This window comes from Kitasatospora sp. Xyl93, from assembly GCF_055383135.1.
The window spans coordinates 4,865,951-4,923,062 of sequence record NZ_AP029185.1; the positions used below are offsets into that span (position 1 = coordinate 4,865,951).

The window sequence follows — 57,112 nt, forward strand, 5'->3', positions numbered from 1 at the left end:
CCCGACGAGTGTGGAAGGAACGCAAGGCGTTGACTGAGCAGTTGCGACTGATGGCGGTGCACGCCCACCCGGACGACGAGTCCAGCAAGGGCGCGGCCACCATGGCCATGTACGTCGAGCAGGGCGTGGACGTGCTGGTGGCCACCTGCACGGGGGGCGAGCGCGGGTCGGTCCTCAACCCCAAGCTCCAGGGGGACCCGTACATCGAGGAGAACATCCACGAGGTGCGCCGCAAGGAGATGGACGAGGCGCGGGCGATCCTCGGCGTCGAGCAGGCCTGGCTGGGCTTCGTGGACTCCGGTCTGCCCGAGGGGGACCCGCTGCCCCCGCTGCCCGAGGGGTGCTTCGCCCTCCAGGACGTCAAGGAGGCGGCGGAGCCGCTGGTCCGGCTGATCCGCGAGTTCAAGCCGCAGGTCATCACGACCTACGACGAGAACGGCGGCTACCCGCACCCGGACCACATCATGACCCACAAGATCACCATGCTGGCCTTCGACGCCGCGGGCGACCCGGACGCCTACCCGGAGGCCGGCGAGCCCTGGCAGCCGCTCAAGCTGTACTACAACCACGGCTTCCCGATGGGCCGCATCCGGGCCCTGCACGAGTACCTCACCGAGCACGGCCACGAGTCGCCGTACGGCGAGTGGATCGAGGGGTGGGAGAAGAGCGGCCGCAAGGAGCGCGAGATCACCACCCGGGTCCGCTGCGGCGACTGGTTCGAGACCCGCGACCGCGCGCTGATCGCCCACGCGACCCAGATCGACCCGGACGGCCCGTGGTTCCGCGTCCCGCTGGAGGTGCAGCGGGAGGTCTGGCCCACCGAGGACTACGAACTCGCCCGTACCCTGGTCGACGTGGACCTGCCGGAGGACGACCTGTTCGCCGGCCTGCGCACCCCCACCCTGGCGGCCGAGGCCGCCGACACGCGCGACTGAACGACCCCCCGACGGCCCGGCTCCGCGTGAGCCGGGCCACCATAGAGATATGAGTGCCTCCGTGAACCTCGTCCACCTCGCCGCTGACCTCGCCGTCGACGACGCCAAGGTCACCCCCGGCCTCCTCGGCTTCGTCGTCTTCGCCGCCCTGGGCGTCGCGACCTGGTTCCTGGCCAAGTCCATGAACAAGCAGTTCAAGAAGGTCGACTTCGTCGAGCAGCCGGAGGCCCCGAAGGAGTGAGCCGTCGGCCGGTCCCCCGCGGGGAACCGGCCTTCGGCGAAGCCGCCCTGCCGGGCCGTCCGGCTTCGTAGGATCCCGGACCATGACGTGGTCGTGGCACACCGTGGTGCGCAGGGCGGGGTACGGAACGGCGGTGGCGGGGGTGCTGGCGGCTGCGGCGGCGGGGCTGGGGGACCCGGGGCCGCTGATCGTCGGATCCGCCGTGGTGACGGTGGTGGCCGGGCTGCTGCCGGCGCTCTGGGCCCCGGGGCGGGTGCGCGCGGTCGGCCCGGCGGTGCTGGCCGCCGGCGTCGTCTCGCTGCTGGTGACCGCCGGCTACCGCGGACCGGCGTCGGGCGCCATCGAGTCCTGGTGGCTGCTGGAGACCGTGGCGCTGCTGGCCCTGATCGTCCCCGCGGTGCGCAGGCCTCCGGCGGCGGCCGCCTTCGGCCACGGCGCGCTGCTGGTCGTGGCGGTGGCGCTGGTGCCGCTGCGGGTCGGGGTGTGGGCCGACCCGCCGGCCCCGCCCTCCATGACCACCAAGCTCTGTCTGACCTCGGCCCTGCTGTCCTGCGCGGTGGTCGGGGCGGGCTGCTACCTGCGCTCGATGGACACCCGGGCCCGGGCCGCGGTGGCGGCCGAACGGCGGGCGCAGCGCCTGGACCTGGCCCGCGACCTGCACGACTTCGCCGCGCACGACGTCACCGGGGTGGTGGTGCTGGCCCAGGCCGCGCAGGTGCTGGCCCAGCAGGACCCCCGGCAGGTGGTCGAGCTGCTGGCCGGGATCGAGGCGGCCGGCCGGCAGGCGCTGATCACCATGGACCGGACCGTGCAGGTCTTCGCGGCGGACGACGGCGACCCGGAGCCGCGCGGGCGGTTCGGGGCGGCGGTCGCGGACCCGGCGGCGGCCGGGGGGACGGGGCGGCCGGCGGCGGGCTGGCCCGGCGTGCGCAGTCTGCGCCGCGACCTGAGCGAACTGCCCGCGCTGGCCGAGCGGTTCACCCGCAGCGGCTCCGCGCGGGTGCGGCTGGAGGCTCCGGCCGAGGCCGAGCTGGCGGAGCTGCCGGCGGCGATCAGCGGGCTCGGCTACCGGCTGGTCGTGGAGGCGCTGACCAACGTGCGCCGGCACGCGCCCGGGGCCCGGGAGGTGGCGATCGAGGTCGGTGCGGCCCGGCACGGCGGGCGGTCGGCGCTGCGGGTCACGGTCACCGACGACGGGGCGCCGGGCGGGGCGGGGGACTCCGGGGGTGCGGGTGGTGGCGACGGTGCCGGGGGTGCCGGCGGGGCGCTGGGCGGGGCCGAGCGGGAGGGCGGCGGTTTCGGGCTCGCGGGGCTGCGGGAGCGGGTGGAGGCGGCCGGCGGCGAGCTGACGGCCGGGCCGGGGCCGGCGGGCGGCTGGCGGGTGGCGGCGGTGATCCCGACGGAGGGCGTGGCGGGTCTCGGGGGCTGACCGGGCCGGTCGGCGGGGCGTTCCGGGCCGGTCGATGGGGCTGCCGGTGGGCGTTCCGGGCCGGGCGGCGGGCTTGCCGGCGGGGGCTGCCGGTGGGGCGTTCCGGGCGGGCTCACGGGCCGGGACCAGGCCGTTCGGCACATGCGGAGGCGGTCGATTCGGCCGTCCGGAAGATCGAATGGGCCGATCGGCCGATGGCGGCGCGCCGAGGAGGCGGGCAAGGATGACGTGCGGCGATCAGGGAGCGGGGTTCCCCTGGGCCGTCACGACGGAAGAATCCCGAGCGGGGGATCAGCCTGTGATTCGCATTGCCATGTCTGTCGAAGATCTGGCTCGTGTACGAATTACCGGAAATGTCGACCAGGAATTGGAGGCGGTGCTGGCGCTGGAGGCGTGGCGCAGTGGTGGGGAGTTCTTCGGCCCCTGGCAACGGGCGGTCCGTAGGCAGATGGCCGGGCAGCCGGTGCTGGCCGAACGGCTGCGGCGCCTTTCGGGAGCCAACGGTGGTTTCCGGGACGTACTGAGGGTGTGGGCGAATGGCCGGATCATGGCGTCCGGGAGCGGGGCCGAGCCGGTGGTCCGGCGGGCCGATGTCGCCGCGGCGGTCCGCGAGTTCAACCGGGTGGCGCTGCGGCCCTGCTGGGCGGACGTCCGATCCCGGCTGGAGGCGGAGCGGGACGTCCGGCGCCGGATCGCCGGCCGCGGCGGGGTGGACGCGCTGCTCGGCACGCTGCACCCGCAGATCCGCTGGAACGCCCCGGTGCTGGAGGTCCCCTCCGAGCGGGACGTCGAACTCGACCTCGGGGGCAAGGGGTTGAGGCTGGCGCCGTCGCTCTTCCTGCAGGGTGCCGGGGTGCTGCTCCGTCCCCGGCGGGACGAGCCGGACGAGGCTCCGACGCTGCTCTTCGCGATGCGTCCCGACCGGACGGGCGGTCCGGTGCCGGGGGGCGTGCCGGAGGCCGCGGAGTCCGCGCGCCGCGGCGGGGAGGAGCCGCTGGCCGCCCTGGTCGGCCGGACCAGGGCGGCGGTGCTCCACGCCGTGCTGGACGGCGGCACCACCGGCGAACTGGCGGGCCGGCTCGGCGTGACCGCCTCGGCGGTCAGCCAGCACACCGCCGTGCTGCGGGCGGCCGGGCTGATCGACACCCGGCGCTGCGGCAACGGCGTGCTGCACACCACCACGTCGCTGGGGCGGGCGCTGCTACGGGGTGAGACGGCGTCAGGCGGGGAGGCCCGGCACGTCGGCGGCGCGGCGCCGCGGTGGGCCGAGGGCAGTCCGCGGGCGCTGCGGTGAGGCGTCCGAGGCGCGCGGCCGGCCCCGGGCGGGCCGGCTCAGCCGCGCTCGGTCAGGCCCGACTCCCACGCCCAGGTGGCGATGCCCACCCGGTTGCGGGCCTTCAACTTGCGCTGGAGGTTGGCCAGGTGGGTCTTCACGGTGCTCAGCGAGATGAACAGCTCGGCGCCGATGTCGGAGTTGGTCAGCCCCTCGGCGACCAGCACGGCGATCTCCTCCTCGCGGCTCGTCAGCGGCTCGACCGGGGAGCGGTCGACCCGGCGCGGGCCGGTGAAGTGGCGCAGCAGCCGACTGGTGATCTGCGGGCTGATCAGCGAGTCGCCGGCCACCGCCGAGCGGATCGCCTCGGCCAGCAGGGCCGGGCCCGAGTGCTTGAGCAGGAAGCCGCAGGCGCCGTTGCGCAGCGCGGTGTGCACGTACTCGTCGAGATCGAAGGTGGTCACCACGACGACCTTCACCTCGGGGGTGATGCCGGCCAGTCGGCGGGTGACCTCCAGCCCGTCCAGCTCCGGCATCCGGATGTCGACCAGCAGGACGTCCGGCCGCAGGGCGCGGACGGCCTCCAGGGCCTCCAGGCCGTCCGCGGCCTCGGCCACCACCTCGATGTCGGGCTGGGCCGCCAGGATGTGCCGGAACCCCTGGCGGACGTTCGCCTGGTCGTCCGCGATCACGACACGCGTCTTCATGGCGTCATGGTCGCACGGGCTTTCGGCCGGTCCGATGTGATGGCCCGGATTCCGCCTGGTCTGTGCCGGATTCAGTTCCCGCTTAACACCGTTGTCACATGGCGGAGCGTCAGGGAAGGATGGTTCCTGTCGGAACGGGGCGCCGGAAGTTCGGGAATTCGGGCGTGGACCGGAATGGGCTTCAGCGGAATGCGGAAAGGGGGCGGGCGGCGAAATGGACGCGAAGTACGAGTCGTATGCGATTGCCGACCCCGTGTGGTACGACGCCCTGGACCGGTGTGACGACCGGGACTCCCGGTTCGCGCCGGGCGGGGGCGTGCTGCCCGAGGGCTGGCGCAGCCGCACCCCGGGGGTGTGGGAGGTGCTGGCACCTCCCGGCTCCCCGGAGCTGCCGGAGCAGGGCTGGAAGGTCCACGTCAGTGCCACGCCGGAGTCCGCCGAGGAGACGATCGAGACGGCCTGGCAGGTGTGCCGCCGGCTCGGGCTGCCCTGGAAGCACCTGCGCAGCCGGCTGGTGCTCGCGGTGACGAACGCCAAGTACGCCGACCGGTCCGCCAGCGGCAAGGCCGTCACCGTCTACCCGCGGACGGCCGCGGAGCTGGAGACGGTCCTCGCCGAGCTGGACGGGGCGCTGGGCGGCCGGCCGGGCCCGTACGTCCTGTCCGACCTGCGGTGGAACCAGGGCCCGGTCTCGGTGCGCTACGGCGGGTTCGCCCTGATGTGGTGCGAACTGCCGGACGGCACCAGGGTGCCCGCGGTGAAGGACCCGGACGGCCGGCTGGTGCCGGACGCGCGGCGTCCGCGCTTCACCGTGCCGGAGTGGGCCGCCACCCCGGACTTCCTGGCCGAGCGGATCGCCGCGGCCTCCGCCGAGGCGGGAGCCGGGCTGAGCCGTTACCGGGTGGTCAAGGCGCTGCACTTCTCCAACGCCGGCGGGGTCTACCTCGCGGAGGACGAGGACGGCCGGCAGGTCGTCATCAAGGAGGCCCGCCCGCACGCCGGGCTGGACGCCTCGGAGACGGACGCGGTGGCCCGGCTGCTGGTCGAGCGGGACGTCCTGGAGCGGATCGGCCACCTGCCGTTCGTGCCGGAGCTGTACGAGTACTTCACCAGCTGGGAGCACCACTACCTGGTGATGGAGTACATCCCGGGCGAGTCCTTCAGCGCCTGGCTCGGCCGGGAGTACCCGCTCACCCGGCACCGGCCGGACGCCCGGGCCCTGGCCGACTTCGCCGGGCTCGCGACCACCCGGCTCGCGCTCGTCGAGGAGTGCGTCGCGGCGCTGCACCGGGAGGGGATCGCGTTCGGCGACCTCCACCACCGCAACATCATGATCCGGCCGGACGGCACCGTCGCCCTGATCGACTTCGAACTCGCGACGCCACTGGACACCCCGCGCCGGCGCACCCTCGGTGCGCCCGGCTTCACGGACCCGTCGATCACCGATGCCCGCGAGGCCGACCTGTTCGCGCTGGGCTGCTGCCAGCTCGCCGCCTTCGTCTCGCTGACCACGCTCACCAGGCGCAACCCGGCCGTCGTCACCGGGCTCCTCGACCTCGTCGCGGAGTCCTTCCCGACGGTGCCCGCCGGATTCGTCGAGCGGATGACCGAGCGGCTCGCCCTCTCCCCGGCGCTGCGCCCCCACCTCGGGGCCGGGCCCGCGACCGACACCCCGGCGGGGCTCACCGCCACGGCGCTGCTGCGCGGCATCGACCGGTCGGCGACCCCCGCGCGGGAGGACCGCCTCCACCCCGGGGACGCCGCCGGGCTGCGTCCCGGCGGTGCGCTCGGACTGGCGTACGGCTCCTCCGGCGTGCTGCTCGCCCGGCACCTGGCGGGCGCCGCACCGCACGAGGAGCACCTGGACTGGCTCGCCGCCGCGGTGCGACGGGCCCCGGCGGACACGCCCGTCGGGCTGTACGACGGGCTGGCCGGCGCCGGCTGGCTGTTCCACCGGCTCGGGCACCCGGACGCCCCGAACGTGGTGGACCGGCTGCTGGCCGGCCCGTTGCCCGCCTCGCTCGGACTGCACGGCGGTCTGACGGGCGTCGCCCACCTGCTGCTGGAGGCCGGTGCGACCGACGAGGCGCTCGCGCTGGCCGCCAAGGCCGCCGGGCGGATCGGCGAGGCCGGGCTGCTGGACCGGCCGGGGCTGCTGCGCGGCTGGTCGGGACCAGCGGTGCTGTTCGCCCGCTGCACCCGCCTCACCGGCGACCGGGCCTGGGCCGAGGCCGCCGAGCGCGCCGTCCGCTGCGACCTGCGGCACGGCCGGCTGGTCGACGACATGCTCCAGACGTACAGCTCGGGCCGGCTGCTGCCGTACCTGGCGGAGGGATCCGCCGGAGTGGCGCTCGCCGTCCTGGCGCTGCCCGACGCCCAGGCCGAAACCCTCGGCGCCGAGCGGGTGCTGGAGGCCGCGGCCCGGGCCGGAGCGGTCCGGGTGGTCGTCCAGGGCGGGCTGTTCAACGGCCGCGCCGGGCTCGCCTACACCCTGTTCCAGGTCGCCGCCCGCCTGCCGCACTGGCGGGCCGAGGCGGAGAAGCAACTCCGGCTGGTGGAGCTGCACCTGGCCCCGCACCAGGACGGCAGCGTCCTGCACGGGGACCAGCTGGTCCGGCTCTCGACCGACCTGGCCACCGGCTCCGCCGGCGCCCTGCTGGCGCTGGCCGCCGCCAAGAGCCCCGGGCAGTGCCTGCTGCCCGGTGCCCACCCGGTCCACGGGTGGGCACCGGAGCCGGCCGAGCCCGGTACCCCGTCCCGGCGAGACAGCGAGGGGAGGTGATTGTGATGGCCGACATTCTGGCGCTGCAGGAGCTCGACGAGGAGATCGTCGTCGACGCCCCGTTCAGCTCGTACAGCCTGTTCAACTGCTGACCCTCGAGGTCCGGCAGTACCGGGTGACAGAGGGGAAGGCCGCGGCACATGCGGCCTTCCCCAACTCTGCATCCTATTTACCGTTTTGGGGTGAGATAACCGTGGCCGTGGCTCCGGAACCGACAACCCGCCAGAGTGGACCGCTCGGCGGGCTACGCCTGTGTGTCGCCGAGGTCCGGGCGTACCCGGGGCGGGTCATAGGTGTCGCGGTCGCCTGCGCGCTCACCGCCACCGGGGTGGGCGCCTGCCTGGTGCTGCTCGCTGCGGTCAGCGGTCCGTCCGCCCCGGAGGGATCGGCGGCCCGTGCGGCGGCCACCGACGCGCAGAGCCTGCTGGGCCTGCTGATGACGCTGCTGCTGATGTCGGCGGTGCTGGTCACGGGATCGACGGTCGCCCTGTGGACCAACCAGCGGCTCGGACAGTTCGCGGTGCTGCGCGCCCTCGGGGTGACGGCCGGTCGGCTGCGCGCCCTGGTCGCCGCGGACGTCGCGCTGGTCGCGTTCGTCCCGTCCGCCATCGCCGCGCTGGCCGGGACGGTCCCCGCGGCCGGGTTCGGACGGCGGGTGCTGGTCGAGCGCGAGCTCTTTCCCGCCGCTATCGGCCTGCCCCCCGCCGGGCAGACCTGGGCGATCGCGGCCGGTGCCTGCGTGGGCACCTGCGCGGTCGCGGTGCTGGCCGCGCTGGCCAGTGTGCTGGCGGCCGGCCGGGTCCAGCCGATCGACCTGCTCAAGGACCAGTCGCTGGCCCTGGCCCCGCCCCGGCGCAACGCCGGCCGGCTGGTGGCGGGCATCGCCATGGCCGTCCTGCTCTGCGGACCGCTCGTGGTCCTGATGGCCGTGATGGACATGCCGCCGGTGCTCCAGGGCGCGCTGGTGATCGGCCTGGCCATGTCCGTCATCCCCACGCTCGCGGTGCTCGCGCCCTGGTTCGTACCGCTGCTCACCGGCCCGGTCTGCGTAGTGCTGCGGCTGCTGGACCGGAAGGCCGGCCGGATCGCCGCCGCCGGACTACGGGCCGCGCCCGCCCGGACGGCCGCGATCGCGGTGCCCGTCCTGCTGGCCGTCGGCACCGTGGTCTGCCTGCTCGGCTCGGGGGCGACCATGGGCGCCGCCGTGCAGCGGCAGACCGAACAGGCGCTGCGGGCCGACGCCGTGGTGACGGCCGAGCCGGGCAGCCGGCTGCCCGCCCGCCCCGCCGGCCTGCCCGGCGGGGCCGCCGTCGCGCCGATCGCCACCGAGGTGACGGCGCCGCCCAGCTTCTACGACAGCAAGCCCCGGCCCACCCGGGCCTGGGGCGTCGACGGGGCGGCCCTGCGCAGTGTCCTGGACCTCGGCGAACAGCAGGGCGGACTGGACGCGTTGGCACCCGGCACCTTCGCCGCCGGCGGCACCGAGACCGCCTCGCACGACTGGAAGCTCGGCCAGGACGTCACCTTCAGGCTCGCCGACGGGCAGGAGGCGCAGCTGCGGCTCGTCGCCGTCTACCAGCGGGACCTCGCCTTCCCTTCGTTCGTCCTCCCGGCCGACCTCGCCCTCGCCCACACCCCGGCCCCGTACGCGGACCGGGTGCTGCTCCGTGGTGATCCGGCCGGCTGGGAGCTCCGGCCCGGCGAGCGGCTCGCCGGGCGGGCCGACTACCTGGCCCATCTGAAGCCGCGCAGCGTGCAGGACGACATGGCCTCCCGGCTGATCGTGTCCGTGGTGGCCGGATACGCGCTGCTCGCCGTCGCCAACACCTGCGCCATCGCCCAGCGGGACCGCCGCTCCCAGCGCGCCCATCTGCGGGCCCTCGGCCTCGGCCGGGGGCAGCTGCTGCGCTGCGTGGTGTACGAGGTGCTGGCCTCGGCGCTGGTCGGCACGGTGCTGGCGGTGGTGACGGCCGGGATCTGCCTGGTGCCGCTGGCCCGGGCGGTCGGCCAGGGGCTGCCGGACGTGGACGTGCCGTGGACGGTCGGCGTCCTGCTCGCAGTGGTGGTCGCCACGGCCGTCCCGGCGGCGCTGGCGGCCCGTCCGCTGCGCGGCATCCGGCGCCAGTTCGCGACGGGAGCGGCGTGAGCGGCGTGCGTGGGGCGGCCGCGGGGAGGCTGGGGCGGTCGTTCTGGCTGCTCTACGGCGGCGAATCCGCCTCGGCCCTGGGGACGGCCGCCTCGGTGATCGCCCTTCCGGTGGTCGCGCTGCGGTCCGGCGGCGACATCCGGCAGGCCGGACTGGCCGGCACGGCCCTCTCCGTCGGGGTCCTGCTCGCCCGGTTACCGGCCGGGGTCCTCGCCGACCGTTGCGAGCGGCGGGCCGTGCTGCTGCTCTGCAACGCGGTCGGCGCCCTCGTGCTGGCCGCGCTCGCCCTGTCGTCCTCCGGCGGCGCGCCGCCGCTGTGGGCGGTGCTGGTCGCCGCCCTGCTGCTGGGCGCGGTGGGCAGCACCCTGGCTCCGGTGGAGAACGTCGCGGTGCGCTCCGTCGTGCGGCCCGAGCAACTGGCCCGCGCGGTCGGCCTGTTGCAGAGCAGGGCGGCCGTCGCGGCGACGGCCGGCCCGCTGGCCGGCGGCGCGCTGCTGGCCGTCCACCCGTCCTGGGTGTTCGCCGTCGACGCCGGCAGCTACCTGGCGGCCGTCTGCTGCGTGGCGCTGCTGCCGAAGGGGATGCGGGAGCGCCCCGAGGACGCCCCGGCCGGGCCCGGCGCCGGGCCCGGCGTCCGGGCCGCGCTGGCCGAAGGCGTCCGGTTCATCTGGCGGGTGCCCTTCCTGCGGTACGCGGTGGTCAACGCGGCCGTGCTCAACCTGGTGTTCAACGGCCTGCTGATCGTGGTGGTCGCCTCCGGTGGGGACGCCGTGGACATCGGGGTACTGACCGCGGCCCTGGGCACCGGCGGGCTGGCCGGATCGCTGCTCGCGCCGGCCCTGGCCCGACGGCTGCCGCCCGCCCGGGGCATCGCCCTCGGCACCGCCGTCGTCGCGCTCGCCCTGCCCGGCTACACCGCGGCCCAGGGGCACTGGGTGGCGGTGCTGCCGCTCGCCCTCGCCGCGGCCGCCGGACCGGTGGTCACCGTGCTGGTCGCGGTCACCCAGATGGAGGTGACCCCGCCGGGGCTGCAGGGCCGGGTGCACAGCGGCATCGGCTTCCTCGCCCAACTGGTCGCGCCCGCCGGGCCGACCCTGGCGGGCCTGTGCGCCCACGCCTTCGGGCTGACCGGCACGGTGGCCGGCGCGTCGGCGGTCGTGGTGCTGCTGGCCGCCGTCGGGGCGGCCGTCACCGCGGGCCGGCCCGGCGGCGGGCCACCCGACCCGACCGGGGCGGCGGACGTCCCGGAACGACACAGCGACAACCCTGCGGAGGCCGTCCGTGGCTGACCTCGACCACCGGACGGTGCACGTCGCACCGTTGGACCCGTACCGCTGGCTGGAGGACGCGGACACCCCGCGCACCCGCGCCTGGCTCGCCGAGCAGCGGCGGCGCCTCGACGTCCGCCCCCAGCGCTCCGACGAGCCCGCCTGGGCCGCCCTGCTCGACCGGGTGGAGCGGGAGGCCCCGGACCGGACGCCCACCCCGCCGGCCGAGGCCGGCGGCCTGCTCTTCCGCCACGAACGCGGCCCGGACGGGGACTTCCTGACCGTCCGGCACCCCGACGGCGCCCGCCGGACGCCGACCGAGGGCGTCCTCGGCCGCGGCGACCGGATCGCCGGCTGGCAGCCCGCGCCGCACGGCGGGTTCGTCGCCGTCCAACTGCACCGGGACGGAGCCGAGAACGGCGGCCTGCACCTGCTCCCCACCCGGCCCGGCGGCCGGCCCCACCACCTGCCCGACGCCGCCCCGTACGCGACCCTCGCCTTCGTCGGCGAGGCGCTGGTGTACACCGCCGGCACCCGTACCGAGCACACCCTGGTGGCGCGTCACCCGGTCGACGGGCCCGCCCGCCGGCTCGCCCTGCCGGTGTCCGGGCCGGTCCGGCTCACCCTCCACGGCGGGCCCGGCGGGAACCTGCTGCTGCGCACCCGCCCGCAGCCGTCCGGCCCGGTGCGCTGGTGGGTCACCCGGTGGACCGGCCGGACGGTGCCCTACTGGCAGCCGCTGGACCTGGACGGCCGACGGGTCACCGCGTTCGACCTGAACGAGACCGTCTGCTTCCTCGCCGCCGACGAGCTGCTCGCGCTGGACCTGGACGGGCTCGCCCGGGGCACCACCGGCCGGCCAGCCGTCGTGGCGCCGCCCGCCGCCGGAGCGCCGACCGAGGGCCCGGTCACCGCCCTGCGGGTGCTCGGGCCCGGCCGGACGCCCGCCCTGGCGCTGCTCCGCAGGCTCGGGACCACCCACCGGCTCGACGTCCTCCGGCTGGACGAGCTCCGGCTGGACGAGCTCCGGCCGGACGCGCACCGGCCGGACGGAGAGCGGGACGGACTGCCGGACAGCGCGCCGGGCACCACGTCGGACGGAGTACCCGGCCGAGCACCTGACGAGGCGTCGGCCGCCGCCACCGCGCTGCACTGGCCCGCCCGGCTGCGCCTCGGCGCCACCCCGTACGACCGGGACGGGCGGGTCGGCGGGTCGGTCTGGCTGCTCGCCGACGACCCCCGGTACGGCACCTGGACCAGGAGCCTGGACGGCACCGGCCCGGTCGAACCGCCCGAGCACCGCGCCGCGCTGCGCACCCTCACCGCCGTCGGCCGGGACGGCACGCCCGTCCCGGTGACGGTCTGCGACCCCGGGCCGCGGGACCACGGCCGCCCCGCCCCCACCCTGCTCACCGTCTACGGAGGCTTCGGCATCCCCCTGGAACCGAGCTGGGACCCGGCCATGGAGGCCTGGCTGCGGGCCGGCGGCCGGATCGCCTGGGTGCACGCCCGCGGCGGCGGCGAACTCGGCCCCGACTGGGCGGCCGCCGGCCGCGGCCCCGGCAAGAACACCACCGTGGACGACTTCCGGGCCGCCGCCGCGATGCTGGTCGAACGCGGCGAGGCCCCGGCTGGCGGGCTGGGCGCGCTGGCCGCCAGCAACGGGGCACTGGTGGTCGCCGCGGCGCTCACCCGCGAGCCCGGGCTGCTGTCCGCCGCCGTGTGCGCGGCCCCGCTCACCGATCTGGCCCGCTACCAGGTCGGCGGCCTCGGCCGGCTCTGGACGGAGGAGTACGGCGACCCGGCCGACCCGGGGACGCTGGGGGCCCTGCTCGACTACTCCCCGTACCACCGGGTGGTGCCCGGGACGGAGTACCCGGCGGTGCTGTTCGCCACCGGGGCGAACGACGCGCGGGTGCCGCCCTGGCACGCCTGGAAGCTCTGCGCGGCGCTCGGGCGGGCCGGCACCGGGGCCGCACCGGTCCTGCTCGACCACCACGACAGCGGTGGCCACCAGGGACGCCCGGCCGCGGCCGGGCGGGAGCTCGCGGTCCGCTCGCTGGCCCTGCTGGGCGCGGGCACCGGCCTGCGGCCGCCCGCCGGCCCGTCCGGCCCCCCGACCCGACCCCAGTCCTGACCGTCGCCCGCGTTCCAGCCGAGGAGAGCACCACCGATGACCGAGCACCCGTCCCTCCCCGGAGGCCCTCCCCTCCCCGGAGGCCCGCGCCGCGCCGCGAACCACGGGCCGGCCGCCGCGGCGGCCGTCGACCTCACCAAGGTGCACGGTTCGGGCGAGGCCCAGGTGGTGGCGCTGGAGCGGGTCTCGGTGGCCTTCCGGGAGGGGGAGTTCGCGGCGATCATGGGCCCGTCCGGTTCGGGCAAGTCCACCCTGCTCCAGTGCCTCGCCGGGCTGGAGTCCTGCACCTCGGGCTCCGCCCGGATCGGCGACGTGGACCTCACCCGGCTGAGCGACGGCCAACTGACCAGGCTCCGCCGCGACCACGTGGGCTTCGTCTTCCAGGCCTTCCACCTGATCCCCACCCTGACGGTGTCGGAGAACATCACCCTGCCGCTCACCCTGGCCGGCCGCAGCCTCGACCGGCAGTGGCTGCACACCCTGATCGAGGCGGCCGGCCTCGGCGCCCGGCTCGGCCACCGCCCGGCCCAGCTCTCCGGCGGCCAGCAGCAGCGCGTCGCCTGCGTCCGGGCACTGGTCGGCCGGCCCCGGGTCGTCTTCGCCGACGAGCCGACCGGCAACCTGGACTCCCGCTCCGCCGCCGAGATCCTCGGCCTGCTGCGCCGGTGCGTCCGGGAACTCGGCCAGACCGTCGTGATGGTCACCCACGACCCGGTGGCGGCCTCCCACGCCGACCGCGTCGTCTTCCTCGCCGACGGCCGCATCGTCGACGAACTCCTCGGCCCGACGCCCGACCAGGTGCTCGGGCGGATGCGCACCTTCGACGCCAACCTGGGCATCAGCTACTGGTCCGGACCGGCCTGACCTGCCGCGCTCCGGCCGCCGGATGCGCGAGGATGGGGGCATGCCGAACCGTCTCGCGGACGCGACCTCGCCGTACCTGCTCCAGCACGCCGACAACCCCGTGGACTGGTGGCCCTGGGGGCCGGAGGCCTTCGAGGAGGCCCGGCGCCGCGGGGTGCCGGTACTGCTGAGCGTCGGCTACGCCGCCTGCCACTGGTGCCACGTCATGGCGCACGAGAGCTTCGAGGACGCCGGGCTCGCCGAGTACCTCAACGGGCGGTTCGTGCCGGTGAAGGTGGACCGGGAGGAGCGGCCGGACGTCGACGCCGTGTACATGGAGGCGGTGCAGGCCGCGACCGGGCAGGGCGGGTGGCCGATGACGGTCTTCCTCACCCCCGACAAGGAGCCGTTCTACTTCGGCACCTACTTCCCGCCGCAGCCCCGGCACGGGATGCCGTCGTTCCGGCAGGTGCTGGAGGGCGTGGAGGCCGCCTGGCGGGACCGGCGGGAGGAGGTCGGCCAGGTGGCCGGACGGATCCGGGCCGACCTGGCCGAGCGGGCCGCCGTCTACTCGGCCGGTGCCCACAACCCGCCCGGCGAGGCGGACCTGCACCAGGCGCTGGTGACCCTCAGCCGGGACTTCGACCAGAGCCGCGGCGGCTTCGGCGGCGCGCCCAAGTTCCCGCCGGCCATGGTGCTGGAGTTCCTGCTGCGCCACCACGCCCGGACCGGCTCGGAGGCGGCGCTGGAGATGGCCGTCCGCACCGGTGAGGCGATGGCCCGCGGCGGCATCCACGACCAGCTCGGCGGCGGCTTCGCCCGGTACGCGGTGGACGCCGGCTGGGTGGTGCCGCACTTCGAGAAGATGCTGTACGACAACGCCCTGCTGCTGCGCGCCTACCTGCACCTGTGGCGGGCCACCGGCTCGGAGCCGGCCCGCCGGGTCGCGCTGTCCACGGCGGACTTCCTGCTGCGCGAACTGCGCACCCCCGAGGGCGCGTTCGCCTCCGCGCTGGACGCCGACAGCCTGGACGAGGAGACCGGGAAGTCCGTCGAGGGCGCCTACTACGTGTGGGAGCCCGGCCAGCTGGTCGACCTGCTAGGCCCGGCCGACGCGGCCACCGCCGCCCGGCTGTTCACCGTCACCGCCGAGGGCACCTTCGAGCACGGCACCTCGGTGCTCCAGCTCCTCGCCGACCCGGAGGACGTCGCCGAGTACGAGACGATCCGGGCGCGGATGGCCGAGGCCCGGGCGTCCCGGCCCGCCCCGGCCCGGGACGACAAGGTGGTCGCCGCCTGGAACGGCCTGGCCGTCGCCGCGCTCGCCGAAACCGGCGCGCTGCTGGACCGCCCCGACCTGATCGAGGCCGCCGAACGCGCCGCCGACCTGCTGCTCGCCGTCCACCTCACCGCGGACGGCAGGCTGCTGCGCACCTCCCGGGACGGCCGCGCCGGTGCCAACGCCGGCGTGCTGGAGGACTACGCGGACACCGCCGAGGGCTTCCTCGCGCTGTACGCCGTCACCGGCGAGGCCTCCTGGCTCCAGCTGGCCGGCGGCCTGCTCGACACCGTGCTCAAGCACTTCACCGACGAGGCGTCCGGCGCGCTCTACGACACCGCCGACGACGCCGAGGAGCTGATCCGCCGCCCCCAGGACCCGACCGACAACGCCACCCCGTCCGGCTGGACGGCCGCCGCCGGCGCCCTGCTCACGTACGCCGCGTACACCGGCTCCGACCGGCACCGCACCGCCGCCGAGCGGGCCCTCGGCGTGGTCGGCGCGCTCGCCGGCCGGGCACCGCGGTTCATCGGCTGGGGCCTCGCCGTCGCCGAGGCGCTGCTCGACGGGCCGCGCGAGGTCGCCGTGGTCGGCCCGGACGGCGACCCGGCCACCGCGGCGCTGCGCCGGGCGGCGCTGCTCGGGACGGCGCCGGGGGCGGTGGTCGCGGTCGGTGCGCCCGGCGGGACCGAGGTGCCGCTGCTGGCCGACCGGCCACTGGTCGGCGGGGCGCCCGCCGCGTACGTCTGCCGGCACTTCGCCTGTGACGCCCCGACGACCGATCCGGCGGCGCTGGCCGGGAAGCTGGGCGTGGCGGCCGAGTAGGGGCGCGCTCCGGCGGCGCCCGGACAGTCGTCGGCGAGGGAGCCCAGGTCGGCCGTCCCCACCCGGGTGCGCCGCCGGCCGGTCGGCCGTCCCCACGGGGTGCGCCGCCGACCGGTCGGCCCTCGCCGGTGTGCCCGCCGGCCGACCGGCCGTCACTCCCAGTCCCAGCGGATCCCCAGCAGGCACGGGCGCAGGGCGGTGGCCACCAGGTGGACGCAGTGGTGGCCGTCGAGGGTGAGTTCCTCGCTCTCGTACGGGACGGCGCCGGGGGAGTGGAGGGCGAAGCGGTGGCAGCGGACGGGCATGGCGGCGGGGTCGAAGGTGACCTGGAGGACGTACTGACCCGCGCCGGAGTTGAAGCCGCGGACGTATTCGCAGCTGGGGACGGGGGAGGGGGCGTCGTCGAAGCCGTAGCCGAGCAGGTGGGTGTCGCCGGCGCGTAGGCGGCGGTCGAGGAGGAGTTCGGCGGCGAGCAGGTGGTGGGCCTGGTCGCGGCGGATGCGGCCGGGGCGGCAGTTCTCCTCGGCGCGGACGCCGACCCGGGTGATGTCGCTGCCCGGGTCGCCCTGGTAGAGGGCGAGGTAGCGGTCGATGCCGTCGCGGTGGGCGCGCAGGGCGTGCTGGGAGTCGCGGCGGGCGAGCTGGCGGTCGGGGCCGATCCGGATGCGCTCGATGTGGGTGATGGTGTGCAGCCCGGTGTCGCGCGGACCGGCCAGGGTGGCGAGCAGGTCGTCGACGGCCACGGCGGGGGAGATCAGGTCGCGGTAGGGGCGCACGGGCGGTCCGGCCGGGGCGGGGTCGGCGGCGCGGCGGGGGCCGAGCAGCCGGGTGAGCGAGTGCTCGGGCAGGTCGAGGACCTCTTCGAGGGCGGCGACGGCGCGCAGGGACTCGGCGCGTTCCGGGCGGCGGCGGCCCTGCTGCCAGTAACTGAGGCTGGTCAGGCCGACGTTGACGCCGCGCAGCGCGAGATGGCGGCGGATGCGGTGCAGGGCGAGGCCCCGGGTGGAGATCGCGGTGCGCAGGGCCAGGTGGAAGGGGCCGGTGCGCAGGGCGGCGGCGAGGTCGGCTGGGTCGCTCCTGTGGATGGCGGCCTCCTGGGGGCGGGCGGGTCCGGCGCGCGGGCGGCTCGGCCGGACCGGCGTTTGACCGTGAATATTCACATCGGTGCGGTGGTTTGTCACCGGTCCGGGCCTGCCGCGCGGGGGTTTCCGGGGCGCCGTTCACATCCGCGCCCGCCCGTTCACATCCCGGCCCGGGCCCCGCCGAAGGCCGTTGACCCGCCTCTGACAAGGCGCGATGCTCGGGGCGCGATCCGGACCGCGCCCCCACACAGCACCTCGCTCCACTCGTGCAAGGAGGCATTCCCCCATGCCAGTTCCACGGATACGGCTGCGCCGCGCGGTCTCCGTTCTCGCCCTCGGCGTGCTGGGCCCGGCGCTCACCGCCGCGATGGCCGCACCCGCGATCGCCGCCCCGGCCGGGCAGCAGGTCCAAGCCCAGGACCGGGCCGCACAGCAGGTCCACCAGGTCCGCCCGGCCGCCGCGCCCGGCAGTACGGCCGACCTGGCCGGCACGTACAAGAAGCTCAACATCACCATGCAGCAGCAACAGCAGACCAACTGGTGCTGGGCGGCGAGCGGGAACACCATCGCCACCTGGTTCGGCTACAACTACAGCCAGAACCAGTTCTGCAACGCCGCGTTCGGCCGCTCCGCCAACTCCAGCTGCCCCAACAACCAGGCCACGCTGGGCGATGTGCAGAACGGGCTGGACTGGGTCGGCATCAACCCGGGCTCGTACGTCAACGGGTACCTGAACTACAGCACCGTGCAGTCCGAGGTGAACGCCAACCGTCCGATCGAGACGCGCATCCAGTGGAGCTCGGGCGGCGGCCACATGCACGTCCTGTACGGCTACGACACCGGGAACAACTGGGTCTACTGGGGCGACCCGTGGCCCTCCAACTACCGCTACAACTGGGCGGACTACTGGTACTACGTGAACAACAACACGTTCTCGTGGACCCACTCCCTGTACCGGATCGGCGCGTGAGGGCGACCATGACCGAGATCAAGAGCCGCCGTCGGGCCGCGACCGCCGTCACCGCCGCCGCCGGCACCCTGTTCACCGTCGGCCTCGCGCTGTCGCTCGCCCCGGCCGGGCACGCCGCCGAGCCGGCCGCCCCCGCCGCCCCGGTCGCGCAGGCTGCCGCCGCCCCGGCCCCGGTGCCCGCCGCCGAACTGGCGCAGGCCCGCAACGCCGTCCAGGACCCGGCCGTCCTCGACAAGGTCGGCCACTTCTTCGCCCGCAAGGGCGTCCCGCCGACCCAGCAGCTGACCATCGGCGCCGCCGAGGAGGCCCGGGCGGCGGACGCGGCCGCGCCACGGCTGGCCGGCGACACCGTCCCGGTCTACCTCCTGGACCCCGGCTTCGTGGCCGGCACCCCGGGAGCGCCGGTGGCGAAGGCCGAGTTCACCGCCAGCACGGTGGTCGCGGCGGACGGGCAGAGCGCCTCGGTCTGGACCGTCCGGCAGGACGGGGGCTGGAAGGTGGTCAACATCGCCTCGGGCGGTGACGAGGGCGACTACGCGGCGAAGGCCGCCGGCAGCGGCGGCGGCACCGCCTTCCGCGAACCGCAGGTCAACGCCTGGTACGTGCTGCGCGACGGCCGGGTGCTGCCGCTGGACGACGAGGCCCGGCGCTCGGTGGGCGCGGGCGGGGTCACGCTGGCCGCGTACCAGCAGCTGGTGCACCAGCGGTACGGGGACAAGCTGCCCGGCTCGGCGTACGACCGGGCGGGCCGGGGCGGCGGCTACCAGGTGGACGCCGCACCGCTCGCCGGGGCCGCGCCCGAGCTCGGAGCGGCACCCGAGCTCGCGGCCGCACCGGGGCCCGCGGTCGGCGGTTCGGCGCTGCCGGCCGTGACGGCGGCGGCCGCCCTGGGAGCCACCGCGCTCGTGGGCGCGGGTGCCGTGCTGCGGCGGAGGAGGGCGGGCGTCCGCCGCGGTTGACGGCAGGCGGGGCCCGGCCGGTCGGGCCGGGCCCCGCGATCCGCACCCGCCGGACACACGGGAGAACGGGCCACGCACGAGAGCGGACACGCACGAGAGCGGACACGCAGGCGAGCGGGCACGCAGGAAAGCGGACACCCAAGAGAGAGGGGCGGTGGGCGGCCGGGTCTCGGCCGCCCACCGCCCCTTCGGCTACCCTCCGTGATGTGTCCTGGAAGTGCCGCTTCCACACAAGGAATTGACGCAACGTTGATCTGTCGTTCGCCGCCCCGGGGCAGTCGGCCATGACTGACGGTAGATACCATGTGGCAATCGGTCAGTGCTGGCCGACGCGTGCCGAGAGCGGAGAAGAGGTGGGGCGGCGGCAGCCGACCACGAGCCCGGCACCGGGAAAGGGGACCGGAGTGGCCGACGCGGACGACAAGCAGACGAGCGCCCAGGTGTGGGGTTCGGCGGTGGTGGTGGGCTCTGCGCTGGCCGTGGTCGCGGCCTACCTGATCAACGGCGCCGCGCTGGTCCTGGCGGTGGCCGGGGTGGAGACCCTGCTGCTGATGGTCTACGTCGCCCGCCGCTGGCGGGCGCTGCGCGGCGAGCCGGCCCCGGTCCGGCACCGCCCGCGCCGCGGTATCCCGGACGCGGCGCACTGCGAGCGCTGCCGCCGGGCCCGCGAGGCGCTGGACGCCCGGCAGGCGCGGGCCCGCTCGGCCGGCGCGCCCGGGCGGCCCGGGTCCGCGGCGCTCCCGGGGCCGGCCGGGTCGCCGCCCGAGCCCCACCGGCGGTCCGGCGAGCCCTCCCGGGAGTCGCACGGGGAACAGCACCTCGCGCACGGCGGGCACCACGACGCCCACGGCCCGCTGCGGGGCCCCGGCCCGCAGCCGGAGCCCGACGGCCTCGACCACTCGTCCTACCCGCGCCGCCCGCAGATCCGGGCCCCGTACGAGCGGCCCTGGACGGCGCAGCGGGCGGCCGCCCGGTCCGTGGACCGTTCGACCGCCCGCCGGGGCGCGCCGGGATCAGCCGGCCGTGCTGTACGCCACCAGTGAGACGCCGACGTACTGGACGATGAACGCGCCCAGGGTGAAGGCGTGGAACACCTCGTGAAACCCGAACCAGCGCGGTGAGGGGTTGGGCCGCTTGAGCCCGTACACCACGCCGCCGATGCTGTAGAGCACCCCGCCGACGATCATCAGCACCAGGACGGCGACCCCGCCGGTGCGCAGGAAGTCCGGCAGGAAGAAGGCGGCGGCCCAGCCCAGCGCGAGGTACACCGGCGTGTACAGCCAGCGCGGCGCGCCGACCCAGAACACCCGGAACGCGATCCCGGCCAGTGCGCCGCCCCAGACCGCCCAGAGCAGCACCTGCTGGTCGGCGCCGTCGAGCAGCAGCATCGTGAACGGCGTGTAGGTGCCCGCGATGATCAGGAAGATGTTCGCGTGGTCCAGCCGGCGCAGCACGGCGTCCCCGCGCGGGCCCCAGTCGAAGCGGTGGTACACCGCGCTGACCCCGAACAGCAGCCAGGCGCTGACCGAGTAGATCGCGCAGGCGATCTTGGCGGGCGTGGAGTCGGCCAGGGATATCAGCACGATCCCGGCGGCCACCGTGGCGGGGAACATCGCGGCGTGCAGCCAGCCGCGCCACTTCGGCTTGCTCTCCGTGGGTGCACTCTCCGCGAGCGCGGCAACAGTCATGCGCAGCATGCTACCGGCTACCTACGCTGCCGTAGGTTACTGACGCGTAGGAAGTGGCGATCGTCACTCTTGGACGTTTTGGAGTATTTGGAGTGTGGCCCCGCGCACTCCGTCGCGAGTGTGCTCGGCGTATTACCGGCTGGTAACCATACCTGCTGTAGTAAAAGATGCGTCAATTTCGACGCTTCGCCGCGTTCCGGCCTTGAGTCCGGAGCTACGCTGCAAGCACCCTCAGACCCCCGCGACGCCGTCTCCTCGCCGAGATGGCGTGAAACGGAGCGATCGTGTCGTACGAGATCTCTGCTCTCAGCGCATCCGCGCCCACCCGCCACAAGCAGCTGCTCGCTTGGGTGAGCGAGATCGCCGAGCTCACCCAGCCGGACCGCATCGAGTGGTGCGACGGTTCCGACGAGGAGTACCAGCGCCTCGCGGACCTGCTGGTGGCGCAGGGCACCTTCAAGAAGCTCAACGAGGAGAAGCGCCCCAACTCCTACTACGCCGCCTCGGACCCCTCGGACGTGGCGCGCGTGGAGGACCGCACCTACATCTGCTCCGAGCAGGAGAAGGACGCCGGACCGACCAACAACTGGAAGGCCCCCGCCGAGATGCGGGAGGTCTTCCAGGGCGAGCAGGGCCTGTTCCGCGGCGCGATGAAGGGCCGCACGATGTACGTCGTGCCCTTCTCGATGGGCCCGGTCGGCTCCCCGCTGGCCGCGTACGGCGTCGAGATCACCGACTCCGCCTACGTCGCCGTCTCCATGCGCGTGATGACCCGCATGGGCCAGGCCGTGCTGGACCAGCTCGGCGAGGACGGCGACTTCGTCAAGGCCGTGCACACCGTCGGCGCCCCGCTCGCCGAGGGCCAGGCGGACGTGGCGTGGCCGTGCAACACCACCAAGTACATCTCGCACTTCCCGGAGACCAAGGAGATCTGGTCCTTCGGCTCGGGCTACGGCGGCAACGCCCTGCTCGGCAAGAAGTGCTACGCGCTGCGCATCGCCTCGACCATGGCCCGCGACGAGGGCTGGCTGGCCGAGCACATGCTCATCCTGAAGCTCACCCCGCCGAACGGCGAGGCCAAGTACGTCGCGGCCGCCTTCCCCTCGGCCTGCGGCAAGACCAACCTGGCCATGCTCCAGCCGACGGTCCCGGGCTGGAAGGTCGAGACGATCGGCGACGACATCGCCTGGATGCGGTTCAACAAGGAGGACGGCCGCCTCTACGCGATCAACCCCGAGGCGGGCTTCTTCGGCGTCGCCCCCGGCACCGGCGTGGACACCAACGCCAACGCCATCGACACCCTCTGGGGCAACACCGTCTTCACCAACGTCGCCCTCACCGACGACGGCGACGTGTGGTGGGAGGGCCTCACCGAGGAGCCCCCGGCGCACCTGACGGACTGGCGCGGCAACGACTGGACCCCCGAGTCCGGCACCCCGGCCGCCCACCCGAACGCCCGCTTCGCCGTCCCGGCCGCGCAGTGCCCGACCATCGCCCCGGAGTGGGAGGACCAGGCGGGCGTGCCGATCTCGGCGATCCTGTTCGGCGGCCGCCGCGCCACCGCGGTCCCGCTGGTCACCGAGTCCTTCGACTGGCAGCACGGCGTCTTCCTGGGCGCCAACATCGCCTCCGAGAAGACCGCCGCCGCCGAGGGCACCGTCGGCGAGCTGCGCCGCGACCCGTTCGCGATGCTGCCGTTCTGCGGCTACAACATGGGCGACTACTTCGCCCACTGGCTGAAGGTCGGCGCCCAGGCGGACGCCGCCAAGCTGCCGAAGATCTACTACGTCAACTGGTTCCGCAAGAACGCCGAGGGCAAGTTCGTCTGGCCCGGCTACGGCGAGAACAGCCGCGTGCTCAAGTGGATCGTCGAGCGCCTGGAGGGCACCGGCGAGGGCGTCGAGACCCCGATCGGCGTGCTGCCGACCGTCGACGGCTTCGACCTCGGCGGCCTGGACCTCTCCAAGGAGGACCTCGACCTGCTCTTCACCGTGGACGCCGACATCTGGCGCCAGGAGGCCGCCCTCGTGCCGGCCCACCTGGAGACCTTCGGCGACCACACCCCGAAGGAGCTGTGGGACGAGTACCGGAACCTCGTCGCGCGTCTCGGCTGAGCCTGAGCCTCAGCCGCGACAGAGGCGGGCGCGCGGCACGAACCGCGCGCCCCGCCGAGCGGCAGGACGGCCGGAGTTCCGCCGGGCGATTTTCCCCCGACCAAGGAGATCGCCCGGGCCGGAACTCCGGCCGTAGTGTTTTCCCGCCCGACCGCTACGGCTGGACGTAGCCGTCCAGGAAGTCGCCGATCCGGGTCACCGCGTCGGTGATCTCCTCCGCCCGGGGCAGCGTGACCAGCCGGAAGTGGTCCGGCTCGGGCCAGTTGAAGCCGGTGCCCTGGACCAGCAGGATGCGCTGGGAGCGCAGCAGGTCGAGCACCATCCGGGCGTCGTCCTTGATCTTGTGGACCTTGGGGTCCAGCCGGGGGAAGGCGTACAGCGCGCCCTTGGGCTTGACGCAGCTGACCCCCGGGATCCGGTTCAGCAGCTCGTGCGCGGCGTCGCGCGAGGCGTGCAGCCGGCCGCCGGGCAGGACCAGGTCGCGGATCGACTGCCGTCCGCCGAGCGCGGCGGCCACCGCGTGCTGCGCGGGCATGTTGGCGCACAGCCGCATCGAGGCGAGCACGGTCAGGCCCTCGATGTAGCTGCGGGCCCGGGTCCGGTCGCCGGACAGCACCATCCAGCCGGAGCGGAAGCCCGCGACCCGGTACGCCTTGGACAGCCCGTTGAAGGTGACGCAGAAGAGGTCCGGGGCCAGGGTGGCCAGCGGGACGTGCTCGACGTCGTCGTAGAGGATCTTGTCGTAGATCTCGTCCGCGTAGACCACCAGACCGTGCCGGCGGGCGATCTCCGCGATGCCCTCCAGCACCTCGCGCGGGTAGACGGCGCCGGTCGGGTTGTTCGGGTTGATCACCACGATGGCCCTGGTCCGGTCGGTGACCTTGGCCTCGATGTCGGCGAGGTCCGGGTACCACTCGGACTGCTCGTCGCACCGGTAGTGCACCGCGGTGCCGCCGGACAGCGAGACCGAGGCGGTCCACAGCGGGTAGTCCGGGGCCGGGACGAGCACCTCGTCGCCGTCGTCCAGCAGCGCGGTCATCGCCAGCTGGATCAGTTCGGAGACCCCGTTGCCGAGGAAGACGTCGTCGACGGAGAGGCCGTGCAGCCCGCGCTCCTCGTAGTGCATGACCACCGCGCGGCGGGCGGAGAGCAGACCCTTGGAGTCGCCGTAGCCGTGCGCGGTGGCGAGGTTGCGCAGGATGTCCTGGAGGATCTCCGGGGGCGCCTCGAAACCGAAGGTGGCCGGGTTGCCGGTGTTGAGCTTGAGGATGCGATGGCCCTGTTCCTCCAGCCGCATCGCCTCGTCGAGCACCGGGCCGCGGATGTCGTAGCAGACATTGGCGAGCTTGCTGGACTGGATGACCTGCATGTCCGCCTACTTTAGGGGTACGGAGGGGGCGTGCGGCGGGTCTCCTCGGGGGCGCTTTGGAGGGCCCCAACGACCCCCTTGGATCGCCAGGCGGGGCTGGCGGGGCGCCTTCCGAACCGGCGGTCGGATGTCCGGAATGCTCCTGTATGCGAGGAGCGCCGCCGCGCCGCCGGGCGGAAGGAGACGGACGGCACACTGTCCGGCGCGGGAGGATGTGGCCGGTGCGTCGGTCGAGGAGGGGGTGCGCCGGTGGTCCCGGTCGTGGTCGCGGCGGTGCTGGTCGGTCTCCTGGCGGCTCCGCCGCTGCGCGGGCTGATCGCCCGGTTCGCGGTGCCGGAGGGCGAGCCCTGGTGCGACGGCTGCCCGTCCTGCGGGCGCCGGGTGCGCCTGCTGCCGCCGACCGGGCGCTGCCCGGGCTGCCGGGAACGGCTGGGCGCCGGCCCCTGGTCGGTGGAGGCGGTCGCGGCGGCGGTCGCCGTCGCGGTGGCGTACGCGGCGGACCGGCCGGCGGCGGCGGCCCTGGCGCTGGGCTGGGCGGCGGCGCTCGGCGTGGCGCTCGGCTTCGTCGACGCGCGGGTGCGCCGGCTGCCGTACCGGCTGACCCTGCCGCTGCTCGGCGGGGTGGCCGCGCTGCTGCTGGCGGCGGCGCCGGCCGCCGGCCCCGGGGTGCCGCTGCGCTGCCTGCTGGTCGCGCTCACGGTCGGCGGCCTGCTCGAACTCGCCGTCTGGCTGGGCGCGTTGGGCCCCGGGGACTCCCCGCTCGGGCTCGCCCTGGGCGGGCTGCTCGGCTGGTACGGCTGGTCGGTGGCGCTCGGCGGGCTGTTCGCGGCGATGGTGCTCGCCGGGCTGTGGGGCACCCTGCGGGCCGCCGCCGCGCTGGCCCGTCGTCGCCCGGTGCGCGGGCTCGACCTCCCGGTCGGCCCGTTCCTGCTGCTCGGCGCGCTCATCGCGGTCCTGGCGCGGTGAGCGCGCCCGCGCGGTTCCGCCCCTGCTGAGGGCCGGCACCGAGAACGGCACTGAGGAACAGCACCAATAAAGGGGACAGCGCTGATGGAGGGAGGCGCTGATAAAGGGGACAGCGCTGATATAGAGGGGAGAGCGACCGAGGAGAAGGCGGCGGAAGGGCCCGCCGCACCGGTCGGTGCGACGGGCCCCGCCGCCGGCGCGCGGGCCCCACCCTCAAGGAGCGGCGCGCCGGGGGAGTTGAGCTTCTGGCGGCTCCGGCCTCGGCCGGCCCGCGGTCACCGCATCCCGTGGACGAACGGGCCGACCGCGTTGGAGAACGCGTTGCCGTTGTTGGCGTCCCAGTTGGTCGACCAGGTCATCGCGCCGCGGATGGTCGGCCACTTGGCCGGCGGCACGAAGCTGCCGCAGTTGGCGCCGGTGGCCAGGCAGTCCAGCGCGTTGTTCACCACGGCCGGGGAGACGTAGCCGCCGCCGGCCGCCTTGGTGGAGGCCGGGACGCCGATGCCCACCTGGTCCGGCCGCAGGCCGCCCTGGATCTGGGTGCAGACCTGCGAGGTGATGAAGTCGATGGTGCCCTGGGTGTAGACCTTGCCGTCGCAGCCGTTCATGCCGCCCGAGTTGTAGAACTGGGTGTTGACGACGGTGAGGATGTCCTTGGTCTTCAGCGCCAGCTGGAAGTAGGCGCCGGAGGTGTTGTACATCCCGATGGTCTCCGGGGCCATGGTCAGGACGAAGCCGGGGCCGACCTTGGCCTGCAGGGCGTGCAGCGCGTCGCCGAGCGGCCCGGCCTGGACGCCGTTCTCCAGGTCGACGTCGATGCCGTCGAAGCCGTAGTCCTTGATGATCGCGTAGGCGCTGTCGACGAAGTTGGCGCCGGCGGTGGCGTCCCCGACGGTGATCGCGCCGTTCTGGCCGCCGATGGAGAGGACGACCTTCTTGCCGGCCGCCCGCTTGGCCTTGACGTCGGCGCGGAACTGGGCGTCGGTGTAGCCGCCGAGGGCCTTGGACAGGCCGGGGTCGAGGGTGAAGCTGATCGCGCCGGTCCGGGTCGGCACGGCGTCGGCGAAGGACACCGCGATGATGTGGTACGCGCTCTGGACGTCGCTCAGCCGCTGCACGGTCGAGTTGTTGTCGAAGTTCTGCCAGTAGCCGGTGACCAGGTGGGCGGGCAGCCCGGTGGGCGGGGTGGTGCTGGTCGGCGTGGCGGTGGGGGTCGGGGTCGCCGTCGCGGTCTGGGTGGCGGTGGGCGTCGGGGTCGCCGTCCTGGTGGGCGTCGCGGTGGCCGTGGGGGAGGCGGTGGCCGTCGGCGTGGGCGTGGGGGTCGCGGTCGGCGACGGGTTGCCGCCGCCGCCCGGTCCGATCAGCGCGACGTCGTCGGCCAGGTAGGCGCTCTGGCCGTACCAGCCGTGCAGGTAGACGGTGACGCTGGTGGCGTTCGCCCCGGTGGTGAAGGTGGTGGACAGCTGGTTCCAGCTGTTCTGGTTCGACCAGGCGGACGGGTCGGTGCCGCCGGTGCCGCGCGCACCGAGGTAGACGTACGGACCCTGGACCCACGCGCTCAGCGTGTAGCTCGTGTTGGGCAGCACGCTGATGGTCTGGGTGCACTCGGCGGTGTCGCCGGCGCCCGGCGTGGCCTGGAGCGCGCCGGTGCCCGAGTGGACCGGGGAGGAGACCGTGGTCGCGGCGCCGGTGCAGGACCAGCCCCCGAGCCCGCCGTCGAAGCCGCCGTTGGAGACCAGGTTGCCGACCGCCGCGCTGGCGCCGCCGGCGAAGAGGGCGAGGCCGCCGCCGGCCAGGGCGAGGGCGGTGGCACCGGCCGCGACGGCCGGGAGGGGGCTGCGCCGGCGCTTGTGCGAGGGCTGGTTCAGCGTACGGGCCATGGGGTGACGCTCCTGGGGGAGGAGCGGCCGCCGCGGTGGGGGGCGCGGCGGCCGCGTGTGGGGGAGGGGAGGTCCGAAGTGAGCCTGCGGGGCGGAGGAGGAGGATCGTTCCGTCCCGGATCAAAAGCTGGACTAGACCATTACTGGTCGTCAAGCACCGGACGGACGGCTTACGGTTCCGTTAAGGATTCGGAGACCGTTCCGTGTCCCCGCCCCGGGAGCGCCGGAACGGCCGCGCGGTCCGCTCGGACGGCCCCCGACACGCCCGTCGCGACAGCCTCCGACACGCCCGTCGCGACAGACTTCGTACAGGACCGTGACCAGACCGCTACCTGCGGCTTTACCGAGCACCTGCGCGCCGGAGTAGGCTGCGCCGGGGGCGGAGACGCACCAGTTGCAACGAGCACGGAGGGGCCGGGAAACATGGGTCTGCGCGATGTCGCCGAACGGACGCCGGGGCTGCGCACCCTGCTCGGCGGGATGTACGGGCTCTACGGCCGACGGGTCGAGGTCCACCTCGCGAGCACCCCGCGCCACATCGGCGTGATCCTGGACGGCAACCGCCGCTGGGCCAAGGCGGCCGGCGGCTCCACCGCGTACGGCCACCAGCGCGGCGCCGACAAGATCAGCGAGTTCCTCGGCTGGTGCGACGAGACCCACGTCAAGGTCGTCACCCTCTGGATGCTCTCCACCGACAACCTGGACCGCCCGGCCGACGAGCTCGTCCCGCTGCTCGGCATCATCGAGGACGCCGTCACCGGCCTGGCCGCCGCCCGCCGCTGGCGGGTCCACCCGGTCGGCGCGCTGGACCTGCTGCCGCAGCACACCGCCGACGTGCTCAAGCGGGCCGCCGACCAGACCGCCGACATCGACGGCATCACGGTCAACGTCGCGGTCGGGTACGGCGGTCGGCACGAGATCGCCGACGCCGTCCGCTCGCTGCTCCAGGAGCAGGCCGGACGCGGCACCTCGATCGAGGAACTGGCCGAGATCCTGACCGTCGAGCACATCGCCGAGCACCTCTACACCCGCAACCAGCCCGACCCGGACCTGATCATCCGCACCTCGGGCGAGCAGCGGCTGTCCGGCTTCCTGCTCTGGCAGAGCGCGCACAGCGAGTTCTACTTCTGCGAGGCGTACTGGCCGGCCTTCCGCAAGGTCGACTTCCTGCGCGCGCTGCGCGCGTACGAACAGCGCCACCGGCGACTGGGACTGTAGCCCCGGCGTCGTCCTCGTGGTGTCCCGGCGTTATCCCGGCTGGTCCCGGCGCGCTCCCGGGGCGCCGGCCCCGGGCATCGGCCGCCGGAGGAAATGACCGCCGTAGGCCTGGCCTACCCGGCGCCGGCGCGAGGCCAAACGTTCACCGGCAATGATCCGTCAGTTCGCCGGGGGCGCGAATGCACCGTTCCTCGCCTGGGAATACTCCAGTCAGTCCGGCCCCGAGGCCACCGGGGCAGCGAGGGCCGGCTTGCCGCGGATGACGCAGGGTCATCCGCTCTGGAGGCCTAGTGGTCAGTTCCAAGAGCCGCCGGACACCAGACCGGCGCACGTACGTTCTCGACACCAGCGTGCTCCTGGCGGACCCGCTCGCCATGACGCGTTTCGAGGAGCACGAGGTCGTCCTCCCGGTGGTGGTCGTCACCGAGCTGGAGGCCAAGCGGCACCACCCGGAGCTGGGCTACTTCGCCCGCCAGGCGCTGCGGCTGCTCGACGACTACCGCATCCGCCACGGCCGGCTCGACGAGCCGATCCCGGTCGGCGAACTCGGCGGCACCATCCGGGTCGAGCTCAACCACTCCGACGTGTCGATACTGCCGGCCGGCTACCGGGCCGGCGGCGGCGAGGCGGACACCCGGATCCTCGCGGTCGCCCGCAACCTCCAGGCCGAGGGCTACGACGTCACCGTCGTGTCCAAGGACCTGCCGCTGCGGATCAAGGCCAGCTCGGTGGGCCTGCTCGCCGAGGAGTACCGGGCCGAACTGGCGGTCACCTCCGGCTGGACGGGCATGTCCGAGCTGCACGTCCCGGCCGACCAGGTGGACGCGCTGTTCTCGGTCGGCCACGACGCCGGGGTGGACGTCGACGGGGCCGCCGAACTGCCCGTCCACACCGGGCTGGTGCTGACCTCGGAGCGCGGCCGGGCGCTCGGCCGGGTCACCGGCGACGGCCGGGTGCGGCTGGTGCGCGGCGAGCGCGAGGCGTTCGGGCTGCGCGGGCGCAGCGCCGAGCAGCGGGTGGCGCTGGACCTGCTGCTCGACCCGGAGATCGGGATCGTGTCGATGGGCGGGCGGGCCGGCACCGGGAAGTCGGCGCTGGCGCTGTGCGCGGGGCTGGAGGCGGTGCTGGAGCGGAGGCAGCACCGCAAGGTGATGGTCTTCCGGCCGCTGTACGCGGTCGGCGGCCAGGAACTCGGCTACCTGCCGGGCTCCGAGGCGGAGAAGATGGGCCCCTGGGCGCAGGCGGTCTTCGACACCCTCTCCGCCGTCACCACCCCGGACGTGATCGAGGAGGTCATCTCCCGCGGGATGCTGGAGGTGCTGCCGCTGACCCACATCCGGGGGCGCTCGCTGCACGACGCCTTCGTGATCGTGGACGAGGCGCAGTCGCTGGAGCGCAACGTCCTGCTGACGGTGCTGTCCCGGATCGGCCAGGGCTCGCGGGTGGTGCTCACCCACGACGTGGCGCAGCGGGACAACCTCCGGGTGGGCCGCTACGACGGCGTGGTGGCGGTGGTGGAGAAGCTGAAGGGCCATCCGCTCTTCGCCCACATCACGCTCACCCGCTCGGAGCGTTCGCCGATCGCGGCGCTGGTCACGGAGATGCTGGAGGACATCCACCCGTGATCCGCCCCTGATGGGGGCATAGTCGGACAATACGGTCAACTCGTGTTCCGGAGCCCGCTCCTGAGGGAGCGGGCTCCGCTCGTCCCATCGCATGGAATGCTTTCCGTCCGGGGAACTGCCGTACGGTGGATGTGACATGCGCCACGCGAGCGGGAATTGCGTCGACAGTGCCCGGTGCGGCATGGTGAGGGTTCTGTCAGGCCCCGCGTACGGCGCGGCAGGGCTCCCGCACTCCGGGGGTCAGGCCCCGGAAGGTCCGCCAACTCCGGTCGGTGGACACACAATTGAAGACCGTTGAGCCGTACGCCGCCCGATTTCAACGCCCGGTCGCCTCACCTCGGCCGGACGCCGGGCCAGCACCTCCCGTGACCAGAGCACCGTGCGGAGGTCCGTGCCAAGGGGCATGTTGCGCCCGTACGGTCACGCGTGGGCGATGCTGGAAGGAAACCATGTGACTCGGATCTCGGTCCGGGGAGTCGCTGTGGCCTCCGCCACCGCCGTCACCGCTGTCGGTGCCGTCGTGGGTATGGCCTCGGGCAGCGAGGGCAAGACCACGCAGACGGTCGACGTCGCCGGCGCGACCCTGCTTGCCGAAGTCCCCTCTGGCGCCCAGGCGCAGACCATCAGTGACAACATCGGCCAGCAGGCATCCGCCCAGCAGGCCTCCGCCGACGCCGCCGCCAAGGCCGCCGCGGAGCAGAAGGCCGCCGAGGAGGCCGCGCGCCAGAAGGCCGCCGCGGACGCCCAGGCGAAGGCCGATGCCCAGGCCAAGGCCGACGCGGACAAGGCCGCCAAGGCCGCGGAGGACAAGCGCAAGGCCGACGAGGCCGCCGCCAACCGCTCCAAGGCCCGCTCGGCGATGACCGCGGTGGAGGACGCGCCGGCCGTCTCGGTCAGCCCCGGTTCGGTCCAGGAGCTGGCCCGGCAGATCGTCGGCAACGACACGCAGTTCCAGTGCTTCAGCCAGATCGTGAAGCGCGAGAGCGGCTGGGACTACACCGCGACCAACAAGAGCTCCGGTGCCTACGGCCTGGTCCAGGCGCTGCCCGGCACCAAGATGGCCTCGGCCGGTGCCGACTGGCGCACCAACCCGGCCACCCAGATCAAGTGGGGCGTCAGCTACATGAACTCCCGCTACGGCAGCCCCTGCGGCGCCTGGTCGTTCTGGCAGAGCCACAACTGGTACTAGGAACGGCCGCCGCCGCGGCGGCGCGGTTCCCCACGGCCCCGGCCGCCCGTCCTCCTCGGACGGGCGGCCGGGGCCGTGGCGTTCTCCGGCTCGGGCCGACGAACGGGTGGCGGGCCGACGGGAGGGTGGCGGCCGCGGAGACAGCAGGCGGACCGCCCCGCCCGGGTTGCGCTGACCAGTGCGCCCTCGGGCGGTGCGGTCCCGGTTGCGGACGCGGGGCGCGGGAAGGGGTCCTGGTTGCCTCCCGCACCGGCCGGTCCGCCGGCGGTTGGCCGTGGAGCGACCTCGGCGGCTCGGCTCCGGGGTCTCGTCCCGTCTCATCCCCCACGTACCGCGTCCGAAACCAGATGGAACCTGGCGTTTTGTCCGGATCGTCGGTATGGGGGGTGACGGGTCGAACGGACCGGCGGCCGGACTCGCCGCACGCGCGCCGGGGTAGCGTCATCCCTGACGGCCGCGGCGGGACCCGCGGCGTACCGCCGGGCACGGCGGGTTCGGCAGGGGAGCGGTGGTAGCGAGGATGGCACGGGGCGGAAAGGCCTTCAAGGCCGTGGCCAAGGGCATGGCCGTGGTGGCCAGCGCGGCCGCCGTGATCGAACGGCGCCGGCGCGCCGCGATGGCGGCCGACCCGCACGAGCAGGCCCTCCCGGCACTGGCCGACGGGCACGTCCCGGCACTCGCCGAGGCGCCCGGCCCGGTCCCCGTCCCGCGGACGGACCCGGCCCCGGCCCAGGCCCCGGCGCCGACCGGCCCGTCCGCCGCGGCGGTCGCGCCGTCCGCCGCAGTGCCCCCGGCCGCCCCGCCCGCACCGGCCGCGCACGCCGGGCTCGGCCGGGAGTACCACCCCGGCCGTCCGGCCACGCCCGCCGAGGCGGTGCCGTGGGGGCTGCGGGTGGCCGCCGAGTCGACCTGGCGGCTGCTGCTGCTCGGCGCCGCGCTCTACGTCGTCTTCTACGTGGTCGACATGCTGCGGCTGGTCGCCTTCTCGGTGCTGGCCTCACTGCTGATCACCGCGCTGCTGGAACCCTCGGTCTCCTGGCTGCGCCGGCGCGGGGTGCCGCGCTCGCTCGCGGCGGGCGGGGTGTTCCTCAGCGGTCTGGCCGGGATCGGGCTGGTCGGCTGGTTCGTGGTCTGGCAGGTGTCGACCAACCTCTCGGACGTCACCACCCAGGTGAAGACCGGCGTCAACCAGCTGCGGGACTGGCTGGTCACCGGGCCGCTGCACCTGACCCAGCAGCAGATCACCGACTTCGCCAACCAGATCACCAAGGCCATCAGCACCAACACCGACCAGCTCACCTCGGCCTCGATCACCGGTGCGCAGATCGCCGTCGAGGTGCTGACCGCGCTGCTGATGACCTTCTTCACCACCTTCTTCTTCCTCTACGACGGCGGGAGGATCTGGAACTGGGCGCTGCGCGGCCTGCCGCGGCACTCCCGCTTCGCGATGGCCGGGGCCGGCCCCAAGGCCTGGACGACGCTCACCGCCTACGTGCGCGGAACGGTCTGCGTGGCCTTCATCGACGCGCTCTGCATCGGCATCGGCGTCGACCTGCTGGGCGTGCCGCTGGCCCTGCCGCTGGCCGTGATCATCTTCCTGGGCGCCTTCGTCCCGCTGGTCGGCGCGTTGATCACCGGCACCGTCGCGGTGCTGATCGCGCTGGTCACCCAGGGGCCGTGGACGGCGCTGATGGTGCTGGTGGTGCTGGTGGTGGTGATGCAGGTGGAGAGCCACATCCTCCAGCCGCTGATCCTCGGCCGGGCCGTCCGGGTCCACCCGCTCGGGGTCGTGCTCGGCGTCGCGGCCGGCGGCATCATCGGCGGCATCGGCGGCGCGGTGGTCGCCGTCCCGCTGATCGCCGTCACCAACACCGTGGTCACCCACCTGCGCCGCCGCAACGAGGCCGGCCAGGCCGTCTTCACCGCGCTCGAAGCCGCCCGCGAGGCCGCCGAACGGACGGCCGAGCGCACCGCGGAGGAGGCCGCCGGGCGCACCGCGGCCACCCGTCCGGCCCCGCCGGCCGCAGCCGCCACCGACTGACCCGCCGTACGGGGGCGCCCGTCGGAGACCGGCGGGCGGGGAGACCGGCGACGCGGGGGAGCGACGACGGGGCGAGGAACGACGACGGGGCGAGGAACGACGACGGGCCCCTCCCGGACGTGGTGTCCGGGAGGGGCCCGTCGGGGTGCCGGGTGCGTCAGGCGTTGACGGCGGCGAGGGCGGCCTCGGAGTCGAGGACGCCGGCCACGGCCTGCAGGACGGCGGCGATCTTCATCGAGGCCTGGACGACCTCGCGCTCGACGCCGGCCTTGCGCAGGACGGCCTCGTGCGAGTCGAGGCACTGGCCACAGCCGTTGATGGCCGAGACCGCGAAGCACCAGAGCTCGAAGTCGACCTTCTCGACGCCCGGGGTGCCGATGATGTTCATCCGCAGACCGGCCCGCATCGTGCTGTACTCCTTGTCGGAGAGCAGGTGCAGCGTCCGGTAGTAGACGTTGTTCATCCCCATGATCGCGGCCGCGCCCTTGGCGGCGGTGTACGCCTCCGGGGAGAGGTTGGCCTTGGCCTCGGGCTCCAGCTCACGCAGCAGGCCGGGGCTGCGGGTGGCCATCGCGCAGGACAGCACGGTGCCCCAGAGCTGCTGGGCGGGGAGGTCGGAGTTGCCGATGACAGAGCCCAGGTTGAGCTTGAGGTCCTTGGCGTAGTCCGGGAGGGCGGCCTTCAGGTCGTCGAGGGCCATGGGTCAGCCCGCCAGCAGGGCCTGGGCGTCGAGGGTGTCCTCGCCCTTGGACCAGTTGCACGGGCACAGCTCGTCGGTCTGCAGGGCGTCCAGCACCCGCAGGACCTCCTTGGGGTTACGGCCGACGGAGCCGGCGGTGACCATGACGAACTGGATCTCGTTGTTCGGGTCGACGATGAAGACGGCGCGCTGGGCGGTGCCGTCCTCGTTCTGGACGCCACAGGCCTGCATCAGCTCGTGCTTGATGTCGGCCAGCATCGGGAAGGGCAGGTCGCGCAGGTCCTTGTGGTCCTTGCGCCAGGCGTGGTGCACGAACTCGGAGTCGCCGGAGACGCCGAGGATCTGGGCGTCGCGGTCGGCGAACTCGTCGTTCAGCTTGCCGAACGCGGCGATCTCGGTGGGGCAGACGAAGGTGAAGTCCATCGGCCAGAAGAAGACGACCTTCCACTTGCCCTCGTAGGACTTGTGGTTGATGTCGGCGAAGGCGTTCGCGGCGTCCAGGTCGACACAGGCCTTGAGGTCGAACTCGGGGAACTTGTCACCGATCGTGAGCACGTTCGCTTCTCCTGAAGTGAGATGAGGGGGCTTTGTCCGGAATCCGGACAACAGTCACCATTCCACATCGTGGACTGATCAGGGAAATAGCTACACTGGATGTGTCTGATCGGAGATTGCTATCAGTACCGAATTCCCCACGTCGCGGCCGGGTGCCCGCAGGAACGGCGGCGGCAAGGCCGACCCGACTGTGGCGAGTGCCACAGTCCGCAGCCCCCGCACCCCGACCGTCGCCCAGCTGCGGGCCTTCGTCGCGGTGGCCGAGCACCGGCACTTCCGGGAGGCCGCCGCCGCCACCGGGACCAGTCAGCCCGCGCTGTCAGGGGCGGTCGCGGCGCTGGAGGAGTCGCTGGGCGCGCAGCTGGTCGAGCGTACGACGCGCAAGGTGATTGTCACCCCACTGGGGGAGCGCGTGCACCAGCACGCCCGCCGGGTGCTCGCCTCGCTGCAGGCCCTCACCGAGGAGGTCGAGGCCGCCCGCCGCCCGTTCACCGGGCCGCTGCACCTGGGCGTCATCCCGACCGTCGCGCCCTACCTGCTGCCCATCGTGCTGCGGCTGGTCCGCGACCGCTTCCCGGACCTGGAGCTGCACGTCCACGAGGAGCGCACCCCCTCGCTGCTGGAGGGTCTGGCCGCCGGGCGGCTGGACGTCCTGCTGCTCGCGCTGCCGGCCGGCGGGGCCTCGCCGACCAGGGACATCCCGCTGTTCGACGAGGACTTCGTCCTGCTCACCCCGCCCGGCCACCCGCTCACGGGCCGGGCCGACGTGCCGCGCGACGTGCTTCTCGACCTGGACGTGCTGCTGCTGGAGGAGGGCCACTGCCTGCGCGACCAGGCGCTGGACATCTGCCGCGAGGTCGGCGCCGACCCGGCGGGCTCGACCACCCGCGCGGCGGGCCTGTCCACCCTGGTCCAGCTGGTCGCCGGCGGCCTCGGGGTGACCCTGCTGCCCGCCACCGCGCTGGACGTCGAGGCCGGCCGTGCCGACCGGCTGGCCGCCGTCCGCTTCGCCGCCCCGGCACCCGGCCGCCGGATCGGGCTGGCCGTCCGGCCGGGCTCGGGCCGCAGTGCCGAGTACGAGCGCTTCGCGGCCGCGCTGCGCGAGGTGCTGGTCGAACTGCCGGTCCGGATCGTCTCCTAGAGCGGCCGGGCCACCGCCGGGGCGCCCAGGCAGAGCCCGACCGTCGTCGCGACCAGCAGCTCCAGCGCCTCCAGGGTGTCCTGGTCGGGCCGGTCGCCGGCCCGGTGCAGGGTGAGGTGGCGGGCCGTCAGGCCGTCGAAGCCGCCGAGGAAGTGGACGGCGATCCGGCGGGCGGGCAGCGCCAGGGTCAGGCCGTGGGCGGCCGCGACGGCGTCGAGCATCTCGGCGGCGGTGGCCTCGATGTCGCGCTGGAGCGCGAGCATGATCTCCCGCAGGTCGGGGTCGCGCATGGCCAGCGACCCGAACTCGCCCAGCAGCACGCAGCGCCCGTGCTCGCCGGTGGCGGCGTCCCAGAGCGCGTGCGCCAGGGTGCGGACCTGCTCGCCGAAGGTGCCGTCGCCGGGGGAGGCGGCGCGCACCTCGCCGACGAAGTCGGACTTCAGCTGCTCGACGACCGCCCGGTAGAGGTCCTTCTTGGTGCCGAAGGTGTAGTGCACCGTGGCCTGCGCCACGCCCAGCTCGGCCGCGATCGCGCGGGTGCTGCCGGCGGCGATTCCCTCCCTGGTCATCAGGTCGATCGCGGCCTGGACCAGTTGCGGTCGGCGTTCGGAGGCGGGGACGTGGGCCATCCAGCCAGGGTAGCGCCATGGTCGGTCAACTGAGTCGCACGATTCTCTCGACCAACTTGGTCACATGACAAAGTTGGGTCTACGGTGGGACGCGACCTGCTCTGACCGACCCCGAGGGACCGCCGATGGCCACGTACCTGTACCGACTGGGCCACTACTGCTTCCGGCGACGGCGGGCCGTCGTCGCCGTCTGGATCGCCCTGCTCATCGCCGTCGGCGGAGCCGCGGGGGCCTTCGCCGGCAAGACCACCGACGAGTTCAAGGTCCCCGGCACCGAGGCGCAGGCCACCCTGGACCGGATCAAGGACACCTTCCCGGCACAGGGCCACGGCTCCGCGCAGGTCGTCTTCGCCGCCGGTGCGCCCGGCGGCATCGGCACGCCCGAGGCGGGCCGGGCGGTCGGCGAGGCCGTCGACCGGATCGCCCGGGTGCCGGGCGTGGCCGCGGTGCCCGACCCGTACGCCACCGGCGCGCTCTCCCCGGACGGGAAGGTCGCGATCGCCCTGGTCTCCTTCGACCACAAGCTCGCCGACGTCACCGACCAGCAGCGGGACGCCGTGAAGGCCGCCGCCGAGCCGGCCCGCGCGGCCGGGCTGGACGTGGCCTTCGGCGGCGACGCGTACAACCGGATGGCCCAGATCGAGGGCGGCAGCGAGGCGATCGGCCTGGTGGTGGCCGGGGTGGTGCTGGTGGTCACCCTCGGCACGCTGGTCGCGGCCGGACTGCCGCTGCTGACCGCGCTGGTCGGCGTCGCCGTGACGATGGCCGGGCTGCTGGCGCTCACCGGCTCCTTCGAGATCATCACCACCGCGCCGGTGCTGGCGCTGATGGTCGGCCTCGCGGTCGGCATCGACTACGCGCTGTTCATCCTCTTCCGGTACCGCCGGCACCTGGCCGAGGGGCTGGAGCCGCAGGAGGCCGCCGCCCGGGCCACCGCGACCGCCGGCAGCGCCGTCGTCTTCGCCGGCCTGACCGTGGTGGTCGCGCTCGCCGGACTCGCCGTCGCGGGCGTGCCGTTCCTCACCGTGATGGGCCTGGCCGCCTCCGGGGCCGTCGTGGTGGCCGTCCTGGTCGCGATCACGCTGCTGCCCGCCGTGCTGGGCTTCACCGGCCGGGCCATCGACCGGCTGCCGGTCTGGAAGCGGGCCCTGGCCGCCGAAGGCCGCACCACCCTGGGCGAGCGCTGGGGCCGCTTCGTGGTCCGCCGCCCGCTGCCCGTGCTCCTGGTCGGCTTGGCCGGGCTGGGCGCCCTGGCGGTGCCCGCCGCGAGCCTGGACCTCGGCCTGCCGGGCGGCGGTTCACAGGCCACCGGGACGGACGCGCGCAAGGCGTACGACCTGGTGGGCGAGAGCTTCGGTCCGGGCTTCAACGCGCCGCTGGTGGTCGTGGTGGACGCCCACGGCGCGCCGCGGCCCGAGCAGGCGGTGCAGGGCGTGGCCGCGACGCTCCGGACCCTCGACGGGGTCGGGGCGCTGCTGCCGCCGACCGTCGACCAGGCGAGCGGCACCGCGCTGGTGACCGTCATCCCGAAGACCGGCCCGGACCACGCGGACACCAAGGCGCTGGTCGACGGGATCCGCGACCGGAAGGCGGAGCTGAAGTCGGCGACCGGCGCGGACATCGCCGTCACCGGCACCACGGCCGCCAACATCGACGTCTCCACCAAGCTCGGCCAGGCGCTGCCGCCGTTCCTCGCGGTGATCGTCGGGATCGCGGTGGTGCTGCTGGCGCTGGCGTTCCGCTCGGTGCTCGTCCCGCTCAAGGCGGTGGCCGGGTTCCTGCTCAGCATCACCGCCTCGCTCGGCGCGGTGGTCGCGGTCTACCAGTGGGGCTGGCTGGACGGGGTGATCGACGTGCCCAAGGTCGGGCCGGTGGTCAGCTTCGTGCCGATCCTGCTGATCGGCGTGCTGTTCGGGCTGGCGATGGACTACGAGCTGTTCCTGGTCTCCGGGATGAAGGAGCAGCACGTCCACGGCGCGGCGCCGCGCGAGGCCGTGGTGGCCGGCGTGCGCAACGGGGCCCGGGTGGTCACCGCCGCCGCGCTGATCATGGTGGCGGTGTTCGGCTCGTTCGTCTTCGGCCACGACCCGATCGTCCAGCCGATCGGCTTCGCCCTCGCGGTGGGCGTGCTGGTGGACGCCTTCGTGGTGCGGATGGCGCTGGTGCCGGCCGCGATGGCGCTGTTCGGCGAGGCCGCCTGGTGGTTCCCCCAGCGGCTGGGGAAGGTCGTGCCGCGGGTGGACATGGAGGGCGAGCAGCTGATCGCCCGGCTGGCGGAGCGGTCGGGGACGGACGTGGCGGAGCAGTCGGCGCAGGAGCCGCCGCGGGTACGGCCGCAGGAGCCGCCGGCGGGGCGGGACAGGCGGCCGACCCGGGTCTGACGGCCGACAGGGGCGCCCGGTGGGATCCGTTCCCGCCGGGCGCGACCGCGTTCAGGCCCCGGTGGGAACGGGCACGGGCGCGGGCAGCCGCTGCTCGAACCAGACCACCTTGCCGGTGCCCAGCCTGGTCGCGCCCCAGCGGTCCGCGCACCTGGCCACTATCTGCAGCCCGCGCCCGCGTTCGTCCTCCGGGCCGGTGCGGCGCGGGCGCGGCAGCAGCGGGCTGTCGTCGCCGACCTCGCAGCGCAGCCGGGTGGTGCGCACCAGGCTCAGGGTGACCGGCCGGGTCGCGTGCTGGACGGCGTTGGTGACCAGCTCGCTGACCATCAGCTCGGTCGCCTCGCTGAGCTCGTCCAGCCCCCAGCGGCGCAGCGTGTGCGCGGCCAGGCGGCGGGCCCGGCCCGGCGTCTCGTTGCGCGGCTGGAGGTACCAGTGCGCGACGTCCCCGGCCGGGATGCCGTCGAAGCAGGCGCCGAGCAGCGCGATGTCGTCGCCGCGGTCGCCGGGCGGCAGGATCCGCAGCGACTCCTGGCACAGCTGCTCGGGGGTCTGCCAGCGGGCGGCGGCGATCCGGGCGCGCAGCACCTCCAGGCCGTCGCTGATCGGGCGGGTGCGGGTCTCCACCAGGCCGTCGGTGAACAGCAGCAGGGCCGAGCCGGGCGGCGCGGGCAGCTCGACGGAGTTGAAGTCCACCCCGCCGACGCCGATCGGCGCCCCGGAGTCCAGCTCGACCAGCTCGGCGGTGCCGTCCGGGCGGACCAGCACCGGCGGGACGTGCCCGGCGTTGGCCATCACCACCCGGTTGGCGATCGGGTCGTACACCGCGTAGACGCAGGTGGCCAGGTGCTGTTCGCGGCCGAGCCGCTGGGCCTGTTCGTCCAGGTGGTAGAGCACCTCGTGCGGCGGCAGGTCCAGGGCGGCCAGGGTCTGGGCGCTGGTGCGCAGTTGGCCCATGATGGCGGCCGAGGTGAGCGAGTGGCCCATCACGTCGCCGACGATCAGGGCGACCCGGTTGCCGGGCAGCGGGACGGCGTCGTACCAGTCCCCGCCGACCTGCGCGCCGCGCTCACCGGGCAGGTAGCGCTGGGCGATCCGGACACCGTGCGACTGCGGCAGGCGCAGCGGCAGCATGCTGCGCTGGAGCTCGTTGGCGATCTCCCACTCGCGGGCGTAGCGCAGCGCGGTGTCCACGGCCAGCCCGGCCTGGGTGGCGAGGTGCGCGGCGGTCGCGGTGTCCGCGGCGTCGAAGACCGGGCGGCCGCTGCGTTCGGGAGGGCGGCGGATCAGTATCAGCAGCCCGAGCACGGCCTTGCGGCCGCGCAGCGGCAGGGCGAGGACGGAGGTGCCGGCGGCCAGCCGGGCCACCCCTCGGGTGCCGTACAGCTCGCGCAGCAGCGTCTCGGAGCGCTCGGCGGCGGGGGTGCCGAGGACGGCCGCCTCGGCGGGGCGGCGGCTCAGCAGGGCGTGGGCGAGGGCTCCGCCGCGGGTCACCGGGGTGGCCGGGCCGCCGTCGGCGGTGGAGCGGGCGCCGTAGCGGGAGCGGCGCCGGTCGTCCAGGCTCGGGCGGCCGCGGCGGCCGATCCGGGTGCCGGTGCTGTGGTGTATCCGCAGCTCCTCCGGGAAGCCGGGTTCGCGTTCCACGTTGGGCAGCGGGTCGCGCAGGTGGACGACGGCGGCGTCGGCGAGCGTCGGGACCAGCACCCGGCCGATGTTGCGCAGCGTCGCGGCGAGGTCGAGGGCGCTGTTGATCCGCCGGGTCGCCGAGTCGAGGTACGCCAGCCGGTCCGCCATCTCGGCGCGCTCCGGCCGGGCGCCCGGCCGTCGCGCCTGGGCCGTCGTCGGGGGCGTCGCCTGGGCCGTCGTCGGGTTCGGAGCCGTCGGGATCGGAGCAGGGGCCGCCGCCGTGGGGGCCGAGGTCGGGGCCGGCGGCGCGGCCGGGACCTGGCGGCGCTGGCCCGGGACGGCGGGCGGCTGCTCCGCCTCGGTCTTGAGCTGGTCGCGCACGGCTGCCTGTCCTGGATTCGGTGTGGTCGGTGAGCTGTTCTGTTGCGTCGGCCGCGAGTGCGGCCGGTCCTGTCCCGGTTCGATCAGCCGACGCGTCGACAGCACAGGAACAGCTGTTCCTCCGGCGGCAGCGAGGTGCTGGCCGGTGCGTACGGATGCCCCGAGCAGTCCTCGACGGCGAAGCCGGCCGAGACCAGAACCCGCTCCAGATCCTCCCGCAGATACCCACTGATCCGCAGCTCTCTGCCAAGGAACGGAAGCGGAACGTGATCCAGGTCCGCCTCGACCATACCGAGCGCCAGCAGCCCACCGGGCCGCAGGAGTTCGCGCAGCCGCCCCAGCACGGTCGGGATCTCGTCCTGCGGCAGCAGGATCAGCGAGAAGAACGCGGTGACCGCGGCGAAGCCGCCCCGGCCGGCCGGCCCCAGCCCGGGGGCGTTCCAGACCCGGTCCGCACGCTCGGTGGCCAGATCGTACAGGTCGATCCGATGGAGGACCGGTGCGAACACGCCCGGGAAGGCGGTCCGCCGGGCCAGCGCGAGCATCCCGTCGGAGAGGTCGACGCCGGTGACCCGCAGGCCCGCCGCGACCAGCTGGCGGACGGTCGGCTCACCGCTGCCGCAGCCCACGTCCAGCACCCGGGCGCCCGGTTCGAGCCCGGCGAGCAGCCGCCGGACGCAGGCCAGCTGTCCGTCCTTGGCGGGGAAGGCATCGCCGTACCCGGCGCCGATGGTGTCGAAGGCGACCGCCTGCAGCGCCCGGGCCGCCCGCCGCCGCCGTACCTCGGGATCGTCGTCGCCGGCGTCCTCGCCGACGGGGAACGGGTCGGATATCTGTCCGGTCGTCACGTTGCGAGGCACCCTTCCACCCGTGGCCTCCGGTGGCTCCTCCACGGCCCCGCGGGCCGCTGCCGGTGGCGGTACATCACGCTCTGCGCACCACGCGCACGGACCGGCACCCCGATGCGTTGTCCGGCAGACACTCGTGTGCGTACTGGCATCTGAGAATATGCGTGATCACCGCGTCGTGGGGTCCCTTTCCGGCCAACTCGCCGCACTTGGGCCGTTGTGGCCGGGGTTGCGGAAGCACGAGGGTGCGGGCCGGGTTGTGCGCGGGGCCCCGCACGCCGGAGGATGCGCCCGGGGAAGGTCGATGACCTGCGGTTTTGCCGAGCCGCAGGCTGACTATCCGACGTTTATTGAACGTCAATCGGTCCGGTGCACAGTGGAGTCCAGCGCCGGGGAAGCGTTGAGGGCGCTCCCGCAGCCGGGGGGCTGCGGGAGCGCCGACGCGCGGAACGGGGGAGGTTCTCCGTGGGGGAGCGGAGGCCTTACGGCGCGGGGGGAGAGAGGGGCTCGGTGTGCTGCTGGGAGATGAGGTCCGCCACGGGGGAGGCCTCGGGCACACCGAGCCGCGTGAAGATCGCATGCGCCTCCTGGAGGCAGGCGAGTCCACGGGCCGGCTGGGCGAGCGTCAACAGGGCCTCGCCCAGCGCGGCGTTCGCCAGGCCCTGGCAGTAGGCGGAGCCCAGCTCCTGGCCGATCGCCAGCGACTCGCCGGCCGCCGAGGCCGCCTCGCCGGGCTGCTCGGCGACCAGCAGGGCGGAGGCGAGCCGGGCCAGGGTGTAGCCCTCCCACAGGGGGTTCTGCTGCGACTGGTAGAGCCGGTGCGCCTCGCGCAGGTGCGGAACGGCGTCGCCGCCGGAGAGCACCACGCCCAGCTGGTAGAGGGTCTGGGCGAGCAGCGGACCGTTCTTGGACTCCCGGGCGGCGGCGACGCCCTCGCCGGCGGACCGCACCGCCGTCTCGGTCATCCCGAGCCGGTGCTGCGCCCGGGCCATGTTGCTGACGATGCGGGCCTCGGCGGTCGGCGCGCCGACCGCCTGGCTGGTGGCCCGCGCCTGTTCCATGAACGGCAGCGCCTCGGCCGGACGGTTGCCCAGGCTCAGGATCACGCCCAGGATGTTGGCGGTGGCCAGCAGCTGGACGGTCGGTTCGTCCGGTGACTGGTGGTCCAGGCTCCGGCGCAGCGAGTGTTCGGCGCCCTGGAAGTCACTGGTGACGTAGTTCAGGGCACCCAGGACGAAGTGCACCCGGGCGAGCGCGGGGGAGTCGTCGCGCAGCTCCGCCTCGCGTCCGAGGGTTTCCAGGACGGGGCGCACCTGGGGGCCGTGGGTCGGGTCCGGGTCGAGGCCGTACAGCAGGATCAGCAGGTCGATCGCCGCGTGCTGCGAGGCGCGCGGCCCGTTCGCCGCCGCGGCTACGGAATTGAGCAGCAGGGCGCTCTCGGCCCGCAGCCAGGACTGGGCGGAGCCAATGGTCGGCAGGCCGATCCCGGGCGAGGAGGGCGTGGTGAGCAACTCGGGCTCGGGGTCGTCCGGTTCGATGGTCCGGGCCGCGTTGCGGACGGTCGGGATCAGCAGGTCGAGCAGCCGCAGGACGGCCCGCTGCTGCTCCTCGGTGTCCCCGATCCGCTCGTTCTGCCGCTGGGCGTAGAGCCGGAGCAGGTCGTGGTAGCGGTAGCGGCCGGGGGTGAAGCACTCCAGCATGTTCGCCTCGACCAGGGCCTCGACGAGGTCCTCGGCGGCGTCCTCGTCCATGCCGAGCAGCGCCGCGGCGGCCGCGAGCGGGATGTCGGGGGAGTCGATCAGGGCGAGGAGTCGAAAGGTGCGGGCCTCGGCCGGGGACAGCTGTCCGTAGCCCAGCCCGATGGTGGTCTCCACGGCCAGGTTGCCGAGCTGGAGTTCGTCCAGCCGGCGGCGCTGGTCGGCTAACCGACGGGCCAGGTCGGAGACGCTCCACCTCGGCCGGCTGGCCAGCCGGGCGGCGGCGATGCGGACCGCCAGCGGGAGGAAGCCGCAGGCGGTGACCACCGCCATGGCGGCCTCCGGTTCGGCGGCGACCCGCTGCTCCCCGACGATGGCCGAGAACAGTGCCAGGGCCTCCTGCGGCGTCAGCTCCTCGACATCGAACAGCTGTGCGCCGGGGATGCCGGCGAGCCGGGAGCGGCTGGTGGCGAGCACCGCGCAGCCGGAGACGCCCGGGATCAGCGGCCGGATCTGGTCGGCGTCCCGCGCATTGTCCAGCAGGATGAGCATCCGCCGGTTGGCGAGCAGCGAGCGGTAGAGGGCCGCGCGCTGCTCCATCGACTCCGGGTTCTCGGTGGCTCCGAGGGCGTGCAGGAAGTCGCCGAGGACGACGACCGGGTCGGCCGGCGCGGCGCCGGCGCCGCGCAGGTCCACGTACAGCTGTCCGTCCGGGAACTCGGCCCGGACGCGGTGGGCGACGTGCACCGCGAGGGTGGTCTTCCCGACGCCGCCGATGCCGGCCAGTGAGGTGACCACCACGGCCTGGCCGGTGGCGTTCATCAGGACCGCCGAGAGGTCGCTGACCAGCTCGGTGCGGCCGCTGAAGTCCGAAACATCGGCCGGGAGTTGGGCTGGCGGCGGAGTGACCGGATGGTCCTTCGCCGGAGCCTCCGGCGCGGCCGGGAGGGCGAGCGACGGGTCGGCCGCGAGGATCCGGGTGTGCATCGTGGACAGGCCGACGCCCGGCTCGACGCCGAGCTCGTCGATGAGCAGCTTGCGGGTGTCGGTGTAGACGCCGAGCGCCTCGGCCTGGCGGCCGCAGCGGTACAGCGCCAGCATCAGTAGCTCCCGCAGCCGTTCGCGCAGCGGATGCTCCGTGGTCAGGTTGTTGAGCTCGCCGACGATCTCCGCGTGCCGGCCGATGTCGAGGGCGGCGGCGCACAGCTCCTCGGCGGCGGCCACCTGGCGTTCGGCCAGCCGCAGCCGCTGGGTGTCGGCGTAGGGGCCGGGGATGCCGGTGAGCGGGCGGCTGCTGAACAGGTTCAGCGCCTCGGTCAGCAGCCGGTGTGCCTCCTGCTTGTCGCCGTTCGCCCGGGCGGTCGCGGCCTCGGTGCAGAGCCGTTCGAAGACCGTCAGGTCGAGGGCCTCGCCCGGGATGCGCAGCGCGTAGCCGTCGGCGACCGACACCAGCAGCTCGGCGGGGCGGCGCACCTCCCGCCGGGGTTCGATGACGGAGCGCAGCCGGGAGACGTAGGTGCGGAGCGCGGCCACCGCCTGGGCCGGCGGCCGGTCGCCCCAGAGCGCGTCGACCAGGTCCTGCGTGGGGACCGGGCGTCCGGCGTGCAGGAGGAGGGTGGTCAGGACCGCCTGCTGCTGGGGGGAGCCGAGCGAGAGGGGCTTGCCGTCGATCCAGGCCTGGACCGGGCCGAGGACTTGGAAGCGCGGCGCAGGGCTCTGCGGCGTCTCCCGAAACTCCATGAAGTCCCCCGATGGCCTGTGGTGTCGATTCCGTGAAAGGGCGCTCGGCGGTCCGCCGTGGTGCTTCAGCTTAGGCGGACGTCCGACTCTGCCGGACGGTTCCGCCAGTCGCACGATGTTTATCGGACATTTAATCAACCCTACGATACTGTCCCCGCGCCCGCGCCAATCCGGTCGGGCTGACGACATTTGATGACCGAAAGGCGGCCGCCCAATGGCCAACGACCAGAGCGAGACCCCGGTGCCGTCGACGCCCGAGAACCAGGCGCAGACCCCGGCCCCGGCCGTCGCTGTGGAGGCCGGCCAGGCTGTCGAGGGCGCGGTCGCCGCGGCCTCGAACCCGACCGAGTACACCGAGCCGAGTGCCGACCGGAAGAACGCGATCGAGAACGGCGCCTTCGGCGACGAGGCCGACTACCTGCCCGAGCCGGCCAAGCCGGACACCGCCAAGCCGGGCGAGAAGTACGAGCCGGAGAGCATCGTCTTCGGCCACGCGTAAGCGGCCGCGCCCCCGGTGCCCCCGTCGCCCCCGCCCGGGCGCGGGGGCACCGGCGGTTACGGGCGCGCCAATTCCCCGCCGGTGTCCACCGGGTGGCCGAAACGTGTCCACGTTGCACTCATGGTGACCGGTGATATCCGTAACGTGCCCGACGGCGGGCGCCGCTCGTTCCGGAATTCCGGATTCACCCGGGGGTATTGCGGTGGTCGGAATGTTGCTGTTTGCCTGCGTTTTGCCGAAATTGCCGAGGAAGATCGCATTCGGCTGAATCGCCGGCCCCGGGGGCGGGGGCGACCTGGTGCGGGTCGGCCGTCCATTCCCGGCCGCCGGGCTCGGGGCGCAGGTAGTGCTCGCCGCCGATGGTGTCCATGTAGATGCCGGTGCGTCCGGTCCTGCGGTCGAGGACGAGTTCACCCACGTGGGGCCGGTAGGCCGGGGCGTTGCGCTGTCGGGTGCTCACCGTTGCTGCTCCTCGCTCTGGTCGGCGACTGGCCAGCATCTCTAGAGAAGCTAATATCTCTAGAGATGTCAACGGTCCTATCTCCTTACCGGAGACCGCGGGCACGCCTACGATTTCTCCGAGGCAGAGGGAGCGGCGATGACCGGCAGCAGTGGCGACAAGCAGCCCAAGTACCAGCGGATCGCCGACGCGCTGAAGGCGGCCATCGACGCCGGCCGGTACCGCGCGGGCGACCGCCTGCCCGGCGAGAACGACCTCATGGACGAGTACGGCGTGGCCCGGATGACCGCCCGCCAGGCGCTGGGCGTGCTGCAGAGCGAGGGCATCGCCGAGGCGCGCCGCGGCGCCGGGGTGTTCGTCAGGGACTTCCGCCCGCTGCGCCGGCGCGGCATCCAGCGGCTGGCGCAGGGGCAGTGGGGCTCCGGCCGGTCGATATGGTCGGCGGACATCGACAACCGCAGCCTGGTGGTCGACCAGGTGTCCGTCACCGAGCGGGGCGCGCCCGACCACGTGGCCCGGGTGCTCGGGGTCGGCCCGGGCGCCCCGATGTGCGTACGGCACCGCCGCTTCGTCCTGGACGGCAAGCCGGTGCTGCTCTCGACCTCCTACCTGCCCGCCCTGCTGGTCGCGGGCACCGCGATAACCCGCGAGGACACCGGCCCCGGCGGCACCTACGCCCGGCTCGCCGAGATCGGCGCCAAGCCCGTGCACTTCCGCGAGGAGGTCCGCTCCCGGATGCCCAGCGGGGAGGAGGCGGCCCGCCTGGAGCTGTCCGCCGGCACCCCGGTCATCCTGATCTGCCGCACCGCCTTCGCCGACGAGGGGCAGGTCGTCGAGCTCAACGAGATGATCCTGGACGCCGCCTCCTACGTCCTGGAGTACGACTTCGACGCCTGAGCGCCGACCGGCCGACGCCACCGCCCCGGCCGCGAGGGGCGGCCGGGGCGGTGCGGGGGGTAGTGGGGGCTACTCCTTCGAGCGGACGCGCAGGCTGGTGATCAGCGGGCCCTCGGTGGTCTCGCGGAAGAAGTCGTTGCCCTTGTCGTCGACGACGATGAAGGCCGGGAAGTCCTCGACCTCGATGCGCCAGACCGCCTCCATGCCGAGCTCGGCGTACTCCAGCACCTCGACCTTCTTGATGCAGTCCTGGGCGAGGCGGGCGGCCGGGCCGCCGATCGAGCCGAGGTAGAAGCCGCCGTGCGCGGCGCAGGCGTCGGTGACCTGCTTGCTGCGGTTGCCCTTGGCGAGCATGACCATCGAGCCGCCGGCCGCCTGGAACTGGTCGACGTAGGAGTCCATCCGGCCGGCCGTGGTCGGGCCGAAGGAGCCGGAGGCGAAGCCCTCGGGGGTCTTGGCCGGGCCCGCGTAGTAGACCGGGTGGTCCTGGAGGTACTTGGGCATGCCCTCGCCGGCGTCCAGGCGCTCCTTGATCTTGGCGTGGGCGATGTCGCGGGCGACGACCAGGGTGCCGGTGAGCGAGAGCCGGGTCTTCACCGGGTACTTGGACAGCTCGGCGCGGATCGCGGACATCGGCTGGTTCAGGTCGACGCGCACCACGTCGTCGTCCAGGTGCTCGTCGGTGGTGTCCGGCAGGTACTTCGCCGGGTCGGTCTCCAGCTGCTCCAGGAACACGCCCTCGGCGGTGATCTTGCCGAGCGCCTGGCGGTCGGCCGAGCAGGAGACGGCCATCGCGACCGGCAGCGAGGCGCCGTGCCGCGGCAGGCGCACCACGCGCACGTCGTGGCAGAAGTACTTGCCGCCGAACTGGGCGCCGATGCCGATCTTCTGGGTCAGCTCGGTGACCTTGGCCTCCAGCTCCAGGTCGCGGAAGCCGTGGCCGGTCCTGGCGTTGCCCTCGGTCGGCAGGTTGTCCAGGTAGTGCGCCGAGGCGTACTTGGCGGTCTTCAGCGCGAACTCGGCGCTGGTGCCGCCGATCACGATGGCCAGGTGGTACGGCGGGCAGGCCGCGGTGCCCAGCGAGCGGATCTTCTGCTCCAGGAACGAGAGCATGCTCGCCTCGTTCAGGATGGCCTTGGTCTCCTGGTACAGGTACGACTTGTTGGCGGAGCCGCCGCCCTTGGCCATGAACAGGAACTTGTACGCGTCGCCGTCGGTGGCGTACAGCTCGATCTGGGCCGGCAGGTTGTTGCCGGTGTTCCTCTCGTCCCACATGGTCACCGGGGCCATCTGGGAGTAGCGCAGGTTGAGCCTGGTGTACGCGTCGTACACGCCGCGGGCGATGGCGGACTCGTCGCCGCCCTCGGTCAGCACGTTCTGGCCGCGCTTGCCCATGACGATCGCGGTGCCGGTGTCCTGGCACATCGGCAGGATGCCGCCGGCCGAGATGTTGACGTTCTTCAGCAGGTCGAGCGCGACGAAGCGGTCGTTGGGGCTCGCCTCCGGGTCGTCCAGGATGCGGCGCAGCTGGGCGAGGTGGGCGGGGCGCAGGTAGTGCGAGATGTCGTGCATCGCCTCGGCCGTCAGCAGCCGCAGCGCCTCCGGCTCGACCTGGAGGAAGGTGCGACCGCCGGCCTCGAAGGTGGAGACACCCTCGGAGGTGAGCTTGCGGTAGGGGGTCGGGTCAGCGCCCAGGGGGAGCAGGTCGCTGTACTCGAAGTCTGGCGTGGGAGCCATCGGGGCGGTCCTTAGCTGTCCAGTTGGTCCGGCTGCGTCGGCGAAGCACCATCCAGGGTAGGACCCGGCGGAAGTCGGCACGCGGACAGGTCAGCCTTGCGTGACCGGGCTCACTCGCGCAGGAGTGCGAGCGACTAGGCTGACCCCGTGGACAACTCGCCGTCGCACGACGATTCGGGGCAGCCGCCGGTGCCGGCGCCCGTACCGATGACCAAATCCGAACCCAAGCCCGAACTCCGGCCCGAGGCCAGGGCGGAGAGCGCGCCGGGGCCGCACGCGCCGGTCGCGCAGGCGGAGCTGCGCGTCTCCGACGCCGACCGCGAGAAGGTCGCGGAGCTGCTGCGGGACGCCTACGCCGAGGGCCGGCTGGACGCGGACGAGCACGCCGAGCGGATCGAGGCCGCCTACGCCGCGAAGACCTTCGGCGACCTCGCGCCGCTGACCAGGGACCTGCCGGCCCGCCCGCTGTCCTTCGAGAAGCAGCCGCTGAACGCCCCGCAGGGCACCCCGCAGCCGCCCGCGCGCCAGGAGTCCCCGACGGTGGTGGCGGTCTTCGGCGGCGCGTCCCGCAAGGGCCGCTGGCGGGTGGGCTCGCAGCTGAGCGCCTTCGCCGCGTTCGGCGGGGTGGAGATCGACCTGACCGACGCCGTGTTCGAGTCCCCCGAGGTGGAGATCACCGTCACGGCGGTCTTCGGCGGCGTCGAGGTGCGGGTGCCGGAGAACGTCACCCTGCAGGGGTCCGGCGTCGGCATCTTCGGCGGTTTCGACGTCCGGGAGCAGACCGCGGCGGACCCGTACGCTCCGGTTGTCCGGATCAAGGGCCTTGCGCTGTTCGGCGGTTGCGAGGCCAAGCCGCGCCGGGGCAAGAAGCTCAAGGAGTGGGTGCGCCGCCAACTCGGCACCGACTGACCGTCGTTGACCTGCAATGCGCCCGACCGGGAACCAACTCCCGGTCGGGCGCTCGGCGTTGTGCCCAGTGCGCTGCGTAGTCGATTGCGTGCAGTGTGCATGAATCGCGGCCGGGCGGGGTAGTTCCTTCCGCACATCGCTTCTTGGACGGCTGCGCACCGGAGGTGGCCGAGCGGCCGCGCCCGGGTGGGACAGCGGGGGCTCGCGGCCGGCGGGGGAGCGAGGGTTCCCCGTGTCCGAGAGCCTCGTCAGGAGTACGGCCGTGCTGCATCCGATCGAGTCCCGCACCACCTCGCCAGCCGCCGCTGCGCAGCAGGTCCTGGAGCGCCGTCCCGGCGCCCGGCCGCAGCCGCAGTCCCCGGGCGTCCCGGCGGGCTCCCCCGCGGGCGAGGACAACCCCTGGCACACCGGTGCCGCGTGTCGGCGGGACGAGGTGGGGCTGTTCTTCGCGCCCTCCAAGGAGCCGACGGCGGCCCGGCTGTCGCGCGAGGAGCAGGCCAAGCAGGTGTGCGCCCGCTGCCCGGTGCTGCTGGAGTGCCGCGAGCACGCGCTGGCGCAGCCGGAGCCGTACGGGGTCTGGGGCGGGCTGACGGCCGCCGAGCGGCGGGTGGTGCTGGCCCGGCGCCGCCGCCGGGACGCGGAGCTGCGCGAGGCGGCCCGGGTGACGGAGGCCGCGCGGCGCCGGATAGCCGGGTGACGCCGGGTCCGAGACCCAGGGGACGCGACGCGGCCCCGGCGGAGGGGGATTCCGCCGGGGCCGCGAAGTGCGCTCGGGTGGGGCTCAGTTGGCGCGGTCGAAGTCGATCGCGCTGTAGGCCCGCAGCTTCGCGAGCTTGTGGGTGGAGTTGATCTCGCGGATGGTGCCGCTCTTGGAGCGCATCACCAGCGAGCTGGTGGTGGCGGTCTCCGAGCGGTAGTGCACGCCGCGCAGCAGCTCGCCGTCGGTGATGCCGGTGGCGACGAAGAACACGTTCTCGCCGCTGACCAGGTCGTCCGTGGTGAGCACCCGGTCCAGGTCGTGACCGGCGTCCAGGGCCTTCTGCCGCTCGGCGTCGTCCTTGGGCCACAGCCGGCCCTGGATCACGCCGCCCATGCACTTCATCGCGCAGGCCGCGATGATGCCCTCCGGGGTGCCGCCGACGCCCATCAGCAGGTCGACGCCGGTGCCCTCGCGGGCGGCCATGATGGCGCCGGCCACGTCGCCGTCCGAGATGAACTTGATCCGGGCGCCCGCCTCGCGGATCTCCCGGACCAGGCCGTCGTGGCGCGGGCGGTCGAGCACGACGACGGTGACGTCCTCGACGGCGCTGCCCTTGGCCTTGGCGACCCGGCGGATGTTGACCGCGGCCGGGGCGGTGATGTCGACGAACTCGGCCGCCTCCGGCCCGGCCACCAGCTTGTCCATGTAGAACACGGCGCTGGGGTCGAACATGGTGCCGCGGTCGGCGACGGCCAGGACGGCCACCGCGTTGTTCATGCCCTTGGCGGTCAGCGTGGTGCCGTCCACCGGGTCGACCGCGACGTCGCACTCGGCGCCGGTGCCGTCGCCGACCCGCTCGCCGTTGTAGAGCATCGGGGCTTCGTCCTTCTCGCCCTCCCCGATGACGACGACGCCGTTCATCGAGACGGTCGAGACGAGGGTGCGCATCGCCTTCACGGCGGCACCGTCCGCGCCGTTCTTGTCGCCACGTCCGACCCACCGGCCGGCGGCCATCGCGGCCGCCTCGGTGACCCGGACGAGCTCGAGCGCGAGGTTCCGGTCCGGAGCCTCGGGCGCGACCTCCAGGGCACTGGGAAGGTGGTGCGGGTACTGCGTGGTCATCGTCGTTACCTCTCTGTACGCGACGGCCAGTGAGCGCCCGACTACTGCCAGGTCGAACGCCGTGGTGAGGGTTCTGCGATCGTATCTGCCCACGAGATGACTGTCTGTGGCGCGGGTCGCTGCTCTGTCGCGGAAAACACCGGTTCGTCCCCTTTCACCCGTACGTGGACACCCCTGGTGACCGCCCGGAGATGTGGATGAGTCACCATGTGGGGGTGGCAGCAGACAGCAAGGGCATGAGGGGCCGGCAGACCGTACGGGACATGGTCCTGTCGATGCTGGCGGTCGGGATCGTCGTCTGGGTCGGGTACCTGTTCCTCCCGCACGACGCCAACGGCGACCCGGTGCACGTCGTCGAGTACAAGGTCGCGGCGGCCTCCGCCAAGCGCACCGCGCCGTACCCGCTGCTCTCCCCGGAGGGGCTGCCGGACAAGTGGCGGGCCACCTCGGTCAGCTACCGGCCGGCCGCCGACAACAACGGCAAGGGCAACGCCTGGCACCTGGGCTTCGTGACCCCCTCCGGCCAGTACGCGGCGATCGAGCAGAGCGACGTGCCGCGCGACTCCCTGCTCGCCGACCACGTGACGGGCGCCAAGCCGGACGGCACCGCCGAGGCGGGCGGCCGCGCCTGGGACCGGGTGCAGGGCGAGAAGGCCCGCGCGCTGGCCGTGCAGACCGGCCCCGGGGCGACCCTGCTCACCGGCACCGCCTCCTACGAGGAGCTGGCCGAGCTGGCGCAGGCGCTCAAGTAGTCCCGCCCCGGCCGTGGCGCCCCGCGCACGCCGCCGGGCACGCGCACGCCGAAGGGCCCCGCACCGGACGAACCGGTGCGGGGCCCTTTCGCGCGGGGCGGATCAGACCGTGGTGACGACCTCGTCGTAGGCCAGGCGCGGCGAACGCGGGAACCAGGCGTCCTCGCCCGGCTTGCCGATGTTGACCACGGCCAGCACCGAGTGCTCGCCGTCGCCGAAGAACTCCTTGTTGATGCCCTCGGCGTCGAAGCCGGTCATCGGGCCGGCGGCCAGACCGGCGGCGCGCACGCCGACGATGAAGTAGGCGGCCTGCAGGGCGCCGTTCAGCGTGGCGGACTGCTCGCGGACGCTGCGCTCCGAGAAGAACAGGTCCTTGGCCTGCGGGAAGTGCGGGAGCTGGGTCGGCAGCTCCTCGTGGAACTCGTTGTCCACGGCCAGGATGGCGACCAGCGGGGCGGCGGCGGTCTTGTCCTTGTTGCCGTCCGCCATCTGCCGGACGAGGCGCTCGCGGGCCTCCTCCGAGCGGACCAGGACGACGCGCAGCGGCTGCTGGTTGAAGGCGGTCGGGCCGAACTTCACCAGCTCGTAGATGGCCTGGACCTGCTCCTCGGTGACCGGCTCGTCGGTGAAGGTGTTCGCGGTGCGGGCCTCACGGAACAGCAGGTCCTGAGCGGCGGCGTCGAGTACCAGGGCGTCGGTGGTCATGCTTCTGCACCTCATGCGGAAAAGGAGTTCGTCGGTATGATCGGCCGCAGCCGGTCACTCCGTCCAACATAGGTGAATATTCAACGATTCCCCAAGTGTTTGTGACCTGCCTCACTCCCCGCCCGGGGCCGCGCCCTCCTCGGCGGCCAGCGCGGCGTCCAGCCGCGCCCGGGCGCCGTCCAGCCAGCGCTGGCACACCTTCGCCAGCTGCTCGCCGCGCTCCCACAGGGCCAGCGACTCCTCCAGCGACGTCCCGCCGTTCTCCAGCTGCCGGACGACGTCCAGCAGCGCGTCCCGGGCGTGCTCGTAGCCCAGCGCGTCGTCCGGGTTCGGCGCCGCCGCTGCCGCCGCGTCCTGCTGCTCCTGCTGCTCTGCCATGCGTGCCAGCGTAGGGGCTCGGACCGACACGCCCCAGCCCCGGTCTGCGGGGACTACCCGGGCGCCACGGTGACGTCGAAGCCGCCGCCCGCCACCCGGGCGTGCAGCCCCTCGCCGGGCGCGGCCTGCGCCGGGTCGGTCACCACCGTGCCGTCCGCCCGCTGGAGCACCGCGTAGCCGCGCTCCAGGGTGGCCGCGGGGGAGAGCGCCACCACCCGGGCCAGGGTGTGCCCGAGGTCGCTCTGCGCGTGGTCCAGCCGGTGCCGCAGGGTGCGCCGGGCCCGCTCCAACAGGCCGTCCACCTCCTGCCCGCGCCCGTCCAGCATCCGGTGCGGGGCGGCCAGCGCCGGGCGGCTGCGCACCCCGTCCAGTCCGTGCTGCTCGTGCTCGACCCGGGACAGCACGTGCCGGCGGGCGCGGTCGCGCAGCTGGCGGACCTTGGCCAGCTCCTCGCCGACGTCCGGAACCACCCGTTTGGCCGCGTCGGTCGGGGTGGAGGCGCGCAGGTCGGCCACGAAGTCCAGCAGCGGCTGGTCCGGCTCGTGCCCGATCGCGCTCACCACCGGCGTACGGGCGGCCGCGACCAGCCGCACCAGGCCCTCGTCCGAGAACGGAAGCAGGTCCTCCACGCTGCCGCCGCCGCGGGCCACCACGATCACGTCCACCTCGGGGTGCTCGTCCAGCTCCCGCACGGCCGCGCTCACCCGCTCCACCGCGCTGACCCCCTGCACCGGGACGTTGCGCACCTCGAAGCGGACGGCCGGCCAGCGCCGCCGGGCGTTCTCCAGGACGTCCCGCTCGGCCGCCGAGCCGCGCCCGGTGACCAGCCCCACGCACTGCGGCAGGAACGGCAGCGGCTTCTTGCGCTCGGCCGCGAACAGGCCCTCCCCGGCGAGCCGCCGCTTCAGCTGCTCCAGCCGGGCCAGCAGCTCGCCGAGCCCCACCGGGCGGATCTCCGAGGCGCGCATCGACAGCTGGCCGCGCGCCGCGTACCACTCCGGCTTGGCGTGCACGACGACCCGCGCGCCCTCCTGCACCACGTCCGCGACCTGGTCGAACACCGAGCGGAAGCAGGTCACCGTGAGAGAGACGTCGGCCTGCGGGTCGCGCAGGGTCAGGAACACCACGCCCGCCCCGGGGCGGCGGCTGAGCTGGGTGATCTGCCCCTCCACCCAGACCGCGCCGAGCCGGTCGATCCAGCCGCCGATCAGCGCGGAGACCTTGCCGACCGGGAGCGGCGCTTCGGGGGAGCTGGTGTTGGCCATGCGTACGAGGCTAGCGGCGCGGGCCGACACGGCCGAGACCGCCGACCCCGGTCGCGGCCGCCGGGGCCCGCCGGCCCGCCTGCCGTCCCGTCGGCCGTTGCGCCGTCCGGGTCACGGCCGCCGCCGGCGGCCGGCCCCGCCGGGACCGCCGCGGGTGCCGCCGCGGCCGGCGGCACCCTGGACGGCGAGCACGACCAGGCCGACCGCCAGCCAGACCAGCCCGACGATCTGCGCGGTGGTCGAGGCCTCGTACACCACCGCCCCGATCACCGCGATCCCCAGCACCGGCACGACCACGTGCGGGAGCCACCGCCGCGAGCCGTGCCGCACCGCGTACCAGCCGACCACCGAGGCGTGCAGCAGCGCGAAGGCGGTCAGCGCGCCGACGTTCACCACCGAGGTGAGCTGGTCCAGCCCGTCGTCCCGCTCGGCCGCCCAGACCGCCGCCGCCATCGTGATCACCGCGGCGGCCAGCAGCGCCCGGCGCGGCACCGCGCTGGCCGGGTCGACCGTCCCGAGCAGGCGCGGCAGCCGGCCGTCCCGGCCCATCGCGAAGACCAGCCGTCCGGCCGCCGCCTGCCCGGCCAGGGCCGCGAAGGCGGCGCCGATCGCCTTGCTGGCCGCCACCAGCACGTGCAGCCAGTGCCCGACGCCGCTCTCCACGGTGTCGTAGAAGGCCGAGCCCTGCGCCGCCGGATCGGCGGCCAGCTGCTGCGGGCCGGTCGGCTCCAGCAGCGCCGCCAGGTAGGTCTGGGCGATGAACAGCACCCCGGCCAGCGCCAGGCACCAGAGCACCGCCCGGGCCACCGCCGCCGAGGCGCCGACCGCCTCCTCCACGAAGGTGGCGATCGCGTCGAAGCCCAGGTAGGAGAGCACCGCGACGGACACCGCGGAGACCACCGCGGCCAGCGAGAAGTCGCCGACGGCGGTGAACGGGGTGTCCCAGCCGCGCCGGGCGCCGTCCTGGGCCAGTGCCACCACGGCCGCGGCCACGAACACCGCCAGCACCACGATCTCCATCGCGAGCACCGCGAAGCCGACCACCGCCGCCGTCCGCACCCCGACCAGGTTGAGGGCGGTGGTCACCACCACCGCGAGCGCCGTCCAGACCCAGCGCGAGACGTCCGGCACCAGGGAGTTCAGCGCGATCCCGGAGAACAGGTAGGCCACCGCGGGGATCAGCAGGTAGTCGAGCATCGCCATCCAGCCGGCGATGAAGCCCGGCCCCTCGCCCAGCCCGGCCCGCGCGTAGGCGAACACCGAGCCGGTCTGCGGCACCGCGCGCACCATCTGGGTGTACGAGACGGCGGTGAAGCCCATCGCCACCGTCGCGGCCAGGTAGACCGTGGCGACGGCGCCGTGGCTCTTGGCGTCCAGCACGCCGAACACGCCGACCGGGGCCATCGGGGCGATGAACAGCAGTCCGTAGACCATCAGATCGCGGACACCCAGGCTGCGGCGCAGGCCGCTCGGCGTCACCCGCTCGCTCACAGAGCTCATAGACACCATATTTTGAGCGCAATTGACCGGGTCTGCACGGAAGGTGTCCGGCGTCGGCGCGGCTTCCCGCCGGGGGACCGGGAAGGCGAGCGCCGGTCGCGGCCGCCCGTACGATGGATCCATGTCCAAGACCGCGCAGCGCCGTGTCCTGCTCGCCGCCCCCCGGGGCTACTGCGCGGGAGTCGACCGCGCCGTGATCGCCGTGGAGAAGGCCCTGGAGCAGTACGGGGCGCCCATCTACGTCCGCAAGCAGATCGTCCACAACAAGTACGTGGTGCAGACCCTGGAGAAGAAGGGCGCGATCTTCGTCGACGAGACGGAGGAGGTGCCCGAGGGCTCGATCGTCGTCTTCTCCGCGCACGGCGTCGCCCCGTCCGTCCACGACGAGGCGCGGGCCGGCAAGCTCGCCACCATCGACGCGACCTGCCCGCTGGTCACCAAGGTGCACAAGGAGGCCGTGCGCTTCGCCGACGAGGGCTTCGACATCCTGCTGGTGGGCCACGAGGGCCACGAGGAGGTCATCGGCACCATGGGCGAGGCCCCGGACCGGATCCACCTGGTGGACGGCGCCGAGGACGTCGCCAACGTGCGGGTCCGGGACGAGTCCAAGGTCGTCTGGCTGTCCCAGACCACCCTGTCGGTGGACGAGACCATGGCCACCGTCGGCGAGCTGAAGAACCGCTTCCCGGCGCTGGTCAGCCCGCCCAGCGACGACATCTGCTACGCCACCCAGAACCGCCAGGTCGCGGTCAAGCAGCTGGCCCCGGAGGCCGACCTGCTGATCGTGGTCGGCTCCAAGAACTCCTCCAACTCCGTCCGCCTGGTCGAGGTCGGCCTGGAGTACGGTGCCAAGGCCGCCCACCTGGTGGACTTCGCCGAGGAGATCCGCGAGGAGTGGCTGGAGGGCGTCACCACGGTCGGCCTGACCAGCGGCGCCTCGGTGCCGGAGATCCTGGTCGACGGCGTGCTGGAGTTCCTGGCCGCGCGCGGTTACGACACGGTCGAGACGGTCAAGACCGCCGAGGAGCACCTGATCTTCTCGCTGCCCAAGGAGCTGCGCCGCGACCTGCGCGCCGAGGCGGCGGGCAAGCTCTGACCCGACCCGGAAGGGCCGGCACCCCGTCGGGGGTGCCGGCCCTTTCCGCTGCGGCGGCGGCCTGCCGCTCCGCCGTGCGGCCGCTGGTGCGGCTTCCCGGAGCGCTTTCCCGGGGTGCTTTCCCGGGGTGCGCGGGTTCCCGCTGCGCGCTTTCCGGCTGTGCGGTGTCCCGCGGTTCGGTGTCCTGCTGTGCGCGCCCGGGCGCGCTCTCGTAGTTTTGTGCACAGGCTGTGGACGATTCACCGGCCGCGGACGGTCCTGAGCCGGTCCCGCGGCCGACGGCGGAGGGTGGACGGGATGACGGCGGTATTCGGCGTGGACATCGGCGGCTCGGGGATCAAGGGCGCGCCCGTCGACCTCGCCCGGGGCGCGCTCGCCCAGGAGCGCCACAAGGTGCTCACCCCGCAGCCGTCCTCCCCCGAGGCCGTGGT

Annotated in this window: 46 protein-coding genes (1 of these 46 only partly in view); 28 read left to right on the top strand and 18 right to left on the bottom strand. The window is 74.0% G+C overall.

The features are described from left to right. Positions 1–29: 29 nt before the first annotated feature. From mca to ACZ5GH_RS21835, 4 genes are all read left to right on the top strand, one after another. Positions 30–935 (top strand): mycothiol conjugate amidase Mca, encoded by a 906-nt coding sequence (mca, locus tag ACZ5GH_RS21820; protein ID WP_387749668.1) that lies wholly within the window; start codon positions 30–32, stop codon positions 933–935. 49 nt (positions 936–984) lie between these two features. Continuing rightward, on the top strand, positions 985–1,176 hold the full coding sequence (locus ACZ5GH_RS21825; RefSeq protein WP_387749670.1) for a hypothetical protein: 192 nt from the start codon (positions 985–987) through the stop codon (positions 1,174–1,176). A gap of 82 nt (positions 1,177–1,258) precedes the next feature. Next, complete coding sequence (locus tag ACZ5GH_RS21830; protein ID WP_464335072.1) at positions 1,259–2,605, top strand: sensor histidine kinase; 1,347 nt, start codon at positions 1,259–1,261, stop codon at positions 2,603–2,605. Between the two features lie 313 nt (positions 2,606–2,918). Beyond that, a complete protein-coding gene (locus ACZ5GH_RS21835) occupies positions 2,919–3,899 on the top strand; it encodes an ArsR/SmtB family transcription factor (protein WP_464335073.1) in 981 nt (326 codons plus the stop codon). Between the two features lie 38 nt (positions 3,900–3,937). On the opposite strand, the gene ACZ5GH_RS21840 is transcribed toward ACZ5GH_RS21835, so the two are convergent. Continuing rightward, on the bottom strand, positions 3,938–4,585 hold the full coding sequence (locus ACZ5GH_RS21840; RefSeq protein ID WP_464335074.1) for a response regulator: 648 nt from the start codon (positions 4,583–4,585) through the stop codon (positions 3,938–3,940). Between the two features lie 214 nt (positions 4,586–4,799). Between ACZ5GH_RS21840 and lanKC the strand changes: the two genes are divergently transcribed. The 6 genes from lanKC to ACZ5GH_RS21870 all read left to right on the top strand — a co-directional run bounded on the left by lanKC (position 4,800) and on the right by ACZ5GH_RS21870 (position 15,865). Next, a complete protein-coding gene (lanKC, locus tag ACZ5GH_RS21845) occupies positions 4,800–7,367 on the top strand; it encodes a class III lanthionine synthetase LanKC (protein WP_464335075.1) in 2,568 nt (855 codons plus the stop codon). A 199-nt stretch (positions 7,368–7,566) separates the two neighbouring features. Then, on the top strand, positions 7,567–9,513 hold the full coding sequence (locus ACZ5GH_RS21850; protein WP_464335076.1) for an FtsX-like permease family protein: 1,947 nt from the start codon (positions 7,567–7,569) through the stop codon (positions 9,511–9,513). Further along, positions 9,510–10,802 (top strand): MFS transporter, encoded by a 1,293-nt coding sequence (locus tag ACZ5GH_RS21855; protein ID WP_464335077.1) that lies wholly within the window; start codon positions 9,510–9,512, stop codon positions 10,800–10,802. The genes ACZ5GH_RS21850 and ACZ5GH_RS21855 overlap by 4 nt, the downstream gene beginning before the upstream one ends. Further along, positions 10,795–12,918, top strand: a complete 2,124-nt coding sequence (locus ACZ5GH_RS21860) for a prolyl oligopeptidase family serine peptidase (protein ID WP_464335078.1) — start codon at positions 10,795–10,797, stop codon at positions 12,916–12,918. Before ACZ5GH_RS21855 ends, ACZ5GH_RS21860 begins: the two co-directional genes overlap by 8 nt. Before the next feature lie 36 nt (positions 12,919–12,954). Then, complete coding sequence (locus ACZ5GH_RS21865; RefSeq protein WP_464335079.1) at positions 12,955–13,782, top strand: ABC transporter ATP-binding protein; 828 nt, start codon at positions 12,955–12,957, stop codon at positions 13,780–13,782. Between the two features lie 40 nt (positions 13,783–13,822). Then, positions 13,823–15,865: a thioredoxin domain-containing protein gene (locus ACZ5GH_RS21870; RefSeq protein ID WP_464335080.1), complete on the top strand. Its 2,043-nt coding sequence runs from the start codon at positions 13,823–13,825 to the stop codon at positions 15,863–15,865. 152 nt (positions 15,866–16,017) lie between these two features. Here the strand turns inward: ACZ5GH_RS21870 and ACZ5GH_RS21875 are convergent, their stop codons facing one another. Beyond that, positions 16,018–16,950 carry a hypothetical protein gene (locus ACZ5GH_RS21875; protein ID WP_464336851.1) on the bottom strand — a complete coding sequence of 311 codons (933 nt, stop codon included), beginning with the start codon at positions 16,948–16,950 and terminating at the stop codon, positions 16,018–16,020. A 283-nt stretch (positions 16,951–17,233) separates the two neighbouring features. Here ACZ5GH_RS21875 and ACZ5GH_RS21880 point away from each other — a divergent pair, with 283 nt between their 5' ends. The 3 genes from ACZ5GH_RS21880 (at position 17,234) to ACZ5GH_RS21890 (ending at position 19,919) form a co-directional block, all read left to right on the top strand. Then, complete coding sequence (locus ACZ5GH_RS21880; protein ID WP_387749682.1) at positions 17,234–17,917, top strand: papain-like cysteine protease family protein; 684 nt, start codon at positions 17,234–17,236, stop codon at positions 17,915–17,917. A gap of 8 nt (positions 17,918–17,925) precedes the next feature. Next, positions 17,926–18,876, top strand: coding sequence for a hypothetical protein (locus tag ACZ5GH_RS21885; protein ID WP_387749685.1), 951 nt, complete (start codon positions 17,926–17,928; stop codon positions 18,874–18,876). A gap of 404 nt (positions 18,877–19,280) precedes the next feature. Continuing rightward, positions 19,281–19,919, top strand: coding sequence for a hypothetical protein (locus ACZ5GH_RS21890; RefSeq protein WP_464335081.1), 639 nt, complete (start codon positions 19,281–19,283; stop codon positions 19,917–19,919). On the opposite strand, the gene trhA is transcribed toward ACZ5GH_RS21890, so the two are convergent. Further along, the gene (trhA, locus tag ACZ5GH_RS21895; protein WP_387749691.1) at positions 19,890–20,573 is read right to left on the bottom strand and encodes a PAQR family membrane homeostasis protein TrhA; all 684 of its coding nucleotides are present in this window, start codon (positions 20,571–20,573) and stop codon (positions 19,890–19,892) included. The two genes, ACZ5GH_RS21890 and trhA, sit on opposite strands and share 30 nt — an antisense overlap. A gap of 275 nt (positions 20,574–20,848) precedes the next feature. Between trhA and ACZ5GH_RS21900 the strand changes: the two genes are divergently transcribed. Beyond that, complete coding sequence (locus ACZ5GH_RS21900; RefSeq protein ID WP_387749694.1) at positions 20,849–22,678, top strand: phosphoenolpyruvate carboxykinase (GTP); 1,830 nt, start codon at positions 20,849–20,851, stop codon at positions 22,676–22,678. 154 nt (positions 22,679–22,832) lie between these two features. Here the strand turns inward: ACZ5GH_RS21900 and ACZ5GH_RS21905 are convergent, their stop codons facing one another. Next, entirely contained in the window at positions 22,833–24,047 is a 1,215-nt protein-coding gene (locus ACZ5GH_RS21905) for a pyridoxal phosphate-dependent aminotransferase (RefSeq protein WP_387749697.1), read from the bottom strand. Positions 24,048–24,296: 249 nt separating this feature from the next. Here ACZ5GH_RS21905 and ACZ5GH_RS21910 point away from each other — a divergent pair, with 249 nt between their 5' ends. Next, positions 24,297–25,013 carry a prepilin peptidase gene (locus ACZ5GH_RS21910; RefSeq protein WP_387749700.1) on the top strand — a complete coding sequence of 239 codons (717 nt, stop codon included), beginning with the start codon at positions 24,297–24,299 and terminating at the stop codon, positions 25,011–25,013. A gap of 275 nt (positions 25,014–25,288) precedes the next feature. Here ACZ5GH_RS21910 and ACZ5GH_RS21915 read toward each other — a convergent pair whose 3' ends face one another. Next, positions 25,289–26,893, bottom strand: coding sequence for a chitinase (locus ACZ5GH_RS21915; RefSeq protein WP_464335082.1), 1,605 nt, complete (start codon positions 26,891–26,893; stop codon positions 25,289–25,291). A gap of 423 nt (positions 26,894–27,316) precedes the next feature. Here ACZ5GH_RS21915 and ACZ5GH_RS21920 point away from each other — a divergent pair, with 423 nt between their 5' ends. The 4 genes from ACZ5GH_RS21920 to ACZ5GH_RS21935 all read left to right on the top strand — a co-directional run bounded on the left by ACZ5GH_RS21920 (position 27,317) and on the right by ACZ5GH_RS21935 (position 32,966). Then, entirely contained in the window at positions 27,317–28,111 is a 795-nt protein-coding gene (locus tag ACZ5GH_RS21920; RefSeq protein ID WP_387749705.1) for an isoprenyl transferase, read from the top strand. 290 nt (positions 28,112–28,401) lie between these two features. Then, entirely contained in the window at positions 28,402–29,736 is a 1,335-nt protein-coding gene (locus ACZ5GH_RS21925; protein WP_387749708.1) for a PhoH family protein, read from the top strand. Between the two features lie 451 nt (positions 29,737–30,187). Beyond that, positions 30,188–30,925 (top strand): aggregation-promoting factor C-terminal-like domain-containing protein, encoded by a 738-nt coding sequence (locus ACZ5GH_RS21930; RefSeq protein WP_464335083.1) that lies wholly within the window; start codon positions 30,188–30,190, stop codon positions 30,923–30,925. Positions 30,926–31,445: 520 nt separating this feature from the next. Next, a complete protein-coding gene (locus ACZ5GH_RS21935; RefSeq protein WP_387749714.1) occupies positions 31,446–32,966 on the top strand; it encodes an AI-2E family transporter in 1,521 nt (506 codons plus the stop codon). Between the two features lie 157 nt (positions 32,967–33,123). Here the strand turns inward: ACZ5GH_RS21935 and ACZ5GH_RS21940 are convergent, their stop codons facing one another. Then, the gene (locus tag ACZ5GH_RS21940; RefSeq protein WP_387749717.1) at positions 33,124–33,666 is read right to left on the bottom strand and encodes an alkyl hydroperoxide reductase; all 543 of its coding nucleotides are present in this window, start codon (positions 33,664–33,666) and stop codon (positions 33,124–33,126) included. A gap of 3 nt (positions 33,667–33,669) precedes the next feature. After that, positions 33,670–34,221, bottom strand: a complete 552-nt coding sequence (locus tag ACZ5GH_RS21945; protein ID WP_387749720.1) for a peroxiredoxin — start codon at positions 34,219–34,221, stop codon at positions 33,670–33,672. Between the two features lie 190 nt (positions 34,222–34,411). Here ACZ5GH_RS21945 and ACZ5GH_RS21950 point away from each other — a divergent pair, with 190 nt between their 5' ends. Next, positions 34,412–35,362 carry a LysR substrate-binding domain-containing protein gene (locus tag ACZ5GH_RS21950; protein ID WP_464335084.1) on the top strand — a complete coding sequence of 317 codons (951 nt, stop codon included), beginning with the start codon at positions 34,412–34,414 and terminating at the stop codon, positions 35,360–35,362. On the opposite strand, the gene ACZ5GH_RS21955 is transcribed toward ACZ5GH_RS21950, so the two are convergent. After that, positions 35,359–35,991 carry a TetR/AcrR family transcriptional regulator gene (locus ACZ5GH_RS21955; RefSeq protein ID WP_464335085.1) on the bottom strand — a complete coding sequence of 211 codons (633 nt, stop codon included), beginning with the start codon at positions 35,989–35,991 and terminating at the stop codon, positions 35,359–35,361. The two genes, ACZ5GH_RS21950 and ACZ5GH_RS21955, sit on opposite strands and share 4 nt — an antisense overlap. Before the next feature lie 125 nt (positions 35,992–36,116). Between ACZ5GH_RS21955 and ACZ5GH_RS21960 the strand changes: the two genes are divergently transcribed. Continuing rightward, the gene (locus ACZ5GH_RS21960) at positions 36,117–38,372 is read left to right on the top strand and encodes an MMPL family transporter (RefSeq protein ID WP_464335086.1); all 2,256 of its coding nucleotides are present in this window, start codon (positions 36,117–36,119) and stop codon (positions 38,370–38,372) included. A 51-nt stretch (positions 38,373–38,423) separates the two neighbouring features. On the opposite strand, the gene ACZ5GH_RS21965 is transcribed toward ACZ5GH_RS21960, so the two are convergent. From ACZ5GH_RS21965 to ACZ5GH_RS21975, 3 genes are all read right to left on the bottom strand, one after another. Further along, positions 38,424–40,163: an ATP-binding SpoIIE family protein phosphatase gene (locus ACZ5GH_RS21965; RefSeq protein WP_387750573.1), complete on the bottom strand. Its 1,740-nt coding sequence runs from the start codon at positions 40,161–40,163 to the stop codon at positions 38,424–38,426. Positions 40,164–40,459: 296 nt separating this feature from the next. Further along, positions 40,460–41,131 (bottom strand): class I SAM-dependent methyltransferase, encoded by a 672-nt coding sequence (locus ACZ5GH_RS21970; protein ID WP_387750576.1) that lies wholly within the window; start codon positions 41,129–41,131, stop codon positions 40,460–40,462. Positions 41,132–41,706: 575 nt separating this feature from the next. Next, positions 41,707–44,661: an AfsR/SARP family transcriptional regulator gene (locus ACZ5GH_RS21975; RefSeq protein WP_464335087.1), complete on the bottom strand. Its 2,955-nt coding sequence runs from the start codon at positions 44,659–44,661 to the stop codon at positions 41,707–41,709. Between the two features lie 214 nt (positions 44,662–44,875). Between ACZ5GH_RS21975 and ACZ5GH_RS21980 the strand changes: the two genes are divergently transcribed. Continuing rightward, entirely contained in the window at positions 44,876–45,160 is a 285-nt protein-coding gene (locus ACZ5GH_RS21980; protein WP_387749732.1) for a hypothetical protein, read from the top strand. Positions 45,161–45,344: 184 nt separating this feature from the next. On the opposite strand, the gene ACZ5GH_RS21985 is transcribed toward ACZ5GH_RS21980, so the two are convergent. Beyond that, positions 45,345–45,620: a hypothetical protein gene (locus ACZ5GH_RS21985; protein WP_387749734.1), complete on the bottom strand. Its 276-nt coding sequence runs from the start codon at positions 45,618–45,620 to the stop codon at positions 45,345–45,347. A 138-nt stretch (positions 45,621–45,758) separates the two neighbouring features. On the opposite strand from ACZ5GH_RS21985, the gene ACZ5GH_RS21990 reads away from it, so the two are divergent. Further along, positions 45,759–46,517 carry a GntR family transcriptional regulator gene (locus ACZ5GH_RS21990; RefSeq protein WP_387749737.1) on the top strand — a complete coding sequence of 253 codons (759 nt, stop codon included), beginning with the start codon at positions 45,759–45,761 and terminating at the stop codon, positions 46,515–46,517. A 69-nt stretch (positions 46,518–46,586) separates the two neighbouring features. Here the strand turns inward: ACZ5GH_RS21990 and ACZ5GH_RS21995 are convergent, their stop codons facing one another. Beyond that, positions 46,587–48,254, bottom strand: coding sequence for a fumarate hydratase (locus tag ACZ5GH_RS21995; protein WP_387749740.1), 1,668 nt, complete (start codon positions 48,252–48,254; stop codon positions 46,587–46,589). A 207-nt stretch (positions 48,255–48,461) separates the two neighbouring features. Between ACZ5GH_RS21995 and ACZ5GH_RS22000 the strand changes: the two genes are divergently transcribed. Together ACZ5GH_RS22000 and ACZ5GH_RS22005 are read left to right on the top strand one after the other, a co-directional pair. Further along, positions 48,462–49,163: a DUF1707 SHOCT-like domain-containing protein gene (locus ACZ5GH_RS22000; protein ID WP_387749743.1), complete on the top strand. Its 702-nt coding sequence runs from the start codon at positions 48,462–48,464 to the stop codon at positions 49,161–49,163. Positions 49,164–49,425: 262 nt separating this feature from the next. Next, the gene (locus ACZ5GH_RS22005; protein WP_387749745.1) at positions 49,426–49,860 is read left to right on the top strand and encodes a WhiB family transcriptional regulator; all 435 of its coding nucleotides are present in this window, start codon (positions 49,426–49,428) and stop codon (positions 49,858–49,860) included. Positions 49,861–49,944: 84 nt separating this feature from the next. On the opposite strand, the gene glpX is transcribed toward ACZ5GH_RS22005, so the two are convergent. Beyond that, positions 49,945–50,985 carry a class II fructose-bisphosphatase gene (gene glpX, locus ACZ5GH_RS22010; RefSeq protein WP_387749748.1) on the bottom strand — a complete coding sequence of 347 codons (1,041 nt, stop codon included), beginning with the start codon at positions 50,983–50,985 and terminating at the stop codon, positions 49,945–49,947. 215 nt (positions 50,986–51,200) lie between these two features. On the opposite strand from glpX, the gene ACZ5GH_RS22015 reads away from it, so the two are divergent. Continuing rightward, a complete protein-coding gene (locus tag ACZ5GH_RS22015; RefSeq protein WP_387749751.1) occupies positions 51,201–51,737 on the top strand; it encodes a DUF4245 domain-containing protein in 537 nt (178 codons plus the stop codon). 102 nt (positions 51,738–51,839) lie between these two features. On the opposite strand, the gene ACZ5GH_RS22020 is transcribed toward ACZ5GH_RS22015, so the two are convergent. The 4 genes from ACZ5GH_RS22020 to ACZ5GH_RS22035 form a co-directional block, all read right to left on the bottom strand. After that, complete coding sequence (locus ACZ5GH_RS22020) at positions 51,840–52,442, bottom strand: malonic semialdehyde reductase (RefSeq protein WP_387749754.1); 603 nt, start codon at positions 52,440–52,442, stop codon at positions 51,840–51,842. Positions 52,443–52,553: 111 nt separating this feature from the next. Next, a complete protein-coding gene (locus ACZ5GH_RS22025; RefSeq protein WP_387749757.1) occupies positions 52,554–52,820 on the bottom strand; it encodes an exodeoxyribonuclease VII small subunit in 267 nt (88 codons plus the stop codon). A 53-nt stretch (positions 52,821–52,873) separates the two neighbouring features. Continuing rightward, a complete protein-coding gene (xseA, locus tag ACZ5GH_RS22030) occupies positions 52,874–54,085 on the bottom strand; it encodes an exodeoxyribonuclease VII large subunit (RefSeq protein ID WP_464335088.1) in 1,212 nt (403 codons plus the stop codon). Positions 54,086–54,196: 111 nt separating this feature from the next. Further along, positions 54,197–55,585 carry an APC family permease gene (locus tag ACZ5GH_RS22035; protein WP_464335089.1) on the bottom strand — a complete coding sequence of 463 codons (1,389 nt, stop codon included), beginning with the start codon at positions 55,583–55,585 and terminating at the stop codon, positions 54,197–54,199. A gap of 121 nt (positions 55,586–55,706) precedes the next feature. Between ACZ5GH_RS22035 and ACZ5GH_RS22040 the strand changes: the two genes are divergently transcribed. Further along, positions 55,707–56,681, top strand: coding sequence for a 4-hydroxy-3-methylbut-2-enyl diphosphate reductase (locus ACZ5GH_RS22040; protein ID WP_387749766.1), 975 nt, complete (start codon positions 55,707–55,709; stop codon positions 56,679–56,681). Positions 56,682–56,978: 297 nt separating this feature from the next. Next, on the top strand, positions 56,979–57,112 hold the 5' end (the start) of the coding sequence (ppgK, locus tag ACZ5GH_RS22045) for a polyphosphate--glucose phosphotransferase (protein ID WP_387749769.1). 613 nt of this gene lie beyond the right edge of the window; the window shows 134 of its 747 coding nt (coding positions 1–134); the start codon lies at positions 56,979–56,981; its stop codon lies beyond the right edge, outside the window.

What these genes read in the sequence shown, in the direction of transcription:
- ACZ5GH_RS21825 (WP_387749670.1), top strand. Translation starts at nt 985, where the DNA reads ATGAGTGCCTCCGTGAACCTCGTCCACCTCGCCGCTGACCTCGCCGTC.
- ACZ5GH_RS21830 (WP_464335072.1), top strand. Translation starts at nt 1,259, where the DNA reads ATGACGTGGTCGTGGCACACCGTGGTGCGCAGGGCGGGGTACGGAACG.
- ACZ5GH_RS21835 (WP_464335073.1), top strand. Translation starts at nt 2,919, where the DNA reads ATGTCTGTCGAAGATCTGGCTCGTGTACGAATTACCGGAAATGTCGAC.
- ACZ5GH_RS21840 (WP_464335074.1), bottom strand. Translation starts at nt 4,585, where the DNA reads ATGAAGACGCGTGTCGTGATCGCGGACGACCAGGCGAACGTCCGCCAG.
- lanKC (WP_464335075.1), top strand. Translation starts at nt 4,800, where the DNA reads ATGGACGCGAAGTACGAGTCGTATGCGATTGCCGACCCCGTGTGGTAC.
- ACZ5GH_RS21865 (WP_464335079.1), top strand. Translation starts at nt 12,955, where the DNA reads ATGACCGAGCACCCGTCCCTCCCCGGAGGCCCTCCCCTCCCCGGAGGC.
- ACZ5GH_RS21870 (WP_464335080.1), top strand. Translation starts at nt 13,823, where the DNA reads ATGCCGAACCGTCTCGCGGACGCGACCTCGCCGTACCTGCTCCAGCAC.
- ACZ5GH_RS21880 (WP_387749682.1), top strand. Translation starts at nt 17,234, where the DNA reads ATGCCAGTTCCACGGATACGGCTGCGCCGCGCGGTCTCCGTTCTCGCC.
- ACZ5GH_RS21885 (WP_387749685.1), top strand. Translation starts at nt 17,926, where the DNA reads ATGACCGAGATCAAGAGCCGCCGTCGGGCCGCGACCGCCGTCACCGCC.
- trhA (WP_387749691.1), bottom strand. Translation starts at nt 20,573, where the DNA reads ATGCTGCGCATGACTGTTGCCGCGCTCGCGGAGAGTGCACCCACGGAG.
- ACZ5GH_RS21905 (WP_387749697.1), bottom strand. Translation starts at nt 24,047, where the DNA reads ATGCAGGTCATCCAGTCCAGCAAGCTCGCCAATGTCTGCTACGACATC.
- ACZ5GH_RS21915 (WP_464335082.1), bottom strand. Translation starts at nt 26,893, where the DNA reads ATGGCCCGTACGCTGAACCAGCCCTCGCACAAGCGCCGGCGCAGCCCC.
- ACZ5GH_RS21920 (WP_387749705.1), top strand. Translation starts at nt 27,317, where the DNA reads ATGGGTCTGCGCGATGTCGCCGAACGGACGCCGGGGCTGCGCACCCTG.
- ACZ5GH_RS21935 (WP_387749714.1), top strand. Translation starts at nt 31,446, where the DNA reads ATGGCACGGGGCGGAAAGGCCTTCAAGGCCGTGGCCAAGGGCATGGCC.
- ACZ5GH_RS21940 (WP_387749717.1), bottom strand. Translation starts at nt 33,666, where the DNA reads ATGGCCCTCGACGACCTGAAGGCCGCCCTCCCGGACTACGCCAAGGAC.
- ACZ5GH_RS21955 (WP_464335085.1), bottom strand. Translation starts at nt 35,991, where the DNA reads ATGGCCCACGTCCCCGCCTCCGAACGCCGACCGCAACTGGTCCAGGCC.
- ACZ5GH_RS21960 (WP_464335086.1), top strand. Translation starts at nt 36,117, where the DNA reads ATGGCCACGTACCTGTACCGACTGGGCCACTACTGCTTCCGGCGACGG.
- ACZ5GH_RS21965 (WP_387750573.1), bottom strand. Translation starts at nt 40,163, where the DNA reads ATGGCGGACCGGCTGGCGTACCTCGACTCGGCGACCCGGCGGATCAAC.
- ACZ5GH_RS21975 (WP_464335087.1), bottom strand. Translation starts at nt 44,661, where the DNA reads ATGGAGTTTCGGGAGACGCCGCAGAGCCCTGCGCCGCGCTTCCAAGTC.
- ACZ5GH_RS21980 (WP_387749732.1), top strand. Translation starts at nt 44,876, where the DNA reads ATGGCCAACGACCAGAGCGAGACCCCGGTGCCGTCGACGCCCGAGAAC.
- ACZ5GH_RS21990 (WP_387749737.1), top strand. Translation starts at nt 45,759, where the DNA reads ATGACCGGCAGCAGTGGCGACAAGCAGCCCAAGTACCAGCGGATCGCC.
- ACZ5GH_RS21995 (WP_387749740.1), bottom strand. Translation starts at nt 48,254, where the DNA reads ATGGCTCCCACGCCAGACTTCGAGTACAGCGACCTGCTCCCCCTGGGC.
- ACZ5GH_RS22000 (WP_387749743.1), top strand. Translation starts at nt 48,462, where the DNA reads ATGACCAAATCCGAACCCAAGCCCGAACTCCGGCCCGAGGCCAGGGCG.
- glpX (WP_387749748.1), bottom strand. Translation starts at nt 50,985, where the DNA reads ATGACCACGCAGTACCCGCACCACCTTCCCAGTGCCCTGGAGGTCGCG.
- ACZ5GH_RS22020 (WP_387749754.1), bottom strand. Translation starts at nt 52,442, where the DNA reads ATGACCACCGACGCCCTGGTACTCGACGCCGCCGCTCAGGACCTGCTG.
- ACZ5GH_RS22025 (WP_387749757.1), bottom strand. Translation starts at nt 52,820, where the DNA reads ATGGCAGAGCAGCAGGAGCAGCAGGACGCGGCGGCAGCGGCGGCGCCG.
- xseA (WP_464335088.1), bottom strand. Translation starts at nt 54,085, where the DNA reads ATGGCCAACACCAGCTCCCCCGAAGCGCCGCTCCCGGTCGGCAAGGTC.
- ACZ5GH_RS22035 (WP_464335089.1), bottom strand. Translation starts at nt 55,585, where the DNA reads ATGAGCTCTGTGAGCGAGCGGGTGACGCCGAGCGGCCTGCGCCGCAGC.
- ACZ5GH_RS22040 (WP_387749766.1), top strand. Translation starts at nt 55,707, where the DNA reads ATGTCCAAGACCGCGCAGCGCCGTGTCCTGCTCGCCGCCCCCCGGGGC.